Source organism: Phenylobacterium sp., assembly GCF_030697925.1.
Taxonomy (GTDB): domain Bacteria; phylum Pseudomonadota; class Alphaproteobacteria; order Caulobacterales; family Caulobacteraceae; genus Phenylobacterium.
In genome coordinates this window covers 1-54,114 of record NZ_JAUYOJ010000141.1, presented here as the reverse complement: position 1 = coordinate 54,114, position 54,114 = coordinate 1, and the positions used below count along the sequence as shown (strand labels likewise).

Genomic DNA, 54,114 nt, shown 5'->3' with positions numbered 1-54,114 from the left:
ACGACCTGGCTGGCCGCACCCGGTTCGAAGACGTGGCCCGCCTGCTGTTCGACGGCTTCTTCGACGACCTGCCCGACGATCTGACTGAAGGCCTGGGCGCGGCCCGCGCAGAAGTGTTCGGCGAGGTGGCGGCCCTCGACACCGGCCTGATGGACCGCAGCCCCATCGAAGCCATGCGGGCGCTCACCGCCCGGCTGGCGGACGGCGACGACCTGGCCACAGCCCTACGCCTGATGGCCGCTCCCGCGGTGTTCACCGCCGCGGTGGTCCGCGCCCAGGCCGGCGAGGCGCCCATCGCCCCGGATCCCAGCCTGACCCATGCCGCCGACATCCTGCGCATGACCCGGGGCGGGGTTCCGACCAAGGCCGAGGCCGAGGCGCTGGACACCTATCTGGTCACGGTCAGCGACCATGGACTGAACGCCTCGACCTTCGCCGCCCGGGTGATCGCCTCGACGCGGGCGGGCCTGACCTCGGCGGTGGTCGGCGGGATCAGCGCGCTCAAGGGCCCGCTGCACGGCGGCGCGCCGGGTCCGGTCATCGACATGCTGAACGAGATCGGCCGGCCCGAGAACGCCCGCCATTGGATAGAGCAGGCCCTGGCCCGCGGCGATCGGCTGATGGGTTTCGGCCACCGGGTCTATCGGGTGCGCGACCCCCGCGCCGACGCGCTCAAGGCCGCGGTGCGTAAGCTGCGCGAGGGGTCCAACGGCCAGCCGGCGCGGGTGGAATTCGCCGAGGCTGTCGAGGCCGCCGCGCTCGCCATCCTCAAGGAGCACAAGCCCGACCGGGCGCTCGACACCAATGTGGAATTCTACACCGCCCTGCTGCTGGAGGCCCTCGCCTTCCCGCCCAGCGCTTTCACCTGCGTCTTCGCCATGGGCCGGGTGACCGGCTGGATCGCCCACGCCCGCGAACAGGTCGCCGGCGGCCGCCTGATCCGACCGCAGTCGCGCTATGTGGGACCGACGCCACTGAAGGCGGCGTAGTGCGACGTTGAGACCCTAGGTTGAGAGTCATTCTCTGTGGGCTCGGCTGAAGGCTCGCATTAGACAGGCGGGATGAACCCCTCCAAGGGCCTCACCACCGCCGAGACCGCCAGGCTGACCCGAGGGGTCACCTTGCTGTCGATCGCCGTCGCCCTGGTGCTGGTGACGATCAAGGCGGTGGCCTGGCGGGCGAGCGGCTCGGTCTCGCTGCTGGCCTCCATGGCCGATTCCGGTCTCGACCTGCTGGCCTCCCTGGTGACCTTCTTCGCCGTGCGGTACGCGGCCGCGCCGCCCGACGCCGAGCATCGCTTCGGCCACGGCAAGGCCGAGGCCTTCGCCAGCCTGGTGCAGGCCGGCCTGGTCTTCGCCTCGGCCGCCCTGATCGGCCAGGAGGCGATCCGCCACATGCTCGAACCTCATGAGCTGCGACGGGAGGGCCTGGCGATCGGCGTGATGGCGATCTCCACCGTCCTGACCGGCGGCCTGATCACCGCCCAGAGCTGGGTCCTGCGCCGCACCGCCTCCGTCGCGGTGGCCGGCGACCGGGCCCACTACGCCACCGACCTGGCCTCCAACGCCGTGGCCCTGCTGGGCATCGGTGGATCGGTCTGGCTGGGCGTCAACAATCTCGACGCCGCCGCCGCCCTGGTGGTCACCGCCCTGCTGCTCTGGGGGGCGGTCAGCGTGTTCCGCGAAGCTTCCAACCAGCTCCTCGATCATGAGCTTCCGCAGGCGGACCGCGCCATGATCGTCCGGCTCGTGACCTCCGACCCGAGGCTGACTGACGTTCACCAGCTCCGCACGCGGGCCTCGGGCCCCTATGTCCACATGCAGATGCACGTGGACCTCGATCCCAAGTTGTCGCTCGAGGAGGCTCACGCCGTGCTCGTCGCCGCCGAGAAACGCGTGCTGGAAGCCTTCCCCCGCGCGGACATCCTGATGCATCCCGACCCGCGCGGCGCGGCCGAGCCGCATGGCGGCGCGTTCGCGGAAACGAGTCTCGGTAAACGCGGCCTTAACGTGGACCCCCGATAGTTCACCACCTGATGAGCGCAGAACGCACCCTTCACCATTTCCCGCTGGACCCGGCCTCGCGCCAGGTGCGTCTGGCGCTGGGCGAGAAGCGGCTGCCCTTCGCCGAGGAGCCGGCGAAGTACTGGGAACGGCCCTCCGAGCTGATCGCCATGAACGCCTCGGGCCTGACCCCGGTCCTGACCATCGGGACCGGCCGCGACCGGCTGGTGCTGTGCGAGAGCCGCGCCATCCTCGACCACCTGGAAGAGGCTCATCCCGAACCGCCGCTGCTGGGCCGCGAGCCCGCCGAACGGGCCGAGGCGCGGCGCCTGCTGCAATGGTTCGACCGCAAGTTCGACTACGAGGTCGGCGGCTTCCTGCTGCACGAGAAGATGGAGAAGCGGCTGCTCGGCCTGGGCTCGCCCGACCTGGCCGCCCTACGCCAGGGCCGCGACGCCCTGCGCCAGCACCTGGTCTATGTGGAAGGCCTGCTCGCGACCCGCGACTGGCTGGCCGGCAAGCGCCTGTCTCTGGCCGATTTCGCCGCCGCCGCCCATCTCTCGGTGATCGACTATTTCGGCGACGTGCCCTGGCGCGACTTCCCCGCGACCAAGACCTGGTACATGAAGCTGAAATCGAGGCCGGCCTTCCGGCCCCTGCTGACCGATCGTTGGCCCGGCCTCGCGCCGGCGCCCCATTATGACGATCTCGACTTCTGATCCACGCAAAGACCTGATTGCCGCCAAGGCCGCCGAGCTCGGTTTCGACGCCTGCAGGTTCGCCGACGTGACTCAGGGCTGGCCGGCCGGCGAGCGGCTGGTCGAGTTCCTGGACCAGGGCCGCCACGGCGAGATGGGCTGGCTCCACGAGACCGCCGAGCGCCGCAGCCATCCGCGCGCCATGTGGGCCGGCGCGCGCACGGCGATCATGCTGGGGACCAACTATGGCCCGGATTCGGACCCCCTCGCCGCCCTGGAACGCAAGGACCGCGGGACGATCAGTGTCTACGCTCAGGGCGACGACTATCACGAGCTGATCAAGGGCCGGCTGAAGCAGCTCGCCGGCTGGCTGGTCGGCAAGTTCGGCGGCGACCTGAAGGTGTTCGTCGACACCGCCCCCCTAATGGAGAAGCCCCTGGCCGAGCAGGCCGGGCTGGGCTGGCAGGGCAAACACACCAACCTGGTCAGCCGAGAGTTCGGCTCCTGGCTGTTCCTGGGCTCGATCCTCACAGAGCTGGAGCTCACCCCCGACGGCCCGAGCGGCGGGTCCTGTGGCCAGTGCCAGGCCTGCCTGGACATCTGCCCGACCAAGGCCTTCCCGGCGCCCTACCAGCTCGACGCCCGGCGCTGCATCTCCTACCTGACCATCGAGCTGAAAGGACCGATCCCGCGCGAGTTCCGCGAGGCGCTCGGCAACCGCATCTACGGCTGCGACGACTGCCTGGCGGTCTGTCCCTGGAACAAGTTCGCCGCCGTGGCGCGGGAACAGCGGCTGCACGCCCGCGAGGCCTTGCGCGCGCCGAGTCTGGAGGACCTGGCCGCCCTGGACGACGCCGCCTTCCGCGCCCTGTTCGCCAAGAGCCCGGTCAAGCGCATCGGCCGCGATCGCTTCGTGCGCAACGTGCTCTACGCCATCGGCAATTCGGCGGAGGCCCGACTGGTGGAGACGGCGGAGCGCTTGCTGGGCGACCCCTCGCCGCTGGTGCGCGGCGCAGCGGTCTGGGCGCTGTCGCGGCTGCTGGATGCTGAGGCGTTCGAGGCGTTGCGGGTGCAGACGGTGGAAACCGATCCGGATGTCCTGGCGGAGTGGGCCGCCTAGACCGCCCCAACAGCTGTCATCCCGGTCTTGCTTCGCAAACCGGGATGACAGCTTTGGTTAGCGGTCACGCCTGCCAGTCCGGCAGGGCGCCCTCGCCGCCCTGCGCCGCCTTGGCGCGTTTGAATCCGTCGCGCTCCTGCAGCCGCGCCCAGTACTCCGCCACCGCCGGGCTGAACCGCTCGTGCAGGCCCAGCGTCTGCGCCAGCAGCAGCGCGTAGCCGACCGAGATGTCCGCCGCCGTGAACCGCCCGGCGCAGAGGTGCTCGGCGCCCTGCAGGGCCGCGTCCACCGCCCGCAGCCGGGCCATGAACCAGCGGCCATAGTCCTCGGCCACCTGAGGATTGCGACGCTCCCTGGGCTCCAGGCGCGTGTAGCGGAGCACCAGGGTCTGCGGGAAGGTCAGGGTCGCCTCGCCCAGATAGAGCCAGTTCAGCCAGGCGCCGTAGGCGGGATCGTCCGGGCTCACCAGCAGCGGGCCGCCGTGCTTGACCGCCAGGTACTGGACGATGGCCGAGGACTCGGTCATCCGCGTCGCCCCGTCGACCAGCAGCGGGATGGTGCCCAGCGGGTTCTCGGCCAGGTACTCCGGCGCAAGGACCCTGGGCGGGAAGGGCAGCAGTTTCAGCTCGTAGGGAACACCAAGCTCCTCCAAGGCCCAGAGGGCGCGGAAGGAGCGGGCGTCGGCGCAGTGGTAAAGGGTGAGCATCAGTCGGCGTAAACGGCGGCGCGCTTCTGCATGTTGGCCATCACCGCCTCGACCTGGTTGGGCGAGCCGATCAGTGCGGTCTGCTCCTGGCTCTCGGCCAACAGGATGGCCTGCTGGTCGGCGTCCGGCGCCATGTCCAGCAGCCGCTTGGCGCCGCGGATGGCCGTGGGGCTCTTGCCGGCGATCTCGGCGGCCAGGGCCAGGGCCTCGGCATAGGGGTCGGCGCAGACCCGGGTGGCGAAGCCCAGGCGCAGCGCCTCCTCGCCGTTGAACTGACGGCCGGTATATGTCAGCTCCCGGGCCACGTCGTCGCGCACCAGGCGCTTCATCAGCACCAGGCCGGCCATGTCAGGCACCAGGCCCCACTTGATCTCCATGACCGACATCCGGGTGTCGGCGGTGACGAAGCGGATGTCGGCGCCGAGCGCCAGCTGGAACCCGCCGCCGAAGGCCACGCCGTGGATCGCGGCGATCACCGGCACGGTCTGTTCGCGCCAGACCATCACCGCGTGCTGGGCGCGGTTGGAGCCGCCCGGCGTGCGCTTGGTGGTGACCAGGGTCTCGCCGGTGGACGACTGGCCGCCAGACCGCTCGCCCGAGGCCATCTTGCCGAAATTGCCCATGTCGAGCCCGGCGCAGAAGGCCCGGCCCTCACCCGAAAGCACGATGGCGCGCACGCCCGGCCGGGTCTTCAGCGCCTCGCCGGTCTCGATCAGGGCCGAGAACATGGCGTCGTCCAGGGCGTTCATCTTGTCGCCGCGGACCAGGCGGACATCGGCGACGCCGTCCTTCAGCTGCACCTTGATGCGGTCTTCCATGGTGCGCTCCTTCAGGCCTTGCCGACTCGGTAGCCGGCGCGGGGAAAATGGATGTGGGTCCTGCCCAGTTCGGGCGTCCCGCGGGCGATGACCACCCGGTCGGGGGTGACGGCGACCAGGGTTCCGGCGACGGGGTCGCGGCCATAGTCGTCGGCGGCGACGGTCACCGCCGCACCCACCGCCAGGGCCTGCGGATCGGCGTGGTCATGGGCCGGCGGCGCGGCCGGTTCGGCGTCGTGGGCGACCTGGAGGGCCTGCGCCCCGGTAATCTCGCGGCGGGTCCCGTGGCCGATGGCGGCCACACGGTCGCGCCAGGCCTGGGTGCGCGGCAGGCCGCTCAGCAACCCATAGGCGACGGCGGGCAGGTTGCGGGCCAAGAACCACAGATTCATATAGGCGGCGATGTCGGAGAGCCCGGGCGCATCGCCGTCGAGCCATTCGCCCCGCGCCAGGCCCGCCTCGATCCAGGCCGCCTGGGCGCGCCACTGGGGCCGCATGACGCCGGCCGCGGCCTTCATGGCGGCGATGTCGAACGGCCGGCCGGACAACTTCTCGCGGTCCAGGATGAACTCGCGCGAGGTCGCATCGCCCAGCTCGCCGAAGATGATCGGAACGGTGACGCCGAAGAACAGCCGGTCGGCCCAGAAATTGACCGCCCAGCCGGCTCCGGAGACGCTGGGCGGGTTGGGCGCGCGGGCCTCGATCTCGGCCAGGATGACCTGGGTGTCGCAATAGATGTCGGCGCCCACCTGCATCACCGGGATGCGGCGATAGCCGCCGGTCAGCGGGACCAGGTCGGGCTTGGGCATGATCACCGGGGCCTGGACGGAGTCCCAGGCCAGGCCCTTGAGGCCGAACATCAGCCGCACCTTCTCGGAGAAGGGCGAGGTGTCGTAATGGTGCAGGATCAGCCCGGTCATGGTCGTCCCTCGCGCGCGCGCCTGGCGAGCCGCTGGCCTTACGCTGTCACGGATCTGGTCGCGAGAACACTCTGACCCGACGTCAGCCGGGCTTGCCGTCCTCGGCCAGGACGGCGATGGCCGGCTGGGCGGTGAGGCTCTCCAGGATCGGCGCCTCGGCGTACTGGGCGTCGCGTTCGTCCAGCTGGCGGCGGATGTCGGCGTGGCGCCCCGCGTCCAGCCGCCAGCCGATCACGCAGGCCCCGCCTAGCATCACGAAGACGATGGGACCGAGGATGAAGGTGAACTCCAGGCTTCGGATCGCGGCAGGCGTATTGGTCGCCCCCTCGGCGGCCACATATCCCAGCCAGCCCAGCAGCGGGAAGGTCAGGACGATGGCGAAGGCCGCGGCGATCTTCGCCGCCAGGGTGTTCAACGCATAGATCAGGCTGATCTGCTCCTGGCCCTGATCCAGCCGCACTTCGTCGCCCACATCAGCCAGCATCGCGCGGATCATCAGGTCGAAGCCCGCCGCCATGAAGCCGCACCAGAACATCATCGGTATGCCCGCCGCCATGCTGGCCTTGGGCAGGAACAGGATCGTGCAGAGGCCGAGTGAATAGGCGGTGGTGGTGACCATCAGGGTGCGGTGCTTGCCGAACCTCATGGCCAGGCGCGCGGTGGCCGGAGCGCCGGCGATGCCCGCCACCACGTAGATCAGCAGCAGGATCGAGGCCTGTTCGGAGGTGTAGCCCCGGGCGTCGGTGAAGAAGAACAGGTAGAGCGCGCTCATCCAGCCGGGGCCGAGGGTGAGCGCCATCTGGGCCAGGACCAGGCGCACCAGGTCCGGCTTGACCAGCAGGGCCCAGAGATCCTTCAGGTTCAGGTGGGCGCCTTCCCGCACCGGGGCGATGTGCTCGGGCGTGCGCAGGCAAACGAGGACGACCGAGATCGGGACCAGCCAGAAGATGAACCAGCCCATGGCCTGGACGCCTTCCGCGTCGGACCGGCCGGAGGCGCCCGCCGCGATTGGGATCATCAGCACGGCCACGGCGCCGAGCACGCCCACGGTCGCCACCACCCCGAACACCCGCGAACGCTGGTGATATTCGGTGGCCAGGGTCGCGGCCCAGGCCAGGTGGGCCAGTGTGACGATCGAGATGCCCAGATAGAGCACGAATAGCCACCCGATCAGGTAGGCCGCCCCGATCCCCGCCGGGGCCAGGAACAACGCATAGACCGAGGCCATCAGGATCGGCGCCCCGATCATCAGCCAGACGCGGTAGCGCCCGAACCGCGTGCGGGTGCGGTCCATGACCATGCCCAGCGCCGGGTCGACCGCGATGTCCAGGAAACGCACCACCGCCCAGGCGACCCCGATTACGCCGAGACTGACCCCCAGGTGGCTGGCGAAATAGGCCGGCAGATAGACGGCCACGGCTACCGCCAGCGCCCATAGCGGCAGGGCGGCGGCGGAGAACGACAGCACGGTGGGCGCGGAGAGCGGGCGCCCCGGAGGGCCGGCGTCCTGGATCAAGGTGTTCACGTCTCCCGCGGCGGTCTCGCCAGATGACCGGGTTCCTTTGCGGAAGATCAAGCGCCGATTTCCGATCTGGAGTTTGCGCGGCCCGATCAATTCCGGCATGGTTCCGTACAATGTAAATCGAAGGGGACCGCCATGAACCGCGACGCGGAGTTCGACATCATCGTCTATGGAGCCACCGGGTTCACCGGCAGGCTGGTGGCTGAGTACCTGGCCCAACGCTACGGCGTCGGCGGCGAGGTGAAGTGGGCCATGGCCGGGCGCAGCGCCGACAAGCTGGCCGCGGTCCGCGACGAGATCGGCGCGCCCAAAGACACCCCCCTGGTGGTCGCCGACGCCGCCGACGCCGCCTCGCTGAAGGCCATGGTCGGGCGGGCGAAGGCGGTGCTGACGACGGTGGGGCCCTACCAGCTCTATGGCGACGCCCTGATCGCGGCCTGCGCCGAGGCCGGGACCGACTATCTGGACCTGTCGGGCGAGCCCAACTGGATGGCCGCCACCATCGCCACCCACCACGAGACGGCCAAGCGGACCGGCGCGCGGATCCTGCACTCGGCGGGCTTCGACTCCATCCCCTTCGAGCTGGGCGTGTTCTTCGCCCAGGAGACCGCCAAGGCGAAGCTGGGCGGGCCGGTCCCGCGGGTGAAGGGCCGGGTGCGGTCCATGCGGGGCGGCCTGTCGGGCGGCACGGCCGCCAGCGGCCGGGCGACCATGGCCGCGATCATGAAGGACCCCAGCCTGATGGCCTTGATGGCCGATCCGTTCGCCCTGACCCCCGGCTTCAAAGGCCCGGAACAGCCGCGCGGCGACCAGCCAGAGCACGATCCCGACATGGACGCCCAGGTCGGCCCCTTCATGATGGCGGCGATCAACACCAAGAACGTCCACCGCTCGAACTTCCTGATGGGCCATCCGTACGGGACGGACTTCGTCTATGACGAGATGAGCGTGGTCGACCCCAAGGCCCCGGCCAGCTTCGCCATGAGCGCCGAAGGCGGGCCCCAGCCCGGCGAGGGCCCCAGCAAGGCCGAGCGCGACGCCGGCTTCTACGACCTGGTGTTCATCGGGATCGCCAAGGACGGGCGCAAGGTGAAGGTCAGCGTCCATGGCGACCGCGATCCCGGCTACGGCTCGACCTCCAAGCTGATCGCCGAGACCGCCATCTGCCTGGTCAAGGACCCACCCGAACTGGCGGGCGGCGTCCTGACCCCCGGCGCGGCGCTCGGAAGCCGCCTGGTCGACCGCCTGCAGAAGAACGCCGGCCTGACCTTCAAGGTCGAGGCCTAGGTATCACGCCGCCGCGCCAGCCTGTGACGCGGCGGCGTCACCTAAGTAAACTTTATGTAACCAGGTTAATGAACTTCCTGTAATACTCTTAAATCTCCGTCATTACTCCGACTTAACAAGATTTCGTCACGAGACAGGTCTATCTCGTTGGTCATCGGCCGCCACGGCGACCAGCAACGGGAGAAACCAGATGTTCAAGTCCACCCTCGCCGGCGTCGCCACGCTGGCCCTCGCCATCATCCCGGTCGCCGCCCTCGCCACGGCCGCCCACGCCGCCCCGGTGACCATCAGCGCCGCCGACATCGACACCCTCAGCCCCGAAGGCGCCCAAGCCTTCCACGCCCGCGCCGAGGCCGCCGCCCGCAAGTTCTGCCGCGCCGAAACGCTGAACCAGCGCAGCCTGGTCGCCAACGCCCGCTGCATGGAAGCCGTCCAGGTCGAAATCGCCGAGAAGTTCGCGGCCCGCAACACCGCCCTGGCCGCCCAGCGCGCCGCCAACACCCTGGCCAGCCGCTAACCGCCGCTGTCAGCTTCGTCCGGACCCGGCTCCCCCCAGGTTCGGACTCCCAAGGCCCGCCGCCCCACGGCGGGCCTTTTCATGTCTGGAGCCTGGGGATGATCATCCTCCTCTCCCCCCGAAGGCGGGTGGAGAGGAGGAGATCGGACCGCCGTCCTTCGGGCTACCGATACCGGATCAGGGCTTCCTGCGCCGCCGAGGCCACCAGCTTGCCGGCTCGGTTGAAGATCGAGCCGCGGTTGAAGCCGCGACCGCCCGAGGCCGAGGGGCTGTCCTGGACATAGAGGTGCCAGTCGGAAAAGTCGGTGGCCTCGTGGAACCACAGGGCGTGGTCGAGGCTCGCCACCTGCAGGCGGCCCTCGCTCCACACCACCTCGTGCGGCCGAAGGGAGGTGTCCAGCAGGGTCATGTCGGAAGCGTAGGCGAGCGCGCACTGGTTGATCGCCACGTCGGCGGGCAGCGGCTCGCGGGCCCTGAACCAGACCGACTGGGTCGGTTCCATCTTCGGCGCCTTGCCGTGCGGCATGGGATCGACCGGGCGAACCTCGATGGGCCAGGTGCGGCGCGGGGTGTCGTCGCCGGCGGCCTTGCGCAACTCGTCCTCGTCCATCAGCCCGTCGGGACCGGGCGGGGCGGGCATCTCGATCTGGTGCTCGAACCCGGTCTCGGGGACCTGGAAGGAGGCGGCCAGGTTGAAGATCTGCTGGCCATGCTGCAGAGCCACCACCCGCCGCACGGCGAAACTGCCGCCGTCGCGCACCCGCTCGACCTTCAGCAGGATCGGGATCTTCGGGTCGCCCGGCCGGATGAAATAGGCGTGCATCGAATGGCAGTGGCGCCCGTCGATGGTGCGGTAGGCCGCGGTCAGGGCCTGGGCGATCACCTGGCCGCCATAGATGCGCCGGGTCTCGCCCTCCGGGGTGTGCCCGCGGAACATGTCGAGGTCGATGGGCTCGATGTCGAGGATGCGGACCAGTTCGCTCATGCTCAGAACGCCGCCGCCGGCATGTCCTTCAGCCGGGGCAAGACCTTGTCCTTGTCCGAGAGGGTCGCCTCGCCCGCGAAGCCCCAGTCGATGGCCAGGTCCGGATCGTTCCAGATGATCCCGCCCTCGGTCTCCGGCGCATACTGCCCGTCCACCTTGTAGAAGAGCTCGCAGTCGTCGACGAGGGTGCAGTAGCCGTGGGCGAAGCCGCGCGGCACCAGGATCTGCTCGCCGCCCTCGGCGGTGAGCGTCGCGCCCACCCACTGGCCGTAGGTCGCCGAGCCCGGGCGGATGTCCACCGCCACATCGAAGATCGCGCCCTTCAGCACCCGGACCAGCTTGGCCTGGGCGTGGGGGGCCTGTTGGAAATGCAGGCCGCGCACGGTGCCGGCCTTGGCGCTGAAGGCCTGGTTGTCCTGCACGAAATCGTGGGCGAGGCCTGCGGCCTCCATGGCCCGGCGGCTCCAGGTCTCGGAGAACCATCCCCGCGCATCGCCATGACGCTTGGGCGTGATAAGCAGGACTTCAGGGATCGAGAGCGGCGTGATCGACGTCATGGCGGTCCGGGAGCTTTGGAAAACGCCACCGCATGGACGACCGCGCGCAGGAAGACAAGGCAAAGACGCCCCTTATCACCGTATGCGTGATCGCCTGGAACTCGGGGCCCACCCTGCGCACCTGCCTGGAGCATCTGGCGGCCCAGAGCTTCACGGACTTTGAGGCCCTGGTCATCGACAACGCCTCGCCCGATCCCGGCGACGCGGCGATCGCCCGCGAATTCCCCGGCATGCGCCTGATCGAGAACCAGGAGAACCTCGGCTTCTCCGGCGCCGGCAACCAGGCCGCGCGCGAAGGCCGGGGCCGCTGGCTGGTCTTCCTCAACCCCGACGCCTTCGCCGCCCCCGACTGGCTGGCCGAGCTGGTGGCGGCCTCGCAGCGCCATCCGACCGTGCGCTCCTTCACCTCGCGCCAGCTGATGGACGAGGACCCCGCCCTGCTGGACGGGCTGGGCGACGTGATGAGCGGCTACGGCATCCCCTATCGCGGCGGCTACCTCTCCAAGTGCCCCGACCAGGTTCCCGAGGGCGAGGTCTTCTCCCCCTGCGGCGCGGCGATGATGATCGACCGGGCGCTGTTCCTGGAGCAGGGCGGGTTCGACGAGTTCTTCTTCTGCTATTCCGAGGATGTGGACCTGGGGTACCGGCTGCAGCTGGCCGGGGAGCCCACCGTCCTGGCCCCCAGGGCGGTGATCCGCCATGTGGGCTCGGCCTCCACCGGCGGGCGCAAGTCGGAGTTCGCGGTCTTCCACGGCACGCGCAACCGCTTCTATGGGGTCTATAAGGACACCCCCTGGCCGCTGCTGCCCATCGTCGTGCCGCTGCACCTGCTGGCGGTGGCCTATATCTCCTCGCGCCGCGAGAACTGGCCGCACGCCCATATCGTCTGGCGCGCCTTCAAGGAGTCGCTGAAGGGCCTGCCGACCATCCTGAAGAGCCGCCGCGAGGTCCAGGCCCGCCGCCGCGTCTCCGCCTGGGCCATCGCCCGGGCCATGACGTGGAACCCCCGCGACCTGACCGGCCGCCGCCCGGTCATTCGCCGCGTGCGGCCCAATCGACCAGGCGAGCCATGAAGGCCGCCCCGCGCTCCATCTGCGAGCGCTCGACGTATTCGTTGGCCTGGTGGGCCTGGTCGATGGAGCCCGGACCGCAGATCACCGTGGAATATCCCGCCTGCTGGAACTGCCCCGCCTCGGCGGCGTAGGGCACCACCCGCGGCGGACCATTGTCGCCGGCCAGCCGTCGGGCGAAGGCTTCGGCGGCTCCGTCCTTCTCCACCGCCATGCCCGGGGTGCCGGAGCGCTGCGCGATCTTCGCCCCGGCCTCGGGAAAGCGGGTCTTGAGCGCCACATCCACGGCCGCGACCTCGGCGAAGAAGGGCTCGAGGATCTTCAGCGGCTCCTGGCCCGGCGGGCAGCGCACGTCGAACTGGAAGGCGCATTCCCGCGCCAGGATGTTGCCCGCCGTGCCGCCGTGCAGGATGCCGATGGTGAGCGTCGTGTGCTTGGGGACGAAGGGCGAGGCGGGATCGGCCTCCCGCTCCAGCCGCTCGGCCAGGGCCGACAGCGAGGCCATCAGCTTCACCGCCTCCATGATGGCCGAGACGCCCAGATGGGTCTGGCTGGAATGGGCCTCCTTGCCAGTCACCGTGACGGTGAAGGTGGAGATGCCCTTGTGGCCGCTGACCGCCACCATATCGGTGGGTTCGCCCACCACCACCAGGGCCGGGCGCGGCAGCTCGGCGGCGATCATGGCGATCAGGTCCGGCGCCCCCAGGCAGCCGATCTCCTCGTCATAGGAGAAGGCTAGGTGCACGGGCATCCGGGGCTTGGCGGCGACCAGGTCCGGCACGGCGGCGAGCGCCAAAGCCAGGAACCCCTTCATGTCGCAGGTCCCGCGACCATAGATCCGCCCGTCGTCCTTTGGCGTCAGGACGAAGGGATCGGTGACCCAGGCCTGGCCGTCCACCGGCACCACGTCGGTATGGCCCGACAGCACCACCCCGCCCTCGACGGCCGGCCCCACCGTGGCCAGCAGGTTCGACTTGGTCCCGTCGTGGTTCGGGACCCGCCGGTGCGCCACCCCATGGCCGTCCAGATAGGCCTCGACCCACTCGATCAGGGCCAGGTTGGAGAGCCGCGAGGTGGTGTCGAACGAGACCAGGCTGGCAAGGATGTCGATGGCGCGGGGCGCCAGGGCTTCGGCTGTGGGCATGGCGCGGACCCTAGCCCGTCGCTGAGGAATGATCCAAGCTGGGAACATCCAAACTCAGGCGACTATGTAGGGAGGCCTTGATTGGAAGCGACCACGCTGTCGCCGCCGACAATTGAGCAGGCAGGCGATCTCGTCTGTATGGCAGACTGCGGCTTGTATCCGCACGCTTCGCTTCTGCTTTTTGCGCCGTTGATTGCTCTGCCATTTGTGGCGGTCTGGCTGGCATGGCGCTGGGCCCGAGCACACCGGGCGCCCCAGCGCGCGATGCGGTCGGCGCCCGAGGCTTGACCAAGACCTTCATTTGCCGCCTCTGGCCGGCGCCATGATCCTGACCCTCTCCTGTCCCGACCAGCCGGGCATCGTCGCCCGCGTCTCCAGCTTCCTCTATGAGCGCGGGGCCAACATCCTCGACGCCCAGCAGTATGACGACGTGGAAACCGGCCACTTCTTCATGCGGGTGGTGTTCGCCGCCCCCGGGGCCGATTTCGACGCCCTGCGCGCCGACTTCGGCGACCTGGCCCAGGGTTTCTCCATGCGCTGGAGCCTGCGCGACCCGAAGGCCCGGCGGAAGGTGATGATCCTGGCCAGCCAGCAGGACCACTGTCTGGCCGACCTGCTCTATCGCTGGCGGCGCGGCGAGCTGCCGATGGACATCTCCGCTGTGGTGTCGAACCACCCCATCGAGACCTACGCCAATCTCGACCTGCGCGGCGTGCCCTTCCACCATCTGCCGGTCAGCCGCGCCACCAAGCTGGAGCAGGAGGCGGCGATCTGGAAGCTGATCCAGGAGACCGGGACCGAGCTGGTGGTCCTCGCCCGCTACATGCAGGTGCTGTCCGAGGGCCTGGCGGCCAAGCTGGAAGAGCGCTGCATCAACATCCACCACTCCTTCCTGCCGGGATTCAAGGGCGCGCGGCCCTATCACCAGGCCCATGAGCGCGGGGTGAAGGTGATCGGCGCCACCGCCCACTACGTCACCGCCAATCTCGACGAAGGGCCGATCATCGAGCAGGACGTCGAGCGCATCAGCCACCGCGACACCCCGGCCGCCCTGATCCGCAAGGGCCGCGACATCGAGCGCAGGGTCCTGGCCCGCGCCGTGCGCTGGAAGCTGGAGGACCGGGTGCTGCTGAACGGCGCCAAGACCGTGGTGTTCACGGACTGATGAGGCCCTAGGGCAGTATCCGATCCGCTTGGATCGGATACTGCTCCAGACTCTTTGAATTTAGACCATTCTCTTCGCCGAACCGGTGGCCACTTCAGCGGAAAATGGTCTAGGGCAGGTTGAGCTGCCAGGAGACGCCGAAGCGGTCGTTGAGCCAGGCGAACCGGCGGCTGAAGCCATAATTGTCCGGCGGCATGAGGAACGCGCCGCCCTGCGACAGGGCGTCGATCAGGCGCTGCAGATCTTCGTCGGTCTCGCAGTCGACGAAGAACGAGAAGGACGGCGTGAAGGTGAAGGCGTGCTGGGCCGGGCTGTCGATGCACATCACGCTCTGGTCCCCCAGGGTGAAGTTCGCGCGGACCACCGAGCCCTCCTTGCCGGGTCCCTCCACCCCGTAGCGGGTGATCTCGTCGATCCTGCTGCCTGGGAACAGCGACACGTAGAAGTCCATCGCCGCCTCGGCCGCGCCCTCGAACATCAAGAATGGGGTGATCTTGGTCATCAGTCCGTCCTCGCCGTGGAAGCCCGCCGGGATCAAACGACAGGGGGCCGGACCATGTCAAACCATTTGGTTTAAGATTGGGCGCGCTGGACTGCCGGGACGGCAGGCGCCTAGCCTCCCTCCAAAGTCCAGGGAGGACGCCATGGCCGACGAGCCCATCCTACTGATCGACGAGCCCGCGCCGCATGTGCGCCGGCTCACCCTGAACCGCCCCAACAAGCGCAATGCGTTGTCAAACGCCCTGCGGGCGGAGATCTACAACGCCCTGGAGGCTGGCGACCGCGATCCCGAGGTGCGGGTGATGATCGTGCGCGGGGCCGGGACCTGCTTCTCCTCCGGCTACGATCTGGCGGGCCTGGGCGAGCAGCCCTGGCACACGGCGGGAAACCAGGGCCAGTGGGCGCGCCATGTGGTCGAGGGCTGCTTCAAGGTCTGGGACCTGGCCAAGCCGGTGATCGCCCAGGTGCATGGCTGGTGCCTGGCCGGGGGCTCGGAACTCGCCACCTCCTGCGACCTGGTCTATGTGGCGCAGGACGCCCAGATCGGCTACCCGGCCGTGCGCACCATGAGCCCCGCCGACAATCATTCCCACGCCTGGCTGATGGGCATGCGGGCGGCCATGGAGCAGATGCTGACCGGCGACTCCATCGATGGGAACGAGGCGGTGCGGCTGGGCTTCGCCAACCGGGCCTTCCCGGCGGACAAGCTTGAAGACGAGGTTCTGTCGATGGCCGTGCGGGTGGCCAAGGTCGACCCGGAACTAGCCCAGCTCAACAAGCGCGCGGTGCACCGCCAGATGGAAGCCATGGGCATGCGCACCGGCATCCGGGCGGCCACCGACGTCCATGCCCTGGGCTGGCACACCAAGGCTTCGCGCGAATACATGGCCCAGATGCGCCAGGGCGTGACCCAGGCGCTTACCGCCCGCGACCGCGCCTTCGGCGACTACCGCACCGGCGACAAGGGCTAGTATTTACATAGTAAGCGAATGGAGCGAGTGTCGCGGCGCCAATCGCCTGGAGTCGCCCCGTGACCGACCTCGTCCTCGCCATCGCCCACCATCTGCTGGTCTTCGCCCTGGCCGCCATCCTGGCCTTCGAGCTGGCCATGATCCGGCCCGGCCTAGCGGGTGCGGATCTCAAGCGCCTGGGGATGATCGACCTGCACTACGGCATGATCGCGGGCCTGATCCTGGCGGTCGGGTTCGCCCGCGTCTTCCTGGGCGTGAAGGGTCCCGACGCCTATCTCGGGAACTGGGCGTTCTGGGCCAAGATCGCCGCCTTCCTCGTGGTCGGGGTGCTGTCCGTGCAGCCGACGATCCGCATCGCCGGGTGGCGGCGGACGGCCAAGGCCGAGCCCGGCTTCGCCTTGACCGGCGATCACGTGGCCTCGGTGCGCGGATTCCTGATCGCCGAACTCGCCATCTTCGCCCCGATCCCCGCCTTCGCCGCGGCGATGGCGCGGGGATACGGACTGTAGGGATCACCCGATCCGGCTAGACATTCCGCCGTCGACCCACAGCACGACGCCGGTGATGAACCGCGCCTCGTCCGACGCCAGGAACAGGGCTGCATAGGCGGTGTCCCAGGCCGTGCCCATCTGGCCGCCCAGCGGCACGCGGGCGTTGCGGGCGTCACGGACCGCCTGTTGTTCCCGGCCGGTGGACGCGGCGATGCCGGCCACGGCCATGGGGGTGTCCATCAGGCCCATGGCGATGGCGTTGCAGCGCACGCCCTTGGCCGCATTGGCCTGGGCTGTCGAGGTGGTCAGCCGGTTCACCGCGGCCTTGGAGACCTCGTAGGCCACCTGGTTCCCCCCGGCGATCGAGGCCAGGGACGAGATGTTGACGATCGAGCCGCCGCCCTGTTCGCGCATGAGGGGCAAGGCGGCCTTGGTCGACAGCCAGGTGCCCTTGAGGTTCACCGCCAGGATGCGGTCGAAGGCCGCCTCCTCCAGCCGGTGGGCCGGGCCGTCGCCGCCCCCGCCGATCCCGACATTGTTGACCAGGATGTCGATGCGCTCCCAGCGCGCCTTGGCCGCCTCGATCATCGCCGTGCAATCCTCGGCCTTGGTGATGTCGGCGGCGAAGGCGGCGGCCTTGCCGCCCTCGGCGACGATCATCTCGGCCGTCTCCTCGGCCCGCTCGATCAGCCGGTCGACGCAGAGGACCTCGGCGCCTTCGCGGGCGAACAGCAGCGACATGGCCCGGCCGTTGCCCAGGGTCTCGCCAGGCGTCTGGCCGGCCCCGACGACGATGGCGGTCTTGCCCGCGAGCCGCATGTTCAGAAGCCCTTCAGGTCGGGATCGAGGGTCTGGCCGGCGTCGAGCTGCACCCCGAACGAGTTCAGGATCATCGACACCTGGGTATACTGGCCGGCGGTGAACACGACATCCATGCACTGCTTGTCGGAGAAGTGGCGGGTGAGCGCCGCCCATGTCCCGTCAGTGACGAACTGGTCGTTGTGCAGCTCGTCGGACGCCTTGAGCAGGGCGCGGTCGGCGGCGCTCCAGTCGGGAGCGGCGGCGCCCTGCTTGATCGCCTCGATCTCGGCGGCGGTCAGGCCCTCGCGCAGACCGATGGCGTGGTGCTGGGTCCATTCGTAGCCGGACTTGCAGAGGTAGCCGATGCGCAGGATGACGATCTCGCGCTCGCGGGCCGGCAGGTCGTTGCGCCGCGACAGCACATAGTTGCCCCAGGCCAGGAAGCCCTTCGCCGCCTTCGGGGCCTGGACCATGGTGCGGAAGATGTTCAGCACCCGCTCGCCCATGGGCTCGAGGATTTCTTTTTGATCGGGGGTCAGGTCGGCGTCCTGGACCGGCGCGATCCTGGGCTTGGTCAGTCTCATCCGTGTGTTTCCCCGTTCTGTTTGGCGGTCACCAAACAGAGGCGCGGGTGCAACGCAAGAGCGAACCGGTCAGCCCTGACCGATGCGGCCCGGGCCGGGCAGGACGTCGATCAGTTCGATGCGGAAGATCAGCAGGCTATTGCCCGGAATCTCGCCGCCACCCGCGCCTTCTTCCCCGTAGCCGAGGGCCGGCGGCACATAGAGCACCCATTCGTCGCCCGGCCGCATGAGTTGCAGGGCTTCCTGCCAGGCCGGGATCAGGGCGGCCAGCGGCATGGCCGCCGGGGCGCCGCGCTCGTAGGACGAGTCGAACACCTTGCCCGAGAGCAGCTTGCCCTCGTAGTGGACCTTGACCTCGTCCTGCGGGGCAGGCTTGAGGCCGTCGGCCGGGCCCGAGCGGACGATCTTGTACTGCAGGCCCGACGGCAGGGACTTGACCCCCGGCGCCTTGGCGTTGGTCGCCAGATAGGCGGTGGCCTCGGCGGCCGCCTTGGCGGTCTCCTGGCTGTCGGCCTTGCCACAGGCGGCCAGCGACAGGGCGGCGGCGAGGGCGACGATCAGACGTTTCATTCGCTAGACCTTCAGACGGCGCGCGGCGGGTAGCCGCGATCGCGCAGGGCGTCCATGATTTCCTGGGTGTGCTGGGCGTCGCGGGTTTCGATCATGATGTCGAACTCCGCGCCCTTGGCCGGCACGTCGAGGGCCAGGCGGTTGTGGGCCACCTCGACGATATTGCCGCCCATCTGGCCGATCACCGTCGAGACGGTGGCCAGCAGGCCCGGCCGGTCGTCGCCGATGATCCGCAAGCTGACCAGCCGCTGTTCGCGCACCAGCTCCCGGGTCAGGACCGAGGCCAACAGCCGGGTGTCGATATTGCCGCCGGTGACGATCAGACCGACCTTCTTGCCGCGGAACTGGTCGGGATAGGCCAGCAGGGCCGCCAGCGAGGCGGCGCCCGCCCCCTCGACCACCGTCTTCTCCACATTGCAATAGAGCGCCACGGCCCGCTCGAAGTGCGGCTCCTCGATCAGCAGCACGTCGTCGATCAGCGGCCGGGCGATGCTATAGGAAAGCTCGCCCACCTGCTTGACGGCGATGCCCTCGGCGATGGTCGCCCCGCCCGTGCCGGTCACCCCGTTCACGCCGCGCATCTTGGCGGTGAAGGACGGATACATGGCCGGCTCCACGCCGACGATACGGACCTTCGAATTGAGCGATTTGGCCACGGTGGCGCAGCCGGCGATCAGCCCTCCGCCGCCGATAGGGATGGGCAGGATCTCCAGGTCCGGCACGTCCTCGAACATCTCCAGCGCCACGGTGCCCTGGCCGGCCATGACCTGCAGGTCGTTGAAGGGGTGGACGAAGGAAAGGTCGCGCGCCTTGCAGAGCTTCAGGGCGACGTCCGAGGCCTCGTCGTAATTGTCGCCGTCGATCACCACCTCGGCGCCGTGGGCGCGGGTCTGCTGCACCTTCACGAAGGGGGTGCCGCGCGGCATGACGATGGTGACGGGAATCCCCAGGCGCGCCGCGTGATAGGCCAAGCCCTGGCTGTGGTTTCCGGCGGAGGCGGCGATCACCCCGCGCCCGCGCTCATTGTCGGAGAGCTGAAGCAAGGTGTTGAGCGCCCCGCGCTCCTTGTAGGCCGCGGTGAACTGCAGGTTCTCGAACTTCACCCAGACCTCGGCCCCGGTGATCTCCGACAGGGTGCGCGAATGGCGGCAGGGGGTGCGTTCGATATGTCCGGCCAGCCGACCGGCGGCCGCGCGGATGTCGTCGATGGAAAGCGTCATGGCCTAGCCGATGTGGTGCGGGACGCCACGTCTAGCGGCGAGCGCGCCAATCGGCAATGTGGCGCCGCCTCGGCTAGCGAAGCCCTCGCCATTGATCCATGCGGCGCATCGCCTTGCCGGGCAGTTCGGACATCTGTCCCAAGGGCAGGGCTTCGGCCACGCGGCGCACCCCATAGGCGACCGCCCGCGTCAGGGTCGCCGGCGACGGGGCGCCGACGAAACCATGGGTCACCCACTGGCCGTGATTGGCGAGGTCGCGCTTGAAGCGGTAGTCGCCCGGACCGAGGTCCAGGCGGCGATAGGGGGTGTCGTCCATCCAGCGCAGGATGGACTGGAACAGCAGCAGGCCCGGGGAGTAGCGCTCGAACTCCGGGTCGTGGGCGATGATCCAGCCGTGGATCGTGCGGCGCCCGCGCAGGTGCAGATGCGCCGCCGCAAGACGGTCGCCGAAATGCAGGGTGAACATGACCCCGCCGAAGTCCGGATCGCGGCTGGCGAACATCTCGGCCATCAGCTCGCGGGTCCAGCCGGTCTCGAAGATGTCGGTCTGGCCGGTGGCCTTGAGCTGGGCGCGCTTCCATTCCAACAGCTTGTCGAAGTCGGCGGTGGAGCGGGAAAAGGCCTGGAAAACCGCGGGACCGATCTCGCGCTCGGCCTTGCGGCGCTTCTTGTCGCAGTCCTTCAGCACCGAGGTCCCAGCCGCGCGACGCTCGGCCTCATAGGCTTCGTAGCCGCCCTCGACATCGATGACGTGGGAGACGAACCGGCCGCGGGCGAAGCGCTTGAAGGCTGATTGGCTCTCCAGCATGTGGGAGAAGTCCAGCCGATGGACGCCCAGGGCCGCGACCATGGCGCGGGCGTCGACGGCGACCCCGGCTTCGGCCACCACACCCTGGTAATCGCACATGGGGGCCCCGGCCGGCATGGCGGTGAACGAGCCCACCCGAACCGGCATGAACGCCACGTCGCGGCCGTCCTGATGGGCTACGGCGACGCGGACATTGCGTGCGCCCTCGCCCTGGATCCGCTCGATCAGCCGCGCCCAGCCCGGCGCCAGGAAGGGCGTATCCAGCTCGATATCGGCAGCCTGAAGCTCGCCCCAGCGCGCGACGCGCTCGGACGAAAGATCCTGCGGACGTAGGACGTCGATTTGCAAAGGCGCGGTCCCCTGACCCGAAGCTTGAGCCAGAAAGGATAACGGCCAAGTCTTTCCGGGACCTTGCCGCGCTACAGGAGGTCGCTTCTGCCCTTGGCCTTGAGCGCGTCGACGGCGGCGCGGACGGCGGCAGGGGCGTCGCGGCGGGTGACCAGGACCACGCCGTTCTCGACCACCACCACCACGTCCTCGACCCCGGCCAGGACTACCGAGGGGCCATCGGTGCGGGCGAGCGAGCCGCGGCTCTCCACCGCGGTCACCTCGCCGTCCAGGGCGTTGCCGTCAGCGTCGCGGGCCGACAGCTCCCAGAGCGCGTCCCAGTTGCCCACGTCGGCCCAGCCGATGTCGGCGGCCACCACCCCGGCGCGGTCAGTCTTTTCCATCACCGCCACATCAATGGCGATGCTGGGCGCCGTGAGGAAGGCCTCGCCCAGGCTCACCAGGTCGCCGGCCCGCGCGGCGTCGGCCACCGCGGCCTCGGCGGCGACGGCCACCTCGGGCGCCAGGGCCCGAGCGATGTCGAGGAAGGCGCCCGCCTTGAACAGGAACATGCCACCGTTCCAGGAATAGTCGGGATCGGCCACGAAGCGCTGGGCGGTGGCGAGGTCGGGCTTCTCCACGAACTGGGCGACCCGCCGCACCGGACCCTCGCCCGTGGCCCGGATGTAGCCATAGATCGTCGCCGGACCGGTGGGCTTCAGCCCGAACAGCACGATCTGGCCGGCCTGCGCCGCCGCGCGGCCGGCCTCGATGGCGGCGTGCAGGGCGGCCACGTCGGCCACCAGGTTGTCGGCGTGCAGCAGCACCATCAGGGCCTCGGGATCGCGCTCGGCCCCAAAGGCGGCGACGGCCACCGACGCCGGGGCGGTGTTGCGCGGCGCGGGCTCGGCGATCAGGGCCTGGGGCGTGACGCCCACCTCGGCGAGCTGGGCGCGGGTGAGGTCGGCATGGGCCGCGGCGCAGACTACGACAGGCGCCTCGAACATCTCGCCCACGACCCGCAGGGCGGTGTCCTGGATCAGGCTGTGTTCGCCGCCGAGCCGGTGGAACTGCTTGGGCCGGGCCTGTCGCGACAAGGGCCACAGACGCGTGCCCGCGCCGCCCGACATCAGGACAGGGATGATCTTGCGCGTCACTCAGGCGGCTCCGGCCGGCGGATCGTATTCGCTGACCAGGTGGCCGGGGGCAATCTCCTTCAGCTCCGGGACATAGACCTGGGCCAGGGGATCGGCGGAGAGCCGAGAGGGCAGGAAGCGCAGGGCGCTGCGCGGATCGAGCGGGGAGGGCGGTTCGCCCACCAGCTTCACCCGGGCCCGGGCCCGCTCGCGAACCGGATCGGGGATCGGCGCGGCCGAGAGTAGGGCCTTGGTGTAGGGGTGATGCGGCGCTTCATAGAGCCGCTGGCGATCGGCCTGTTCCATCACCCGGCCCAGATAGAGCACCATGATCCGGTGGCTGATCTCGCGCACGACCGCCAAGTCGTGGCTGATGAAGATCATCGCCAGACCCATCTCCTTCTGCAGCTCGATCAGCAGGTCGATGATCTGGGCGCGGATGGAGACGTCGAGCGCCGAGACCGCCTCGTCGCAGATCACCAGCTTCGGCCGCAGGATCATGGCCCGGGCGATGCCGACCCGCTGGTTCTGGCCGCCGGAAAGCTCGTGCGGATAGCGGTTGATGAGGGTCGGCGAGAGGCCGGCGCGCAGCATCATGGCCCTCACCTCGGCCTCGCGCTCGGCGTGGTTCATGCCTTTGCGGAACACCTGCAGCGGCTCGGCGATGGAGTCGCCGACGGTCATGCGCGGATCGAGGCTGGCGAGCGGGTCCTGGAAGACGATCTGCAGGTCCTTGCGGGCGGCGCGCATGGCCTCGCGATCGGCATGGGTGATGTCGCGGCCCAGCAGGGTGACGGCGCCCGCGGTCGGCGGCAGCAGGTTCAGCACGGCGCGACTGAGCGTTGACTTGCCGCAGCCGCTCTCGCCCACCACGCCCAGGGTCTCGCCCTGGCGAACCTGGAAGCTGACCCCGTCGACGGCGCGCAGGGCGAGCTTGCCGCCGAACATCCCCTGACGGACGGGGAAGTGCACCTTGATGTCGTGGCCCTCGACGATCACCGGGGCGTCGGGCGCCACCGGGGCCAGGGTCGGGCGACCGCCGCGATCGGCGCGGTCCAGGCGCGGGATCGCGTCCAGCAGGGCGCGGGTATAGTCGGACTTCGGCGCTCCGAAGATGGCCTCGGCCGAGCCCTCCTCCACATAGGCGCCGTCCTTCATCACGCAGACCCGGTCGGCCAGCCGGGCGATGACCCCCATGTCGTGGGTGATCAACACCATGGCCGTGCCGGTCTCGCGGCCGAGCTCGGCCATCAGGTCGAGGATCTCGGCCTGGACGGTGACGTCGAGGGCGGTGGTCGGCTCGTCGGCGATCAGCAGGGCCGGGCCGCCGGCCATGGCCGCGGCGATCATCACCCGCTGGCGCATGCCGCCGGAAAGCTCGTGGGGATATTGCGACAGCCGCCGCGCGGCGTCGGGAATGCGCACCCGGCCGATCCAGTCCCTGGCGTGGGCCGTGGCGTCCTTGTCGCTCATGCCCAGGTGCTGGCGCAGGGGCTCGGCGATCTGCTCGCCGATGCGCACGTGCGGGGTGAGCGCCGTCAGCGGGTCCTGGAAGATCATGGTCATCTTCGAGCCGCGGATTTTGTTGAGGGTCCTGGGCTTCAGACCCAGGATCTCCTGGTCCAGGAACTTCACCGAGCCGGTCGCGCGCCCGTTGGCGGCCAGCAGGCCCATGACGGCCATGAAGGTCTGGCTCTTGCCCGAGCCGCTCTCGCCCACCACGCCGAGGGTTTCGCCGCGCCGAACCTGCAACGACACCCCGCGCACGGCGTCCACCAGCCCGTCGTGGGTGGTGAAATCGACCCTCAGGTCGTCGATGGAAAGGACGGAACCGGCCAAGGCGACCTCAACTTGGGCAAACGCGAGGGCCGACCATAGCCTCGGCGCGCTCCATTGCGAAAGCGTAAGCCCCAAGCCGCGCGCCTGACTGTATAGTGCCCGCGTGAGCCTGCCCGACGCCCAGACCCGCCCCGCCCTGTTCCTCGATCGAGACGGGGTGCTCAACGAGGACCCCGGCTATGTCCACCGCTGGGAGGACTTCCGCTGGATCCCCGGCGCGCGGGAGGCCGTCGCCGCCTTCAACCGCGCCGGCTGGTGGGTGTTCGTGGTGACCAACCAGTCGGGGATCGGGCGTGGCTATTATGGCGAGGACGACGTGGTCGCCCTGCACGCCATGATGTCGGAGAGCCTGGCCGAGGCCGGCGGTCGCATCGACGCCTTCTACTATTGCCCGCAGCATCCGGACGCGACCGTCGAGGCCTATCGCCATCCCGATCCCCCGGACCGCAAGCCCAACCCCGGCATGATCCTGCGCGCCCTGCGCGAATGGCCCGTCGATGTGGGCCGCTCGATCATGGTGGGCGACAAGGACGCCGACATGGAGGCCGCCCGGCGGGCGGGCATCCGCGGGCTGAAATTCCCGAGCGACAACCTGATGGTCTTCCTGGCGAAGGAGCTGGTTCCGGCATGATCGAGGTGAAGGACGTCGTCTACGACTACCCGTCGGCGCGGGCGCTGCATGGGGTGTCGTTCAAGGTGGAGGCCGGCGCCGTCCTGGCCATGGTCGGTCCCAACGGGGCGGGCAAGACCACCCTGCTGCGCTGCATGGCGGCGCTCGACGACGCCACCGAGGGCACGATCTCCATCGACGGCCTGGACACCCGGGACGACCCGCGCGGAGTCCATGCGACCATCGGCTACTTGCCCGATTTCTTCGGCCTCTACGAGGAGCTCTCGGTGCGTCGGGCGCTCACCTACGCCGCCCGCTCGCGGGGGGTCTCCGAGGCCGCCACGCCAGCCGCCGTCGAGCAGGCCGCCGCCCGCGTCCAGCTCGCCGACCGGCTGGAGACGCGGGCCGGAGAACTTTCGCGCGGCCTCAAGCAGCGCCTGGCCATCGGTCAGACCATCGTCCACCAGCCCCGCGTCCTGTTGCTGGACGAGCCCGCCGCCGGCCTCGATCCTGAGGCGCGCCGGGCGCTCTCGGACCTGATCCTGCGGCTCGCCAAGGAGGGCATGACCATCGTGGTCTCCTCGCACATCCTCTCCGAGCTCGAGGACTATTCCACCCAGATGCTGATGATCCGCGACGGCCGAGTGGCCGGCGGCGGGGTGGTCGCGGCCGGCGCCGGGGTGCGCGACGGGACCCGGATCAGCGTCACCTTCGCGGCCCCGCCGGCCGACCTGGACAAGGTTCTGGCCAAGCTGGACATCGCCCTGGAACGCCGGGACGGCGACACTGCCATCCTGCTGGCCGGGAACGGCGATGACGACTCCGCCGTCCTGGCCAAGCTGATCGGCGCGGGGCTGAAGGTGTCAGCTTTCCAGCCCACCCGCCGGACCCTGGAAGACGCCTACCTCGCCGAGGCCCAGTCATGAACCCGGAATTCCAGCGCAATCTCTGGCTCGAGTCCGCGCCCCGCCGCGTCGCCTGGGCCATCGTCGTCCTGCTGATGATCTACGGCGCGGCGATCATGGTCCTACGGACCAATCCCTATGGCGCCCTGACTGGCCTCGCCGGCGTCGGAGCGGTGGTCTTCGTGGCCTGCGGCATGATCTGGGGCGCGCGCGCGACGGGCGGTTCCATCCTCAACGAGATCGCCGACCGCACCTGGGACTTCCAGCGGCTCTCGGCGCTCGATCCCTGGTCGATGACCTGGGGCAAGCTCCTGGGCAGCGCCAGCCTGGCCTGGATCTGCGCGCTCACCGGCCTGTTGCTGATGGCCGCCGCCAGCCTGCAGCGCGGCGAGCCGGGCGCGCTCTCGACCCTGGTGTTCCTCACAGCCCTGGCGGTGCTGCTGCAGGCGATCTCCATGGGCGCGGCCCTGGTCGGGGTGCGCAAGGCCCGGGCCGAGGGTCGCACCGCCCGCGCCGGCGGGGTGCTGGGGGGCCTGATCGTCGGCGGCGTCCTGTTGTCCTGGGTGGCGGGCTCAGCCGGGTTCCAGCGGGGCGCCGGGCTGGAGGGCTTCGGCGCAATGCTAAGCGCCAAGGGCCTGATCGACTGGGGCGGACGCTACTGGCCGGCCGACGGATTCCGCGCGGTCGCGGTGACCCTGTTCGCCGCCTGGGCCGTAATCGGGGCCTGGCGGCTGATGCGGCTGGAGCTGCAGATGCGCAACGCTCCCGTCGTCTGGCCAGCCTTCCTGGTCTTCCTGGCCGTGTTCGCCGGCGGCTTCGCCTGGCGCGACGGCGGCCTTTCAGGCGCCCTGACCACCGGGGCGCTGGCCGTAGCGCTCAGCGCCTATGCCGCGGCCTTCGCCGAGCCCGCCGATCGGGTGCGGATGCGCCAGTTCCGCCATCACGCCCTGGCCGGAGATTTCGCCCGCGCCGGCCCGCTGGCGCCCGCGCCCCTGGCGCCGCTGATCCTGGCCGCCCTGCTGGTGGTCACCGCCCTGGCCGTCAGCGCCGGCAGCTTCGCGCGACCGGGCCTGGCCCAGGCCGCGGCCCTGATCGCTTTCCTGCTGCGCGACCTGGGCGTCATCGCGCTGTGCCGCCTGGGCGAGCGGCCGCAGCGCGGGGACTTCGCCGCGGTGGTGGCGCTGGCCGTGCTCTACGGGGTCGGCGGCATCGTCGGCTGGTCGGTAGACCGGGAGAACGGGGCGGCGCTGTTCGCCCCGCTGAGCGCCGCGCCGATGCTCAGCCTGATCTCGGGCCTGGTGCAGGCGGCCATCGCCTGGGCCCTGGTCGCCCGCAGACTGGGACCTAGCGTCCCTCCATCTGCGTCAGCATCCGTTCCAGCGTCGTAAGCTCGTCGGCCTCGCCAGCCGGCTTGTCCCAGCGGATGCGGCTGATGCGTGGGAAGCGCATGGCGACGCCGGACTTGTGCCGGGTTGAGCGCTGCAGGCCCTCGAAGGCGACCTCGAACACCAGGCCGAAATGGGCCTCGGCCCTGACCGAGCGCACCGGTCCGAACCGGTCGATGGTGTTGTCGCGGACGAACTTATCGATCTGCTTCAACTCCTCGTCGGTGAAGCCGAAATAGGCCTTGCCCACCGGGGTCAGCGCCCGCCTGCCATCGAGCCCTTCCGTCCAGACCCCGAAGGTGTAGTCGGAATAGAAGCTTGAGCGCTTGCCGTGCCCGCGCTGGGCGTACATCAGCACCGCGTCGATCAGGAACGGGTCGCGCTTCCACTTGAACCACGGTCCCTTGGGCCGGCCGGCCTCGTAGATCGAGTCCCAGCGCTTCAGCATCAGGCCCTCGGCGATCGGCGGGTCGCCCGGCGGCGGCTTGCGGCGCAGGTCGGCGAGTTCGGCCCAGGTCTCGAAAGGCTGGATCGGCGACAGGTCGATGCGTGAGGTCTTGAGCCGGCCCACGAAAGCCTCCAGCCGCTTGCGTCGCTCGACGAAGGGCAGGACGCGGGTGTCCTCGGGCCCGTCAGCCAGCAGGTCATAGGCGCGGATGCCGGCCGGGAAGGTCTGCAGCATCTTGGCGTCGACGCTCTTGCGGTTCAGCCGTTGCTGCAGGTCGCCGAAGCTGGCCACCCCGCCGCCGTCGCGCACCACCAGCAGCTCACCGTCCAGCGCGCCCTCGAACTCCAGCGCGTCCAGCACGTCGGGGAAGGTCCTGGATATGTCGTCGCCGTTGCGGGTGTAGAGCCGCCGCACCCCGGACTCGTTCACCGCCTGGACGCGGACGCCGTCCCACTTCCATTCGGCGGCGTAGTCGGCGGGGTCGAGCTTGCCGAAGTCGACCGCCTCGTCGATGGCCTGGGCCAGCATCACCGGCCGGAAGCGTCCGGGGGCCACCGCCGAAGGCCGGTCCGAGCGGCCCTCCAGCCAGGCGAACAGGTCCTCATAGGGCGGATGCAGGGCATGCCAAACCTCCTCGACCTCGGCCACCGCCACCTGGCCCAGCTCGGCCGCCGCCTGCTTGGCCATGCGTGCGGACACCCCGACGCGCAGGCCGCCGGTCATCAGCTTCAGCAGCGCCCAGCGGCCGGTGGTCTCCAGTCCGTCCAGCCAGGCCTCGATCAGCCGCTGGACCTCGGTCCTCGAGGCGCCGCGCAGGGCGTCGACCACCTCCGAAAGTTCCGGCTCACGGTTGGCGCCCGGCCGCGCGGGCCAGACCAGGGCCACGGTCTCGGCCAGATCGCCCACATAGTCGTAGGACCAGCGGAACAGGGTGGGGTCCATCCGCTCCTCCACCGCCTTGCGGATGAAGGCGGGCTTGGCGGCGTTGAAGACGAGACCCCCGGTCAGCGCCGCCAGGGCCCAGCCCCGGTCAGGATCGGGCGTCTCGGCCAGGTAGTCGCGCACCAGGGTCAGCTTGGCGTTGCGCGACGCCGTCAGCGACAGTCGGTCCAGGAGCTCGGCGAAGGCGCGCATGCGAAGAGCCTAACGCGCCTGGAGCGGCTTGGCCTCAACCCTCGCCGATCATGCCGCCCTCACGGTTCGGCTGGCGCGGCGCGGGCGCGGCCTCATCGATCATGCCGGTCTCGGCCGGGGGCGGTTTCTCGGTTGAATCCAGGCCGCCTTCCTTCAGGGGTTCGGGCGGCGGCGCAGGCTTGTCGCGGGGTTCGGTCATGGCGCGGCTCCTTCGCCCGACCAACGCGGCCTCGGGCCCTGTGTTCCTAGTCCTCGGCCTCGTCGTCATAGCCGACCAGGGCGAGCGCCCGGGCCCTGATCCCGTGCAGCTCGGCCCAGCGCGCCAGGGCCTCCTCGCGGCCATGGGTGATCCAGAGCTCGCCCGGGCGGATCTCGTCCACCGTGGCGGTGAGCTCGTCCCAATCGGCATGGTCGGAGATCACCAAGGGCAGTTCGACGCCCCGCTGGCGGGCGCGGGCGCGGATCTGCATCCAGCCCGATGCGAAGGCGCCGACCGGATCGGGGAACCGCCGCGACCAGCGGTCGGCGAGCGCCGAGGGCGGGGCGATGATGATGGCGCCTGCGAAGTCCTGTTTGGTGGTCGAGGTGGCCGGCGCCAGCGGCCCCAGCGGGACCCCGTGGGCCTCATAGAGCCGGTTCAGCCGCTCCAGGGCGCCGTGGACATGGATGGTCTTGTCCCAGCCCGCCTCGCGCAGCAGGCGGATGACCCGCTGCGCCTTGCCGAGCGCATAGGCGCCGACCAGGTGGCAGCGTTCCGGGAACTGGGCCACCGAGCGCAGCAGGCGGGCGATCTCGCCCTTGTCGTCGGGGTGGCGGAACACCGGCAGGCCGAATGTCGCCTCGGAGATGAAGACATCGCAGCCGACGGGCTCGAAGGCCGGGCAGGTCGGATCGCGGCGGCGCTTGTAGTCGCCCGAGACCACCATGGTCAGGCCCTTCCAACGCACCACCGCCTGGGCCGAGCCCAGGACGTGGCCGGCCGGGACCAGCGTCACCTCGACCTCGTCGCGGGCGATGGTCTCGCCATAGGCGGCGGCCTGGGTCTCGTAGGCGAAGTCCTGTCCGTAGCGCTCGGCCATGATGGCGAGGGTCTCCGGCGTGGCCAGCACCCGCTCATGGCCCGCGCGCGCATGGTCGGCATGGCCGTGGGTGATCACCGCGCGCGCCACCGGCCGCACTGGGTCGATGTAGAAATCGCCGGGCGCGCAATAGAGCCCCTCGGGCCGGGGACAGAGCAGGGCTTCGGGCTTGATCATCCTTGCCGATATGGGGGTTGGTCTGACTTTAGGAACATTACAGAGTATTTAGATTGTGAAAAAGAGGTCATGACTAAGACTTAACGAGTATTCGAAAGAGAAGTTTCATATACCCCTCTCATCGGGTCGCGGTTGTCGCGGCCCACCAGAAATAGAGGGACACCGCCATGCACAAGAGCTTCGCCTTCAACGGCCTCGCCAACCTCGTCCTCGCCGCCACCCCGCTGCTGGCCGTCGCGCTCGCCGTCTACACCCAAGCCTTCACCGCCGTCTAAGGTGGAGACCTTGACCTTCCGTCACGTTGACCGATAGGCGGAGGCGCCTCACACCTGGGGGATGACCACATTCCCAGAGGCCCTTCGCGAGTTGGCTAGGAACATGGTGCAATCCGTGCCCCAGGCCGCCGCCCTCGGTTTCGAGCTTGTCACCGTCGAGCCCGGGCACGGCGCCATCTTCGCCCCCTGGCGCGAGGACCTGGTGGGGGATCCAGACACCGGCGTCATCGCCGGCGGCGTGGTCACCGCCCTCCTCGACCACTGCTGCGGCCTGGCGATCACCTCCTCGATGCTGGGCAACGTGACCGCCTTCTCCACCGCCACCCTCGACCTGCGCATCGATTATATGCGCCCCGCCGCGCCCCGCGCCGGCGTCACCGCCCAGGCCCACTGCTACAAGGTCACCCGCACTATCGCCTTCGTCCGCGCCCAGGCCTTCGACGCCGACCCGGCCGACCCAATCGCCACGGCCCAGGCGGCCTTCGTCCTGAAGCGGCCTGAAGAGCCAGCCAAGCCATGAGCGATCCCGCCGAACGCCTGCAGGCCTTCCTCGCCCGCGTGCCCTATGTGCGCTTCCTCGGCATGCGCGCCGAGCTGGCCGGGGACGAGATGACCGCCATCCTGCCCTTCGCTCCGCACCTGATCGGCAATGTCATGATGCCGGCCCTGCACGGCGGGGTGATCGGGGCCTTCATGGAGATGGCCGCCCTCTCCCAGCTCTCGCTCACCGCCCAGAGCGCGCGGGTGCACAAGACCATCGACGTCACCATCGAGTACCTGCGGCCCGGCAAGGCCCAGACCACCTATGCCCGCGCCGACGTGCGCAAGATCGGCCGCCAGATCGCCAATGTGCATGTGGAGGCCTGGCAGGAAGCCCGCGCCAAGCCGATCGCCGCCCTGCGCGGCCACTTCCTGCTGGCGGGCCTGTCCTAGGCCGCCGCCTCGGCGTTCTCCCGCTTGTTCATCGTCGCCTGGGCGGCCATGGCGATGTCCAGGATGGCGATGCCCGCGACGGTCGCCAGGGCCGCGATCGCGTATTTCCGGCGCGGATTGCCGCGATCCATGGCGCGGGCCAGGGCGGTGATGTCCATGACGTCGCCGCCGACCCGCATCCAGAACCAGGGGCCGGGCTTGACCGGCGACAGCAGGCCCGCCCCCGAGGCGATCTCGCGGGCCCCGAAGGCGCTGACCGCCTCGTCCTCGAAATTCAGGCCGAAGAATCTCGACACCCGCCGGGGCGAGGCCACGGCGATCACCCCCAGCCCAATTGAAAGCAGGCCCAGGGCGCGTTTGGCGATCAGCAGGTTCATAGGTGGCGTCCTCTCCGGCTGGGAGCCCGGTTCGGAGAGAATGACGCTAAACGGTAGCGGTCGGTTCCTCGCGACGAGAGATTCCTCCCACGTTCACGGGGGAGGGGGACCGCGCCGCAGGCGTGGTGGAGGGGGCGAGACCGGGCTCTGAGTGTGAGGCCGCCCCCTCCACCGCCTATCGGCGGTCCCCCTCCCCCATTCCCGTTGGTCATGTGGGAGGAAGAGGCGGCGCTATTTGCCCCAGCGCCTTCTTCTCAGCGGAAATCTTGGCGAGCTCGGCTTCCGCCGCGGCCGTGGCGGCGGCGTCGCCCTTGCGCTTGGCGACGATCAGCTGGCCCGCGGCCTCCATCTCGCGCACCGGCAGCAGGTGGCTGTCGTCGGCGCGCCTGAAGGGTCTGGTCTGGATGCGCTCGAGGATCTTGCGCTGGCGCTCGGCCTCCGCCCCCTCGCCGACCCCGTAGCTGAACATGAAAGCGTCGATCTTGGCCTTCAGCGCCGGGTCCAGGTCCTTGCGGCGGATCATCGGATCCTCCGGGATGGTCGGCGAGGTCCAGATCACCTCGACATTGGCCAGGGTGTTGCGGGCCATGTCGGTCTCGATCATGCCCAGCCGGTCCATGGAGGCGGTGTTGTTGGTGGCCGCGTCAAGCAGGCCTTGGGCCACCGAGAACAGGTTGGCCTCATGGTTGGCCGAGCGCAGGGTCTTGAAGCAGGCGTTGGGATCGATCCCGCGCGGCGAGAACAGATAGGTCATGGGCGCCAGGGTGCCCGAGGTCGACTTGGCGTCGCCCATGCCGAAGTCCAAGGTCTTGTCGCAGGCCAGCAGCTTCTCCAGCGTGATCCCCGAGCCCTTCTTGACGATGATCACCGCCTGGTAGCCGTCCGGCCCGTTGGGCTTCACGGAGCGGGCGAAGACCTCGCCATTGGCCCGGCGCACCGCCTCCAGCCCCGACTGGTTGGTGAACCAGCCCACATCGGTCTGCCGGAAGCGCATGGCCTCGATCAGCGAGGTGTAGTTAGTCCCGAAGAATGGCTTCACCGGAATGCCGATCTGCTTTTCCATCTCGGCCAGGAACGGACCCCAGTCGGCCATCATGGTCTGGCGGCCCTCGGTCGACATGATCGAGAAGTTGAGCACGGTGGGCGCCGGGGGCGTCCTTTCGGCCGGCTTCCCACAGGCGGCCAGCGCCAGGGGAAGGGCCAGAACCATGCGCCTTGCGATCATCCGTGACTCCTCGATCTTGGCCAACAGCTGGCCAAAGCGTCAGTGTCGGCGGCTTGCGTGAAACGCTCGCGACGGAGATGAGCCGAAAAGTCCGCTTGAGGCGAGCGGCTTAGGGCGCTAACGCCCGCCCATGTCCGTGACCAACGCCCTGCAAGGCCTCTCCCACCAGGCCCGCGACGCCAAGAGCTGGCCCTTCGAGCAAGCCCGCCTGCTGCTCGACCGCATCCTGCGCCTGCGCCTGACCGACGGCGAGCGCGACCTGGCCGCCAGCCTGATCGGCGAGGGCAAGGCCGCCGAGGCCGTGGCGACCTTCCCGGCCCTGCTGAAGCCGGTGGTGTTCGAGACCGGCTACGGCCCCTCGGGCCTGCCGCACCTGGGCACCTTTGGCGAGGTCGCGCGCACCACCATGGTCCGCGTCGCCTTCCGCGCCCTCACCGATGACGTCATCCCCACCCGGCTGATCGCCTTCAGCGACGACATGGACGGCATGCGCAAGATCCCGCCCAATGTCCCCAATGGCGAGCTGTTGGCCCAGGACCTCGACAAGCCGCTCACCGTGGTCCGCGATCCGTTCGGCACGCATGAGAGCTTCGGGGCGCACAACAATGCGCGCCTGTGCGCCTTCCTCGACGGCTTCGGCTTCGACTACGAATTCGTCTCCTCGACCGACTGCTATCGCGGCGGCCGCTTCGACCAGACCCTGCTGACCGCCTTGGCGCGGTTCGACGCCATCCAGAAGATCATGCTGCCCTCGCTGGGCGAGGAACGCCGCGCGACCTATTCGCCGTTCCTGCCGGTCAGCCCCAAGACCGGCAAGGTGTTGCAGGCGCCGACCCTCGAACGGCACGTCGATCGCGGCACGATCGTGTTCCGCGACGAGGACGGCGAACTGACCGAGGTTCCGGTCACCGGCGGCGGGGTGAAGATGCAGTGGCGGCCCGACTGGGCCATGCGCTGGACCGCCCTGGAGGTGGACTACGAGATGTCCGGCAAAGACCTGGTCGACAGCGTCCGGCTGTCGAACCAGGTCTGCAAGGTGCTGGGCGGGACCCCGCCGGCCGGATTCAACTACGAGCTCTTCATGGACGAGAACAACCAGAAGATCTCCAAGACCAAGGGTAACGGCCTGACCATGGAGGAGTGGCTGCGCTACGGCGCGCCCGAGAGCCTCGCCTATTACATGTACCAGTCGCCGAGGTCGGCCAAGCGGCTCTATTTCGACGTCATTCCCAAGGCCACGGACGAGTACCTGCAGCAACTCGACGCCTTCAACCGCGGCCGGGCCGAGAGCAATGGGCCGGCGATCGACAATCCGGCCTGGCACGTCCACGGCGGCGCCCCGCCGGCCAAGGGATCGCCGGTCAGCTTCTCGCTGCTCTTGAACCTGGTCTCGGCGGCGGACGCCTCGACCAAGGAGATCCTCTGGGGCTTCATTCGCAACTATATTCCGGGCGCTACCCCCGAGACCGAGCCTCTGCTCGACCGGCTCAGCGACTTCGCGATCAACTATTACGAGGACTTCGTGAAGCCCTCGAAGCGGTTCCGCGAGCCGGACGCCAAGGAGCGCGCCGCCATGGCCGACCTGGTCGCCCGCTTCAAGGCCCTGCCGGCGGACGCCGACGCCGAGGCGATCCAGAACGAGGTGTTCGAGGCCGGCAAGGCCGCGGGCTTCGAGCCCCTGCGCGGCTGGTTCCAGGCGCTCTACGAGGTGCTGCTCGGCCAGAGCCAGGGGCCGCGCTTCGGCTCCTTCGCCGCCATCTTCGGCCTCGACCGCACCGTGGCCCTGATCGAACGGGCCCTGGCCGGCGAGCTCGTCGCGTAGGACGTCCCGATCTCCGACCTGTGGTACTGATCCGCATCCGCGGAGGGACCCGATGCGACTGTTGCTCAACCTGCTTTGGTTCATCCTCGGGGGCTGGATTTCCGGGACCCTGTGGCTGCTGGCCGGGGCGATCCTGGCGATCACCATCATCGGCCTGCCGTGGACGCCCGCGGCGTTCCGCATCGCCGGCTTCAGCTACTGGCCGTTCGGCAAGACCATCGTCGACCGCGACACCGGCGCCACGAGCCTGCTGCTGAACATCCTGTGGTTCGTCTTGGCGGGCTGGTGGCTGGCCTTGCACCACATCGTCCTGGCGGCCGGACTGGCGGTGACGATCATCGGCATCCCCTTCGCCTGGCAGCATGTGAAGCTGGCGATCCTGTCGTTGACCCCGGTCGGCAAGGGCGTCATCGAGACCTGACCAGCCGCCGCTCACGCTCAGGTTACCGCCGATCACCTTGACGTAAACGGAAGCGTGGTTTTACAGTGTCAGGAATAGGAACACAGCGTCCAGGGAGGACGCCCATGCCCGCAGACCTGCGCCGGCCCAACCGCACCTTCACCATCCGGCAGCTCTGCCTGGAGTTCAAATGCACGCCGCGCGCCCTGCGGTTCTATGAGGACAAGGGGCTGCTGGCCCCGGCCCGCGACGGCATGAACCGGGTCTATTCCTACAAGGATCGCGCCCGGCTTCAGCTCATCCTGCGCGGCAAGCGTGTGGGCCTGGCCCTGGCGGAGATCGGCGAGATCCTCGACCTCTACGACCTGGACGACGGCGGCGCGGCGCAGAACGCCAAGTCGCTGATGAAATTCCGCGAGCGCATCGTGGCCCTCGAGGCCCAGCGCCACGACATCGACCAGGCCATCGAACAGCTCCGCCACGGCTGCGACGCCCTGGAGCGGCAGCTGGCCGCCACCCGGCCCGACCTGCTGCCCCGCGCCGCCGACTACGACCAGGTGCTGCGCGAGCGCCTGGGCGATCTGGAACACGCCAAATAGGCTTCGACGCCTCGTCGCGTCAGGCTATCCAGAGGGCTCGCGGCGCGCCGCGAGCCCTTTTTCGTCCAACGGAGCGGACATGCCCTACCAGCCTCCCGTACGCGATCACGTCTTCCTGCTGCGCGACGTGCTGCAGCTCGAGACCTATTCCAACCTGCCGGGCTTCCAGGACGCGGCCATGGACGTGGTCGAGCAGATCATCGAGGAGGCCGGCCGCTTCACGGGCGAGGTGCTGGCCCCGCTGAACGCGGTGGGCGACAAGCAGGGCTGCACCTGGAACCCTGACCACACGGTCACCACCCCGGCCGGCTTCAAGGACGCCTACGCCAAGCTGGTGGAGGGCGGCTGGCCGGCCCTGGGCGCCGAGCCCGCCTATGGCGGCCAGGGATTGCCACATGTTGTCAATCTGTCGTTCTCGGAGATGAGCTCCTCGGCCAACATGGCCTTCTCCATGTATCCGGGCCTGACCCACGGGGCCTATTCGGCGATCCTCAACGGCGGGTCGGACGCCCAGAAGGACCTCTACCTGCCCAAACTCGCCTCCGGTCAGTGGGGCGGCACCATGAACCTGACCGAGCCGCACTGCGGCACGGACCTGGGCCTGCTGCGCACCAAGGCGATCCCGAAGGGCGACGGCAGTTACAGGATCTCCGGAACCAAGATCTGGATTTCCGGAGGCGAGCACGACATGGCCGAGAACATCGTCCACCTGGTCCTGGCCCGCATCGAGGGCGCGCCGGGCGGGACGCGGGGCATCAGCCTGTTCATCGTGCCCAAGTTCATCCCCGACGCCGACGGCAAGCCGGGCTCCCGCAACAGCGTCTTCTGCGACGGCCTGGAAGAGAAGATGGGCATCCACGGCAACGCCACCTGCGTGATCCGTCACGAGGGGAGCACGGGCTGGCTGGTGGGCACGGAGAACCAGGGCCTGCGGCTGATGTTCGTGATGATGAACGAGGCCCGCATCGGGGTCGGCATGCAGGGCGTGGCCCAGGCTGAGGCCGCCTACCAGGCCGCGGCGACCTTCGCCAAGGAGCGCCTGCAGGGCCGCTCGCTCACCGGACCGAAGAACCCCGACGGCCCCGCCGACCCGATCGTCGTCCATCCCGACGTGCGCCGGATGCTGATGGACAGCCGCGCCATCATCGAGGGCGGCCGCGCCTTCCTGTTCTGGACCGCCCTGCATGGGGACCTGGCCCATGCCAGCCCCGACGAGGCGGTGCGCCAGAAGGCCGGCGACTACATGGCGCTGATGACCCCGGTGGTGAAGGGCTACCTCACCGCCAAGGGCCTCGACGTCTGTTCCGACGCCGTGCAGATCCACGGCGGCTCGGGCTTCACGGAACATTTCCCGGTCAGCCAGTACATGCGCGACGTCCGCATCGCGCTGATCTACGAGGGGACCAACGGCGTCCAGGCCCTGGACCTGGTGGGCCGCAAGTTGGCGGCCGATGGCGGCCGGGCGGTGATGAGCTTCTTCGCCGAGATCGACGGCTTCGTTGAGGCCAACCAGGCCGACGAGGGGCTGAAGCCCTTCACCGAGGGCCTGGCCGAGGCCAAGACCAAGCTGCAGGACGCCACCATGTGGCTGATGCAGAACGGGCTAGCAAACCCCGACAACGCCGGGGCGGCGTCCACCGACTATATGCATCTCTTCGGCCTGACGGCGCTCAGCTACATGTGGGCCCTGATCGCCAAGGCGGCGAACGCGAAGATCGCGGCAGGCGACGGCGATCCGTTCTACGCCAACAAGCTGGTGATCGGCCGCTATTTCATCCAGCGGATCCTGCCCGAGGCCGGCGGCCACCTGGCCAAGCTCAAGACCGGGTCCGAACTGATGATGGCCCTGCCGGCGGAGGCGTTCTGATGGCCGCCTATACCGCCGATATCGAATGGACGCTGAAGGATGGCGAGGACTTCGCCAAGGGCCGTTACAGCCGCGGCCACACCTTGAGCTTCGACGGCGGGACGGTGGTCCCGGCCTCGGCCTCGCCGCATGTGGTCGGCAAGTGGGCCGTGGAGGCCGCGGTCGATCCCGAGGAGATGTTCGTCGCGGCCCTCTCCAACTGCCACATGCTGACCTTCCTGCATAAGGCGCGGCTGGCCGGCTTCGCGGTCAGGGCCTATCGCGACCATGCCTTGGGGATCATGGAGGAGATCGCGCCGGGACGGATGGCGGTGACCAAGGTGACGCTGAACCCGCGGATCGAATGGGACGGCCCAGCCCCCGACCCGGCGGCGCTTGCCCACCTGCATCACGAGGCGCACGAGGAATGCTTCATCGCCAATTCGGTGAAGACCGCGGTCACGGTGGCCTAGATGGCGCGCTCCGGCACGCATGAGGCGGCCTGCGCCTGCGGCGGGCTGAGGCTCAGCCTAAGCGGCGCGCCGCGGCTGGTGTCCTCCTGCCATTGCCTGGCGTGCCAGAGGCGCACCGGCGCCCTGTTCGGATCCAACGCCTTCTTTCCCCGCGACCAGATCGTCGCCGTGGATGGCGAGGAGCGCATCTTCCAGCGGCAGGGCGAGAGCGGCGGAATCCTGACCTTCCACTTCTGCCCGACCTGCGGCTCGACGGTTTACTGGGACAACCCGCGCGTGCCCGACCTGGTCTGCGTCGCCGTCGGAGCCCTCGCCGACCCGTCGTTTCCGCCGCCCATCCGCACGATCTGGACGGCGGCGAAGCACGGATGGCTCAGCTTCCCGCCGGAGATTCCGCACTATCCGGAAAACGCCGGCTAGGAAGCGAGCAGGCCTACCAGCCGCGCCTGCAGGGCCGCGTCGTCCTTCAGGTCGCACTCCCAGATCGTCTCGACCCGCCAGCCCCGGGCGCTCAGCGCCTCGACCGCCGCCAGGTCTCGGGCCTTGTTTCGGGCCACCTTGGCGAGCCAGTAGTCGCGGTTGGCCTTGGGCACGCGCGAGCCTCGGGCGCAGTCGTGGCCGTGCCAGAAGCAGCCGTGGACGAAGATCGCCAGCCTACGTCCCGGCATGACGATGTCCGGCGAGCCCGGCAGGTCCTTGCGGTTCAGCCGATAGCGGGCGCCCAGCGCCGTCAGGGCCTTGCGGACCTTGAGCTCGGGCGTCGTGCCCTTGCCCTTCACCTGGCGCATCACCGCCGAGCGCTTCTCTGGCGGATAGACGTCGGTCATCGGCCTAGAACCATCCCGCCGACTTGAGCGCCGGCGCGTGGCTGCGGCTGACCGGAACGCTGAGGCCGCCGGCCAGGCGGGCCTCCCCCGCCCCGCGTCGCCAGCGCACCGCCTCGATCGCATCGGCCGCCACCCACCAGGAGCGGTGGACCTGCAGTCCGTGGGCGCCGGCCAGTTCGGCCAGGGCGTCGGCGAAGCGCAGGGTGACCAGGTCGGGGCCGGCGTCGGTGTGGACCCGGAGATAGTGGTCGTGGGCCTCGATGGCGATCAGGCGGGCGGCGCGGCGGCGGGCGGAGAGCCGGCGGCGGAAGGCGGCCTCGGCCTCCGGCAGCGGCGGAGCCACGACGACCCGGGTCTCGACCACGGTGCGCGGTCGCCGCCAGACCAGGGCCCGTACCGACATGACCAGGAGGCTGATCACCAGCACCTGCCAGAGCAGGTGCGGGAAGTGCGGCGGCTCGAAGGGCTGGGCGTACATCTGGCCCGGGATCAGGATGACGTAGGCGGCGACAAAGGGCGTCATCAGCAGGCTGACCGCCCCGACCCGACGCCAGAACGCGCCCAGGCGCAGGCCCAGGCTCTCGTCGATGATGATCCCGATCACCCCGCCGCCAACGATGCAGGCTGTCCAATAGCTATAGCGCGCGGCCGCCGGCATCGCGTCGCTGCCGAAGGGGCCCACCGCGCCCATGAACAGGCCGAGCGCCACCAGCAGGGCGATGTCCGCGGCGATACGGCGCCAGGGTGCTTGCTGAACGAGAGGCTTCATCGGCGGGCCTTCGGTTCCATTCACGCAGATTTGGCGCCGTTCGCGGACCGCCGCTAGCGTGGCCTGGAGACCGCGGCAATCTCGCCCCGAACCGGAGCGAACCCCATGACGCGACTCATGACCCGACCCTTGACCCGCATTCTCTGGGGCCTCGCCGCCTTCCTGAGCCTGGGCGTGGCGATCTTCTCCTACCGCTACCTGCCGCGCCTGGGCCTGATGGACCCGGGCATCGTAGCGAACCTGTTCGCCAGGCCCTGGCTCGACGTCCACGTGGCCGGAGCGGCGACGGCCCTGCTGCTGGGGCCCTTCCAGTTCCTGCCCGGCCTGCGCGAGAAGCACTGGCGGCTGCATCGCTGGATGGGCCGGACCTACGTCGTCGGCTGCCTCGTCGGCGGGGTCGGCGGCCTGGTCATGGCCTTTGGCAGTACGGCGGGACCAGTGGCAGGCGTCGGGTTCGGCGCCCTGGCGGTGTGCTGGATCACCGCCAATGTGCAGGCCTGGCGCATGGCCCTGGCGCGGCGCTTCGTCGAGCACCGCGCCTGGATGATCCGCTCCTTCGCCATGACCTTCGGCGCGGTGACGCTTCGGCTTTACCTGCCGTTCTTCCCCCTCGTCGGCGTGTCGCCGGAGGATGGCTATGTGGCCACCGCCTATATCAGCTGGATTCCCAACCTGATCGTGGCCGAACTCTATCTCCGCGGCGCCTTCGCCCGGCGAGTCGCCTACAGGCCGTCGAACAGCGCCGTGGACAGGTAGCGCTCGGCGAAGCTCGGGATGATCGCCACGATCAGCTTGCCCCGGAACTCCTCGCGGCTGGCCAGGTCGAAGGCCGCCGTAAGCGCCGCGCCGGAGGAGATTCCGACGGGGATGCCCTCTTCGCGCGCGACCCGGCGGGCCATGGCGAAGCTGTCGTCATTGGAGACCTGGATGATCTCGTCGATGATCCCCCGGTCGAGGATCGAGGGCACGAAGCCCGCCCCGATCCCCTGGATCTTATGCGGCGCCGGCTGGCCGCCGGACAGCACCGGCGAGGACTCGGGCTCCACGGCCACCATGCGCACCGAAGGCTTGCGGGCCTTCAGCACCTGGCCGACCCCGGTGATGGTGCCGCCGGTGCCGACCCCGGAGATCACCGCGTCGACGCGGCCCTCGGTGTCGTTCCAGATCTCCTCAGCGGTGGAGACCCGATGGATCAGCGGATTGGCCTCATTGTCGAACTGCTGGGGCATGACCGCGCCGGGCGTGGCCTCGACGATCTCCCGGGCGCGGGCGACGGCGCCGGCCATGCCGCGCTCCGCCGGGGTCAGCTCCAGCTTTGCGCCCAGGATGATCAGCATCTTGCGGCGCTCGATCGACATGCTCTCGGGCATGACCAGGGTGATCGGATAGCCCTTCGCCGCGGCCACGAAGGCCAGGGCGATGCCGGTGTTGCCACTGGTCGGCTCGACGATGGAGCCGCCGGCCTTCAGCAGGCCCTTGGCCTCCAGCCACTCGATCATCGAGACCCCGATCCGGTCCTTCACCGAGGCCAGGGGATTGAAGAACTCCAGCTTGGCGACCACCTCGCCCTTGGGCTCCAGCGCCGCGGTCAGTCGCGGCAGGCGGACCAGAGGGGTGTCGCCGATCAGGTCGAGGACGGAGTCGAAGATCTTGCCGCGTCCGGCGCGCTTGTAGCGGGCGGCGTCATAGGTGGTGGATCCGGCGTCGGCCATGGAATGTCTCTGGCTGAAAGGGTCAATTGCGGGAGAACTTAGGCCCGTGGCCGGGATTTGGAAGCGCACTTCTTCTGGGGGTGGGCGGCAGAACGTCTATTCGGCGGCGAGCGCGGCGCTGGATGGTAGGAGCAGCGGCTCCAGGATCTCGGCGGCAAGCCAGGCCACCACCGGAACTACGACGCCGTCGCCCATGACATGGAGCGCCGATGTGGCCGAGGCGGGCGTCACATAAGTCTCGGGCAGGCCCATGAGCCGGGCGGCCTCCCGCCCCGTGACCAGGCGCGAGTGGACGCTGTCGCCCTGCACGACGATCAGGGTCTGGCGCGATGAGCCGCCGCGCGGCGTACGCAGGCAGCCGGCCAGGCCATCGAACCGCGCCTCAGCCCGCTGGACCCGGACCCCGTCCTCGACCCGCATGCGCTTGAAGACCGCGCCCACGGAGCGGACGCCGGACGCCTGGACCGCCGCCAGCCGCCGCCGGTGGAGGGGCGACATCAGCTCGATCAGCCGCGCCGTCCGCGCCGACCCGTGCCAGGCGACCGCGTCGTCGGCCTCCAGCAGGCTGGCCAGGTCGGTGTTGCGCGCGGCCGGCGCCTCACCTCGCCACCAAACCCAGCGGGCGGCGAGTTCCAATGGTAGGCGGGCATGGGCCTCTCGCACCAGCCGGGTCTGGAAGGGACTGTCGCCGATGAAGCGAGCCGGCGGGGTTTCCCTCGTGGCGATCACGAACACCCGCGGCCGCGATTGCGGGACGAAGCGGGCTGCGTCGATCTCCAGGGCTCCGAAGCCGTAGCCCTGTCGCGCCAGGGCGGCGCACAGGGCGGTGAAGTCCGCGCCACCGCGCGAGGTGAGCAGGCCGCTGACGTTCTCGATCACCACGCAGCGCGGGGCGTCCGGCCCAAGGGCCTCGATCAGTCGCCAGAAACCGAAGAAGGCCGAGGACTTGCCGCCCGCAAGGCCGGCCCGGCCGCCGGCCAGGCTGAAATCCTGGCAGGGCGAGGAGGCCCAGGCGAGGTCGGCCCCTTTCGGAAGATCGGCCGGATCGAGGGTCCAGACGTCGCCTTCGTGGAAATGCGCCGCGGCGTCCTCGAAATTCGCCCTGTAGGTCGCCGCCTTCACCGGATCGAAGTCGTTGGCGAAGGCGCAGGACCAGCGCGCGCCCAGGCCCAGCCGGGCCATGCCGCCGCCGGCGAAGAATTCCAGAAACATTAGCGGGCTATTCCGACTCATCGGGCAGGAGTCTAGCCTGCCCGCGCCGCCGTGAAAGGATCGCCGATGCGACATGGTCTCCCTTGGACGCTTGCCGGCGTACTGTCCGCCGTGATGCTGGCCGCCTGCCAGCCGCAGTCGCCCGACGGCAAGGCCGCGCCGCCGCCGGCCGACGCGCCCGACGCCCCCGAGGCGCCGGAACCTCCCGAAGAGCCGGACGAGCCCGCGGCGTCGAAGGAATTCACCGGCGATCTCGACGCGCGCGGCAACGAGCCCTTCTGGGCGCTAGCGATCCGCCCCGACAAGATCAGCTTCACCCGGCCCGATCCGGAGCCGCCGATCGTCGTGGCCAATCCCGGCGTCGGGGTCGACGACGGTCAGCACGCCGTGTGGTCGACCACCGACAACGGCAAGACGTTCATGGTCAGCCTGGCCGAGGAAGAGTGCTCCGACGGCATGTCGGACCTGAAGTACCCCTATCTCGCCGTGGTGACCCTGGGCGACCAGACTTTCCGAGGCTGCGCCTTCAAGACCGGCCAGCAGCCCCGCGAAGGCGGGAAGTGACGCTAGGGCGCCCTTGACCTGACCCCGGTCTGAGGCGGCTAATTCTTCCAAAGAGTATGGGAGAGACGGCCATGGAGAAGGCCTGGGACCTGGTCTTCCGCGGCGGGACCGTGGTGGATGGAACCGGCGCCGCCCCGTTTCGCGCCGACGTGGCGGTCAAGGACGGCCTGATCGCCCGGATCGGCGAGGTGGTCGGCCGAGGCGCCGAGGAGATCGACGCCACGGGCAGGATCGTCACTCCCGGCTTCGTCGACATCCATACGCACTATGACGGCCAGGCCACCTGGGACCACCATATGCAGCCCTCGGCCTGGCACGGGGTGACCACCGTGGTGATGGGCAATTGCGGGGTCGGCTTCGCCCCCTGCAAGCCGCAGGACCACGACCGGCTGATCCGCCTGATGGAAGGCGTCGAGGACATCCCCTTCCCGGTGCTGACGCAGGGCCTGCCCTGGAACTGGGAGAGCTTCCCCGACTATCTCGACAGCCTGGACCGGCGGTCATTCGACGTCGACATCGGGACCCAGCTGCCCCACGCAGCCCTGCGCGTCTATGTGATGGGCGAGCGCGGCGCCAACCGCGAGGACGCCACGGCGGCCGACATCCACGCCATGGCCGCCATCGCCAAGCGGGCGGTGGAGGCCGGGGCGCTGGGCTTCTCCACCTCGCGGACGCTCAATCACCGCACCAGCGACGGCCAGCCGACGCCGACCCTGACCGCCTCCGAGGACGAACTCGCCGGCATCGCCATGGGCCTGGCCGCCGCCGGCAAGGGGACCCTGCAATTCGTCTCCGACTTCGCCGATCCGGAGGCCGAGTTCGCCATGCTGCGCCGGCTGGTGGAGCGCTCGGGCCGGCCGCTGTCCTTCTCCCTGGTGCAGAGCCCGCGCGATCCCGACCAGTGGAAGCTGCTGCTGGACCGCCTGGCCGAAGCCTCCGCCGCCGGGCTGGAGATGCGCGCCCAGGTCTGCGGGCGGCCGGTGGGGATCTTGTTCGGCTTCGAGCTGACCCTCAATCCGTTCAGCGCCTATCCGACCTATCAGGAGATCGCCAAGCTACCCTTGGTCGAGCGCCTGGCCCACCTGCGCGACCCGGACTTCCGCGCCCGGCTGCTGGCCGACGGCGCACCCGGCGGGCCGGGCTTCGCCGCCAACATGACCCGCAATTGGCACATCATGTTCCTGATGGGCGAGACCCCGGACTATGAGCAGACCGCCGACCGCACCATAGCCGCCCTGGCGGCCGCCCAGGGCGTGACGCCGGAGGAACTGGCCCTGGACCACATGCTCTCCAACGACGGCAAGGGCATGCTCTACCTGCCATTCCTCAACTACGCCAACGGCTCGCTGGACCCCAGCCACGCCATGCTGACCCATCCCGACACCGTGCCCGGCCTCTCGGACGGCGGGGCGCATGTGGGGATGATCTGCGACGGCTCCTTCCCCACCTCGAACCTGACCCACTGGACCCGGGACCGCACGCGGGGTCCGAAGCTCAGTCTCGAGGCAATGATCCGTATGCAGACGAACGACACGGCCAAGGCCGTCGGCCTGCACGACCGGGGCCTGATCGCCGCGGGCTACCGGGCCGATCTCAACGTCATCGACTATGAAAACCTGACCCTCAAGGCGCCCGCCGTGGCCCACGACCTGCCGGCCGGCGGGCGACGGCTGGTGCAGCGCGCCGACGGCTATGTGGCCACCATCGTCGCCGGCCAGGTCACCTATCGCGACGGCGAACCCACCGGCGCCCTGCCGGGGCGCCTGCTGCGCGGCGCTAGGGCGGCGCCAGTCGCCATGGCCGCGGAACAGGGGGGCCCGCCATGACCCCACGCCTGCTGGAGACCGCCTGCGAATGGACCGCCGACGATGTCGCCGATCCCGCCACCTGGACCGAACAGCTCTCAGCTCCGGAGATCGCCGAGCTGGAGGCGGCCATGGCCGTCGCCCGCGCCAGGTCCGACGACTTCCTTGAGATCGGCAAGGCCGACTTCCCCTTGCCGACCCTCGGCGCGCGGCTGAAGGCCATCGAGAGCGACCTGATGGACGGCCGCGGCTTCGTGCTGATCCGCGGCCTGCCCCGGGACCGCTGGACCAATGACGACATGTGCCTGGCCTATTGGGGGATCGGCGCGCATCTGGGCCGGCCCTGGCCGCAGAACGCCAAGGGCCATCTGCTGGGCGACGTCACCGACCACGGCAAGGCGCTGGACGACCCCACCGCGCGGGGCAACGAGCTGGGCCAGATCGGGCTGGACTATCATTGCGACGGCTCGGACCTGGTGGGACTGCTGTGCCTGCGAACCGGGGCTTCGGGCGGACTCTCGACGGTCTGCAACTCGGTGTCGCTGCACAATCGGCTGGTCCGCGAGCGCCCAGACCTGGCGGCCGAGCTCTACAGGCCCCAGCCCTTCGACTATCGCGGCGAACAGGCGCCGGGGCGGGCCGGCTGGTACCTGATGCCGGTATTCACCGAGCATGGCGGACGTCTGTTCGTCCGGCTGATCGCCCCCTACATCCTGGCCTCGCAGCGCCACGATGACGCCCCGACCCTCACCGACAAGGCCCGCGAGGCGCTGGACTGGATGAAGGCCGAGGCGGACTCAGGCCGCCACGCGGTGATCATGGATTTCCGCCCCGGCGACATGCAGTTCATCAACAACCACCACGTGCTTCACGGGCGGACGCCCTATGTGGACGACCGCGCCGCGGGCAAGATCCGCCACCTGAAGCGGCTCTGGCTGGAGACCGAGGTCCTGGCCGAGCGACCGGAGATGTTCACCAACCGCATGGGCTCCCACTGGGCGCAGAAGCGGGTGATCAGCCGGCTCGACGCCGTGAGCTGAGGGCGTCTTGCTGCGGAAATGCTGCGCAGCATGGGCTGCAGCAAAACGCAGCCGCGTCGCATTGCCTCTTCGCCTGCCGGGCGGCGCACGCCATATAGCGCCCTATGCCAGCCTCACGTCTTGATGAGGCGCGGGAGATCCTGCGCCGCACCTTCGGACATGCCGAATTTCGTGGCCGCCAGGCCGAGGTGATCGCCGAGATCCTGGGCGGGCGCAGCGCCATGGCCGTGCTGCCCACCGGTGGCGGCAAGAGCGTCTGCTACCAGATCCCCGCCATGATGCGCCCGGGCCTGGGCCTGGTGGTCTCGCCGCTGATCGCGCTGATGGCCGACCAGGTGGCGGGGCTGCAGCAGTCGGGCGTCTCCGCCGCGCGGCTGGACTCCACCGGCGAGGCCTGGGAGCGGGCCGACACCTGGGAGAAGATCGAGGCCGGGACCCTGGACCTGCTCTACATCTCGCCGGAAGGCCTGATGCAGCCCTCCATGCTGGATCGGCTGTCGCGCAAGCCGCTGGCGCTGATCGCCATCGACGAGGCCCACTGCGTCAGCCAGTGGGGCCACGACTTCCGGCCCGAGTACAGGATGCTGGGACGGCTGGCCGATATCTTCCCGAAGGTCCCGCGCCTGGCGGTCACCGCCACCGCCGACGCCCGCACCCGCGACGACATCCGCGCCGAGCTCAAGCTGGAGGAGTCGGCCGAGTTCGTGGCCTCCTTCGCGCGGCCGGAACTGGCCCTGTCGGCCGAGCGCAAGCGCGGCGCCGCGCACCGGCGGGTCGCCGAGCTGGTGGCCGCGCGGCCGGACCGGTCCGGAGTGATCTATGCCGGCTCCCGCGACGGGACCGAAAAGCTGGCCGAGCTGCTGCGGAGCGAGGGCGTGCCGGCCCACGCCTATCACGCGGGCCTGGAGAAGGGTTTGCGCGCCCAGCGGCTGGAGACCTTCCTGGAGGCCGACGCCGCGGTGATGGTGGCCACCATCGCCTTCGGCATGGGGGTGGACAAGCCCGACGTCCGCTATGTGATCCACGCCGATCCGCCGGCCTCCATCGAGGCCTATTGGCAGGAGATCGGCCGCGCCGGGCGCGACGGCGATCCGGCCGAGGGCATCACCCTCTATGGCGCCTCCGACATGGCCTGGGCCTATCGGCGGATCGACGGTCGCGAGGTCGACGACGGGGTCAAGCAGGTCCAGAGCCGCAAGGTGCGCCAACTCTATACGATGCTGGACGGGACCACCTGCCGCGCCGCCGGGGTGCGGCGCTATTTCGGCGAGGAGGGGGTGGACGCCTGCGGCGTCTGCGACCTCTGCCTGGGGACCGTCGAGACCATCGACGCCACCGAGGCGGCGCAGAAGGCCCTGTCGGCGGCGCACCGCATGGGAGGCCGGTTCGGACGCGGACGCCTAGTGGAGCACCTGCTGGGCAAGACCAAGGAGCCCTCCAGCTTCGAGGCCGCCCTCACCACCTTCGGCATAGGTAAGGAGTTCAGCCCCACGGGCTGGCGCGACCTGATCGACCAACTGCTGTTCGACGGCCTGCTACGCGAGGATCCCAATGACGGGCGCCCCCTGGTGGGGCTGGGCGATATCGAAGGGGTCAAGGCGGTCTATCGCGGCGAGCGCCGGGTGGCCCTACGCCAGGGGCTGGAGGAGCACGACCCGACCACCAAGTCCGGTAAGCCGCGCAAGAAGACCCGCGCCTCCACCGCCGCCACCGCCATCGGCCCGCACGACCAGCCGCTGTTCGAGGCCCTGCGCGCCTGGCGTCGCGACGAGGCCCACCGCCAGCACCTGCCGCCCTATGTGATCTTCCATGACCGGACCCTGGCCGAGATCGCGGTGAAGAAGCCCGCCGGCCTCTCCACCCTCGCCGCCATCAACGGGGTGGGAGAGGGCAAGCTGGAGCGCTACGGCGAGGCGGTCCTCGCCGTGCTCCGGGGCATGGACGCCTAGCTAGGGCGGGCGGCCCTAGTGGAGCGTCTGACTATGCTCGCCGCCCGGCTGGGTGATGCCGCTCAAGGCCTCGCCCGCCTCGGCGTCGTGGCCGCTGCAGGCCAGGTCGGCCAGGGACACGATGCCGACCAGCCGCTTGTTGCGGTCAAGAACCGGCAGCCGACGGATCTGCTGCTGGCTCATATTGCGCAGCACGTCGTCCACATCCTCGTCGTCGTAGCAGTAGAGGACCTCGGTGCTCATCAGGTCGCGGACCTTGGCGTCGGGGCCCAGGCTCATGGCCACGCCGCGGATGGCGATGTCCCGGTCGGTGATCATCCCCACCAGCCGGTCGTTCTCGCTCACCGGCAGGATACCGGCGTCGAGTTCGGCCATCCTCGTGGCGGCTTCGGCGGCGGTTTCGTCCGGATTGGCCATCCGGACATCACGCGTCATGCATTCGCTCACACGCATATCGAACCTCATCGGGACAGGTGGGCCCCCGCATGAGGGGAACGACGGCCCGGGGCCGTTGTTCCTGCGCGACCTAGAACTTCGCCTTCACCTCGACGCCGAGGGTGCGCGGGTCGTTGACGAAGCCGGTCAGGTTGTTGAAGTCGATGCCGCCTTCCAGGCTTTCGTCGTCGGTGATGTTGCGGGCGAAGACCGCCGCCTCCCAGCCGGCCGCCGCGGCGTAACCGAGGCGCAGGCCGCCTTCCAGCAGCCGGTCGTCGGTGAACTCGGCGGACTGGTAGAGGAAAAAGTTGATCTTCGAGCGGTAGGCCCAGTCGGTGAAGGCGAAGAACTCGCCGTCGCCATAGGGGATGGCGTAGCGCGCCGTGAAGTTGGCGATCCAGCGCGGGGCGTTGGGCAGGCTGTTGCCGTCGATCCGCACCGTCCCGGCGATCGGGCCGGCCGGGTCCAGCACCGTGCAGCCGCCGCCGCAGGGCTGGGTGAAGAGGTTCGGATCCTGGATTTCGGTGTGATTGTAGGAGAGGCCCGCGGTCAGCAGCAGGTGCTCGATCGGCGCGGCCTCGCCGTTGAACTCGAAGCCGTAGCCCTCGGCCTTGGCGGCGTTGATGAGCTGGTTGAAGTTGGCCCCGCCGCCCACGGCGGTGAGCTGCATGTCGTCGACCTTGTAGAAGAAGACGTTGGCGTCGACCCGGGCGCGGCGGTCGAACAGGTCGGCCTTGAAGCCGGCCTCGTACGACATCACCGTCTCCTTGTCGGCCACCGATATGCTCGAACCGAACAGCAGCCGGCCCTGGATCGACGGCGCGCGATAGCCCTTGGCGATCCGGGCGTAGAGGTTGACGTCCTCGGTCACCGCATAGGTGGTGTTGAGGTTGAAGCTGATCTCGTCGCTCTCCGGCGAGGCGCGCAGGACGCCAGGCGGGACCGGGGCGAAGGGCGGAGTGATCAGCTGGGCGGCCATGAACTCCTTGCTGTCGTCGGAATAGCGCAGGCCGCCGCCAACGCTCCACTGCTCGGTCAGCTTGTAATCGAGGTTGCCGAACAGGGCCCAGGAGGTGGTCTTCTGGTGCTGGATCGCGAAGCCGTTGCGCACCCCGCCGCCCAGGGTGTCGTAGTTGATCGAGTCGATCTTCACGTCTTCGAAGAAGTAGAAGGCGCCCAGGGTGTATTTCAGCGCCCCGGCGTCGCCGGCCACCCGCAGCTCCTGGCTCCACTGGGCGTGATAGGGCATGCCGTCGGCGCTCTCGGCGGTGAACGGGATGAAGCCCGGACCCGATGGCGGGGCGAAGACGGCGCCGAAACCGCCGTCGATGTCGCCGCGCGAGAAGGCGGTCACGTGCTCATAGGCGGTGATCGAGGTTATGACTGGCCCGCCCAGGTCGTAGGTCAGCTTCAGGCTTGCGCCGGAGGCCTCAACCGTCTGCCCGGAACGCGACTCGGCGTCCTGGAAGATGGTCTCGCGGTCGAAACCGGGGACGAAGTCGTTGGTCCCCTGGGTGATGATATTGGCCCGGAAGATCTGCGGCGTGCCGTCCAGGTGCATGTAGTGGGCGTTGAACAGGGCGCTGATCGCTTCGTTGGGCGTGAACAGCAGTTGGCCGCGGAAGGCGTGCTCGTCATAGCCGCCGGTGGCGTTCTTCTTGCCGGTGAAGCCGTTGTCCACCCAGTCGTCGCGGTGCTGGTAGAGGGCCGAGAACCGGCCCGCCAGCACGCCCTCGACGATCGGGCCGCCGACCGCGCCCTCGGCGTTGATCGTCCCGAAGGTGGCGTAGGAGACCTGGCCGTATCCGCCGAAGGTCTGGCGGGGCTTGGCGCTGTCGAACTTGAGCACCCCGGCCGGGGTGTTGCGGCCGAACAGCGTCCCCTGCGGCCCGCGCAGCGCCTCGACCTGGTCGATGTCGAACAGCGGGAAGCCCTTCAGCACCGGGCTTTCCAGCACCACCTCGTCATAGACGAAGGAGACCGGCTGGGAGGCGTTGAGGTCGAAATCGGTATTGCCAAGGCCGCGGATATAGGGTCGCGGGAAGGTCCGGCCGAAGGAGGATTCCAGGGTCACGCTGGGGATGCGGGCGGAGAACACCCGGATGTCGCCGCCGGACGAGCGGATCACCGCCAGCTTCTCGCCGGAAACAGCGGTCACAGAGAGGGGTGCGTCGTTGAGGCTCTCGGCCCGCTTCTGGGCGGTGATGATCACCTCTTCCAGCTCGGTCCCGGCGTCTTGGGCGAAGGCCGCGCCCGGGGCGAGCACCGCCACGAGCAGGGCGGCGCGCGCCGCATGTTTCATGAGGCGCGTACGGGTGAGCCGCGGCATATCGAAATCCTCTGGGCTGGAATTGCTCGCGCTCTAGGCGACTCCGCGCCGTCATGAAAGCGCAACCGTCCCGTCACGTGCACGACATCGTCCGCCTGTGTCCCTGGCGCCGCGAAACGCCCGGAAATCGAGCGTCCGCGCCACATCCACACCCTGGCGGCGGCGGCGAGGCCACACTTGCCCGGTGAAGTTGGTGTCGGTGGGATCAAAATCGCCTCAGAAGTCTTATCGGACTCGGCGGCCGGTTGGCGCCGGTCGGGAATCCGAGATGCAACATGCCCCCAAGCCAGTGGCCGCCCTGGCGAACGACGTGAGCCCAGCGACTGTGGCCGTCCTCAAGAAGGCCCAGGACGCCTTCCACGAGCGCGAGCTGCATCTTAGGGCGCTGCTGGACGCTCTGCCGGCGGCCGTCTACACGACCGACGCCGAGGGGCGGATCACCTTCTATAACGAGGCCTGTGTGGCTTTCGCCGGCCGGCGACCGGTGATCGGCAGCGATGAGTGGTGCGTCACCTGGAAACTGTACCGGCCCGACGGCACGCCCCTGCCGCACGACCAAGGTCCGATGGCGCTCACGCTGAAGGACGGTCGGCCGGTGCGCGGCGCCGAGGCCGTGGCCGAGCGGCCGGACGGCAGCCGCATCAGCTTCACCCCCTATCCGACGCCGCTGCTGGGGCCTGACGGCCAGATCACCGGCGCCGTCAACGTGCTGGTCGACATCACCCATCGCAAACAGGCCGAGGAACGGGTGTCGCTGCTGGCCAACGAGGTCAATCACCGGGCCAACAACCTTTTATCGATCGTCCAGGCTACCGTCCGCCTGACCCAGGCCGACAATGTCGAGGACTTCCGCGACACCCTCGACGGGCGGATCGGCGCCCTGGCCCACGCTCACAGCCTGCTGGCCAAATCGCGCTGGACCGGGGCCGACCTGTCCCAGCTGGTGCAGCAAGAGCTCGCCCCCTATGTCGGCGGCCAGACGCCGCGGGTGTGGGTAAGCGGCCCGTCCCTGCCGCTGCAGCCGGAAGCCGCGCAGTCCCTGGCCATGGCCTTGCACGAACTGGCCACCAACGCCGCCAAGTACGGCGCCCTCTCGGCGACCGGCGGCCGGGTCGAGGTGAGCTGGGTGATCACGCCCAACCAGACATTCGAACTGCAGTGGCACGAGACCGGCGGCCCAGCCGCGACCCGCCCGCTGCGGTCCGGCGTGGGCGGCAGCGTGGTCAAGCGCGCCATGCGGCACTTGGCCGGATCGGCGGAGTTCGACTGGCTCGAGACCGGCCTGCAGTGCCGCCTGACCGGCCAGGTCGGGCTGATGATCGCGCCCGCGCCGGAGGCCGGCCTTCCGCTCTAGCGCTTTCAGGCGAAGTGGGGCCCGGTTCGCCGCCGGAAAGCGCGCCGATCCAAAAGTCTAGACGTCGACCTCGGCGTCCAGGGCGTTCTCCTGGATGAATTCGCGGCGCGGCTCGACCAGGTCGCCCATCAGGCGGGTGAACATGTCATCGGCGTCGTCGGCGTGGTTGACCTTGACCTGCAGCAGGGTGCGGGCGTCGGCGTCCAGGGTGGTCTCCCAGAGCTGGTCTGGGTTCATCTCGCCCAGGCCCTTGTAGCGTTGGATCGCCAGGCCGCGTCGGCCGGCTTCCATCACCGCGGCGAACAGGTCCAGCGGGCCGCGCACCTTGGCCGAGCGGTCCTTGCGGGTGAAGGTCCCCACGCCCTGGAAGGTTTCGGCCATGGCGGCCGAGCGTTCGGCCAGGCGCCGCGCATCGGCGGCGTGGAGCAGCAGGTCGTCCAGCACCACGCGCTCGGACACCCCGCGACGGACGCGGGAGAAGGCGAAGCCGCCGGTCGCCGCGACCTCTCCGGTCCAGTTCCCGTCGCCTTCCTCGGCATAGAGGTCCATGCGGGCCGCGGCCTTGGCCATGTCGCCGCCGCCCTCGTTCAGCAGGCCCGCCAGGGCCGCCTGTTCGATCGCGATGGCCGGCGCCCGGCTGGAAAGCCGCTCGATATTGGCCTTGGCCCCGCGGGCGCTCTGCAACAGGGCCAGCAGATCGGCGCCGACCAGCCGCTCGCCGGATTCCAGGTCCAGGGTCGCGCCCTCGACCCCCTCGTCGATCAGGTAGTTCTCGAGCTCGGAGTCGTCCTTGAGATACCGCGACTGGCGGTTTTTGGTCGCCTTATAGAGCGGCGGCTGGGCGATATAGAGGTAGCCGCGCTCGATCAGCTCCGGCATCTGCCGGTAGAAGAAGGTCAGCAGCAGGGTGCGGATGTGGGCGCCGTCGACGTCGGCGTCCGTCATGATCACGATCTTGTGGTAGCGGAGCTTCTCGATATCGAACTCGTCGCGCCCGATGCCGGCGCCCAGCGCCACGATCAGGGTGCCGATCTGATCGGATGACAACATCTTGTCGAACCGCGCGCGCTCCACGTTGAGGATCTTGCCGCGCAGGGGCAGGATCGCCTGGTTCTCACGGTTGCGGGCCTGCTTGGCCGAGCCGCCGGCGGAGTCGCCCTCCACCAGGAAGATCTCGGACTTGGCCGGATCGCGCTCCTGGCAGTCGGCGAGCTTGCCGGGCAGGGAGGTGATGTCGAGGGCCGACTTGCGCCGCGTCAGTTCGCGGGCCTTGCGGGCGGCCTCGCGGGCCATGGCGGCCTCGGCGATCTTCTGGACGATCAGCTTGGCCTCGGTGGGGTGCTCCTCGAACCACTGGCCGATGCCCTCGGAGACCAGGCCTTCCACGGCCGGGCGCACCTCGGAGGAGACCAGCTTGTCCTTGGTCTGGGACGAGAACTTCGGATCGGGAACCTTGACTGACAGCACGCAGGTCAGGCCCTCGCGGGCGTCTTCGCCCGACAGCGAGACCTTCTCGCGCTTGGTGGCGCCGGAGCTCTCCGCATAGCCGGTGATGATCCGGGTGAGCGCCGAGCGGAAGGCGGCCAGGTGGGTGCCGCCGTCCTTCTGCGGGATGTTGTTGGTGAAGCAGAGGACGTTCTCGTGATAGCCGTCGTTCCACCAGAGCGACATGTCGAGCTCGACGTTCTCCTTCTTGCCGCGGATCACGATCGGGGTCCGCAGCAGGGGCGTCTTGGCCTTGTCGAGGTGGCGTACGAAGGCCTCGATGCCGCCCTCGTAGTGCAGCAGCTCGACGAAGGGCTCGGCCTCGCGGTTGTCCTTCAGCCAGATGGTCACGCCGGAATTGAGGAAGGCGAGCTCACGCAGGCGGTGCTCGAGGGTCTTCCGGTCGTATTCGATGAAGGCGAAGGTGTCGGTGGAGGCCATGAAGGTGACCTCGGTGCCCGACAGGAACTCGCCGTTCTCGCGCAGGGGCGCGTCGCCGGTGGCGATCAGGGGCGAGACCGCGTCGCCGCGGCGGAACTCCATCTCGTAGGCCTTGCCGCCGCGATAGATCTTCAGCTTCAGCCAGTCGGAGAGCGCGTTGACCACCGAGACGCCGACCCCGTGCAGGCCGCCGGAGACCTTGTAGGAGTTCTGGTCGAATTTACCGCCGGCGTGCAGCTGGGTCATGATGACCTCGGCCGCCGAGACGCCCTCGCCCTCGTGGATGTCCACCGGGATGCCGCGGCCGTCGTCGGTGACGGTCACCGAGCCGTCGGCGTTGAGGATCACCTCAACCCGCGTCGCCCAGCCCGCCAGGGTCTCGTCGATGGCGTTGTCGACCACCTCATAGACCATGTGGTGCAGGCCCGAGCCGTCGTCGGTGTCGCCGATGTACATGCCGGGGCGCTTGCGCACCGCGTCCAGGCCCTTGAGCACCTTGATCGACTCGGCGCCGTATTCGGCTTGGCCGTTGTTCTCGGGCGTGTTGTCGGGAATCTGCGTCTCGTCGGTCATACGGTGTCCAGAATCGCCAGGTTCGAGCCATCCACATGGACGCCCTGGGCCCGGCCCTTCAAATCCTCGAAGAGAAGCTCGTCCGTGCCGGTCAGGAACGCCTGCAGCTCGAGCGCCTCGATTTCGTCGAACAGCGCGGCCCGCCTGCGGCGGTCCAGATGCGCTGCGACC

The 54,114-nt window shown here is 69.3% G+C and carries 54 protein-coding genes and 1 pseudogene (1 of these 55 only partly in view); 27 read left to right on the top strand and 28 right to left on the bottom strand.

The features are described 5' to 3' along the window. The 4 genes from Q8Q88_RS13185 to queG all read left to right on the top strand — a co-directional run. Positions 1 to 989: the 3' portion of a citrate synthase/methylcitrate synthase gene (locus Q8Q88_RS13185; protein WP_305675647.1), read on the top strand. The gene continues 97 nt to the left of window position 1, outside the view; 989 of the gene's 1,086 nt are visible here — the last part of the coding sequence; its start codon lies off the left edge, out of view; it ends in the stop codon at positions 987 to 989. A 72-nt stretch (positions 990 to 1,061) separates the two neighbouring features. Next, complete coding sequence (locus Q8Q88_RS13180; protein WP_305675646.1) at positions 1,062 to 2,024, top strand: cation diffusion facilitator family transporter; 963 nt, start codon at positions 1,062 to 1,064, stop codon at positions 2,022 to 2,024. An 11-nt stretch (positions 2,025 to 2,035) separates the two neighbouring features. Continuing rightward, a complete protein-coding gene (locus tag Q8Q88_RS13175; protein ID WP_305675645.1) occupies positions 2,036 to 2,722 on the top strand; it encodes a glutathione S-transferase family protein in 687 nt (228 codons plus the stop codon). Further along, positions 2,703 to 3,821: a tRNA epoxyqueuosine(34) reductase QueG gene (gene queG, locus Q8Q88_RS13170; protein ID WP_305675644.1), complete on the top strand. Its 1,119-nt coding sequence runs from the start codon at positions 2,703 to 2,705 to the stop codon at positions 3,819 to 3,821. Before Q8Q88_RS13175 ends, queG begins: the two co-directional genes overlap by 20 nt. Before the next feature lie 64 nt (positions 3,822 to 3,885). Here the strand turns inward: queG and Q8Q88_RS13165 are convergent, their stop codons facing one another. The 4 genes from Q8Q88_RS13165 to Q8Q88_RS13150 all read right to left on the bottom strand — a co-directional run bounded on the left by Q8Q88_RS13165 (position 3,886) and on the right by Q8Q88_RS13150 (position 7,841). Then, entirely contained in the window at positions 3,886 to 4,527 is a 642-nt protein-coding gene (locus Q8Q88_RS13165; protein ID WP_305675643.1) for a glutathione S-transferase family protein, read from the bottom strand. Beyond that, on the bottom strand, positions 4,527 to 5,345 hold the full coding sequence (locus tag Q8Q88_RS13160) for a crotonase/enoyl-CoA hydratase family protein (RefSeq protein ID WP_305675642.1): 819 nt from the start codon (positions 5,343 to 5,345) through the stop codon (positions 4,527 to 4,529). The genes Q8Q88_RS13165 and Q8Q88_RS13160 overlap by 1 nt, the downstream gene beginning before the upstream one ends. An 11-nt stretch (positions 5,346 to 5,356) precedes the next feature. Beyond that, positions 5,357 to 6,265, bottom strand: coding sequence for a glutathione S-transferase family protein (locus Q8Q88_RS13155; protein ID WP_305675641.1), 909 nt, complete (start codon positions 6,263 to 6,265; stop codon positions 5,357 to 5,359). Positions 6,266 to 6,347: 82 nt separating this feature from the next. Next, positions 6,348 to 7,841 carry an MFS transporter gene (locus Q8Q88_RS13150; RefSeq protein ID WP_305675640.1) on the bottom strand — a complete coding sequence of 498 codons (1,494 nt, stop codon included), beginning with the start codon at positions 7,839 to 7,841 and terminating at the stop codon, positions 6,348 to 6,350. An 81-nt stretch (positions 7,842 to 7,922) separates the two neighbouring features. Between Q8Q88_RS13150 and Q8Q88_RS13145 the strand changes: the two genes are divergently transcribed. Beyond that, on the top strand, positions 7,923 to 9,074 hold the full coding sequence (locus Q8Q88_RS13145; RefSeq protein ID WP_305675639.1) for a trans-acting enoyl reductase family protein: 1,152 nt from the start codon (positions 7,923 to 7,925) through the stop codon (positions 9,072 to 9,074). Between the two features lie 190 nt (positions 9,075 to 9,264). Beyond that, on the top strand, positions 9,265 to 9,591 hold the full coding sequence (locus Q8Q88_RS13140; protein ID WP_305675638.1) for a UrcA family protein: 327 nt from the start codon (positions 9,265 to 9,267) through the stop codon (positions 9,589 to 9,591). Between the two features lie 163 nt (positions 9,592 to 9,754). On the opposite strand, the gene Q8Q88_RS13135 is transcribed toward Q8Q88_RS13140, so the two are convergent. Both Q8Q88_RS13135 and rfbC read right to left on the bottom strand, forming a co-directional pair. Then, on the bottom strand, positions 9,755 to 10,576 hold the full coding sequence (locus Q8Q88_RS13135; protein ID WP_305675637.1) for an acyl-CoA thioesterase II: 822 nt from the start codon (positions 10,574 to 10,576) through the stop codon (positions 9,755 to 9,757). Positions 10,577 to 10,578: 2 nt separating this feature from the next. Beyond that, on the bottom strand, positions 10,579 to 11,133 hold the full coding sequence (rfbC, locus tag Q8Q88_RS13130) for a dTDP-4-dehydrorhamnose 3,5-epimerase (RefSeq protein ID WP_305675636.1): 555 nt from the start codon (positions 11,131 to 11,133) through the stop codon (positions 10,579 to 10,581). A 32-nt stretch (positions 11,134 to 11,165) separates the two neighbouring features. Between rfbC and Q8Q88_RS13125 the strand changes: the two genes are divergently transcribed. Beyond that, positions 11,166 to 12,206: a glycosyltransferase family 2 protein gene (locus Q8Q88_RS13125; RefSeq protein ID WP_305675635.1), complete on the top strand. Its 1,041-nt coding sequence runs from the start codon at positions 11,166 to 11,168 to the stop codon at positions 12,204 to 12,206. Here Q8Q88_RS13125 and argE read toward each other — a convergent pair. After that, a complete protein-coding gene (gene argE / locus Q8Q88_RS13120; RefSeq protein WP_305675634.1) occupies positions 12,166 to 13,347 on the bottom strand; it encodes an acetylornithine deacetylase in 1,182 nt (393 codons plus the stop codon). The genes Q8Q88_RS13125 and argE overlap by 41 nt on opposite strands. Positions 13,348 to 13,669: 322 nt before the next feature. Here argE and purU point away from each other — a divergent pair, with 322 nt between their 5' ends. After that, entirely contained in the window at positions 13,670 to 14,512 is an 843-nt protein-coding gene (gene purU, locus Q8Q88_RS13115) for a formyltetrahydrofolate deformylase (protein ID WP_305675633.1), read from the top strand. 109 nt (positions 14,513 to 14,621) lie between these two features. Here the strand turns inward: purU and Q8Q88_RS13110 are convergent, their stop codons facing one another. Then, positions 14,622 to 15,014 (bottom strand): VOC family protein, encoded by a 393-nt coding sequence (locus Q8Q88_RS13110; protein WP_305675632.1) that lies wholly within the window; start codon positions 15,012 to 15,014, stop codon positions 14,622 to 14,624. A gap of 142 nt (positions 15,015 to 15,156) precedes the next feature. Between Q8Q88_RS13110 and Q8Q88_RS13105 the strand changes: the two genes are divergently transcribed. Further along, a complete protein-coding gene (locus tag Q8Q88_RS13105; RefSeq protein WP_305675631.1) occupies positions 15,157 to 15,984 on the top strand; it encodes an enoyl-CoA hydratase-related protein in 828 nt (275 codons plus the stop codon). A gap of 59 nt (positions 15,985 to 16,043) precedes the next feature. Continuing rightward, positions 16,044 to 16,493 carry a DUF2214 family protein gene (locus tag Q8Q88_RS13100; RefSeq protein WP_305675630.1) on the top strand — a complete coding sequence of 150 codons (450 nt, stop codon included), beginning with the start codon at positions 16,044 to 16,046 and terminating at the stop codon, positions 16,491 to 16,493. 3 nt (positions 16,494 to 16,496) lie between these two features. Here Q8Q88_RS13100 and Q8Q88_RS13095 read toward each other — a convergent pair whose 3' ends face one another. The 7 genes from Q8Q88_RS13095 to Q8Q88_RS13065 form a co-directional block, all read right to left on the bottom strand. Further along, entirely contained in the window at positions 16,497 to 17,294 is a 798-nt protein-coding gene (locus Q8Q88_RS13095) for an SDR family NAD(P)-dependent oxidoreductase (RefSeq protein ID WP_305675629.1), read from the bottom strand. Positions 17,295 to 17,296: 2 nt separating this feature from the next. Then, positions 17,297 to 17,860 (bottom strand): carboxymuconolactone decarboxylase family protein, encoded by a 564-nt coding sequence (locus Q8Q88_RS13090; protein ID WP_305675628.1) that lies wholly within the window; start codon positions 17,858 to 17,860, stop codon positions 17,297 to 17,299. A gap of 69 nt (positions 17,861 to 17,929) precedes the next feature. After that, positions 17,930 to 18,430 (bottom strand): FKBP-type peptidyl-prolyl cis-trans isomerase, encoded by a 501-nt coding sequence (locus tag Q8Q88_RS13085; RefSeq protein WP_305675627.1) that lies wholly within the window; start codon positions 18,428 to 18,430, stop codon positions 17,930 to 17,932. A gap of 11 nt (positions 18,431 to 18,441) precedes the next feature. Beyond that, positions 18,442 to 19,650, bottom strand: a complete 1,209-nt coding sequence (locus Q8Q88_RS13080; RefSeq protein ID WP_305675626.1) for a threonine ammonia-lyase — start codon at positions 19,648 to 19,650, stop codon at positions 18,442 to 18,444. A 73-nt stretch (positions 19,651 to 19,723) separates the two neighbouring features. Next, a complete protein-coding gene (locus tag Q8Q88_RS13075) occupies positions 19,724 to 20,806 on the bottom strand; it encodes a GNAT family N-acetyltransferase (protein ID WP_305675625.1) in 1,083 nt (360 codons plus the stop codon). Positions 20,807 to 20,877: 71 nt separating this feature from the next. After that, positions 20,878 to 21,942, bottom strand: a complete 1,065-nt coding sequence (locus Q8Q88_RS13070) for a mannose-1-phosphate guanylyltransferase (RefSeq protein ID WP_305675624.1) — start codon at positions 21,940 to 21,942, stop codon at positions 20,878 to 20,880. Continuing rightward, on the bottom strand, positions 21,943 to 23,760 hold the full coding sequence (locus Q8Q88_RS13065) for a dipeptide ABC transporter ATP-binding protein (protein ID WP_305675623.1): 1,818 nt from the start codon (positions 23,758 to 23,760) through the stop codon (positions 21,943 to 21,945). 103 nt (positions 23,761 to 23,863) lie between these two features. Between Q8Q88_RS13065 and Q8Q88_RS13060 the strand changes: the two genes are divergently transcribed. The 3 genes from Q8Q88_RS13060 to Q8Q88_RS13050 are packed head-to-tail and all read left to right on the top strand — an operon-like array spanning position 23,864 to position 26,663. Further along, positions 23,864 to 24,391 carry an HAD family hydrolase gene (locus Q8Q88_RS13060; protein ID WP_305675622.1) on the top strand — a complete coding sequence of 176 codons (528 nt, stop codon included), beginning with the start codon at positions 23,864 to 23,866 and terminating at the stop codon, positions 24,389 to 24,391. Continuing rightward, positions 24,388 to 25,296 (top strand): ABC transporter ATP-binding protein, encoded by a 909-nt coding sequence (locus Q8Q88_RS13055; protein WP_305675621.1) that lies wholly within the window; start codon positions 24,388 to 24,390, stop codon positions 25,294 to 25,296. Before Q8Q88_RS13060 ends, Q8Q88_RS13055 begins: the two co-directional genes overlap by 4 nt. Then, entirely contained in the window at positions 25,293 to 26,663 is a 1,371-nt protein-coding gene (locus Q8Q88_RS13050; protein ID WP_305675620.1) for a hypothetical protein, read from the top strand. Before Q8Q88_RS13055 ends, Q8Q88_RS13050 begins: the two co-directional genes overlap by 4 nt. Here the strand turns inward: Q8Q88_RS13050 and Q8Q88_RS13045 are convergent. Genes Q8Q88_RS13045 through Q8Q88_RS13035 form a run of 3 tightly spaced genes read right to left on the bottom strand, consistent with a single transcriptional unit; the run spans position 26,620 to position 29,498 of the window. Then, complete coding sequence (locus Q8Q88_RS13045) at positions 26,620 to 28,242, bottom strand: cisplatin damage response ATP-dependent DNA ligase (protein ID WP_305675619.1); 1,623 nt, start codon at positions 28,240 to 28,242, stop codon at positions 26,620 to 26,622. The two genes, Q8Q88_RS13050 and Q8Q88_RS13045, sit on opposite strands and share 44 nt — an antisense overlap. 34 nt (positions 28,243 to 28,276) lie before the next feature. Then, positions 28,277 to 28,441, bottom strand: a complete 165-nt coding sequence (locus Q8Q88_RS13040; RefSeq protein ID WP_305675618.1) for a hypothetical protein — start codon at positions 28,439 to 28,441, stop codon at positions 28,277 to 28,279. A gap of 46 nt (positions 28,442 to 28,487) precedes the next feature. Continuing rightward, positions 28,488 to 29,498, bottom strand: a complete 1,011-nt coding sequence (locus Q8Q88_RS13035) for a ligase-associated DNA damage response exonuclease (protein ID WP_305675617.1) — start codon at positions 29,496 to 29,498, stop codon at positions 28,488 to 28,490. 378 nt (positions 29,499 to 29,876) lie between these two features. Here Q8Q88_RS13035 and Q8Q88_RS13030 point away from each other — a divergent pair, with 378 nt between their 5' ends. Together Q8Q88_RS13030 and Q8Q88_RS13025 are read left to right on the top strand one after the other, a co-directional pair. Next, positions 29,877 to 30,293, top strand: a complete 417-nt coding sequence (locus tag Q8Q88_RS13030; protein WP_371129859.1) for a PaaI family thioesterase — start codon at positions 29,877 to 29,879, stop codon at positions 30,291 to 30,293. Continuing rightward, a complete protein-coding gene (locus tag Q8Q88_RS13025; RefSeq protein ID WP_305675615.1) occupies positions 30,290 to 30,706 on the top strand; it encodes a PaaI family thioesterase in 417 nt (138 codons plus the stop codon). Before Q8Q88_RS13030 ends, Q8Q88_RS13025 begins: the two co-directional genes overlap by 4 nt. Here the strand turns inward: Q8Q88_RS13025 and Q8Q88_RS13020 are convergent. Together Q8Q88_RS13020 and phnD are read right to left on the bottom strand one after the other, a co-directional pair. Continuing rightward, a complete protein-coding gene (locus tag Q8Q88_RS13020; RefSeq protein WP_305675614.1) occupies positions 30,703 to 31,083 on the bottom strand; it encodes a hypothetical protein in 381 nt (126 codons plus the stop codon). The two genes, Q8Q88_RS13025 and Q8Q88_RS13020, sit on opposite strands and share 4 nt — an antisense overlap. Before the next feature lie 208 nt (positions 31,084 to 31,291). Then, positions 31,292 to 32,308 (bottom strand): phosphate/phosphite/phosphonate ABC transporter substrate-binding protein, encoded by a 1,017-nt coding sequence (phnD, locus tag Q8Q88_RS13015; protein WP_305675613.1) that lies wholly within the window; start codon positions 32,306 to 32,308, stop codon positions 31,292 to 31,294. A gap of 130 nt (positions 32,309 to 32,438) precedes the next feature. On the opposite strand from phnD, the gene Q8Q88_RS13010 reads away from it, so the two are divergent. From Q8Q88_RS13010 to Q8Q88_RS12985, 6 genes are all read left to right on the top strand, one after another. Continuing rightward, positions 32,439 to 34,130: a lysine--tRNA ligase gene (locus Q8Q88_RS13010; protein WP_305675612.1), complete on the top strand. Its 1,692-nt coding sequence runs from the start codon at positions 32,439 to 32,441 to the stop codon at positions 34,128 to 34,130. A gap of 52 nt (positions 34,131 to 34,182) precedes the next feature. Beyond that, complete coding sequence (locus tag Q8Q88_RS13005; RefSeq protein ID WP_305675611.1) at positions 34,183 to 34,551, top strand: YccF domain-containing protein; 369 nt, start codon at positions 34,183 to 34,185, stop codon at positions 34,549 to 34,551. Between the two features lie 104 nt (positions 34,552 to 34,655). After that, positions 34,656 to 35,129: a MerR family DNA-binding transcriptional regulator gene (locus tag Q8Q88_RS13000; protein WP_305675610.1), complete on the top strand. Its 474-nt coding sequence runs from the start codon at positions 34,656 to 34,658 to the stop codon at positions 35,127 to 35,129. 79 nt (positions 35,130 to 35,208) lie between these two features. Beyond that, on the top strand, positions 35,209 to 36,996 hold the full coding sequence (locus tag Q8Q88_RS12995) for an acyl-CoA dehydrogenase C-terminal domain-containing protein (RefSeq protein ID WP_305675609.1): 1,788 nt from the start codon (positions 35,209 to 35,211) through the stop codon (positions 36,994 to 36,996). After that, the gene (locus Q8Q88_RS12990) at positions 36,996 to 37,448 is read left to right on the top strand and encodes an OsmC family protein (protein WP_305675608.1); all 453 of its coding nucleotides are present in this window, start codon (positions 36,996 to 36,998) and stop codon (positions 37,446 to 37,448) included. The genes Q8Q88_RS12995 and Q8Q88_RS12990 overlap by 1 nt, the downstream gene beginning before the upstream one ends. Further along, complete coding sequence (locus Q8Q88_RS12985; RefSeq protein ID WP_305675607.1) at positions 37,449 to 37,868, top strand: GFA family protein; 420 nt, start codon at positions 37,449 to 37,451, stop codon at positions 37,866 to 37,868. Here Q8Q88_RS12985 and Q8Q88_RS12980 read toward each other — a convergent pair. Continuing rightward, complete coding sequence (locus tag Q8Q88_RS12980) at positions 37,865 to 38,275, bottom strand: very short patch repair endonuclease (RefSeq protein WP_305675606.1); 411 nt, start codon at positions 38,273 to 38,275, stop codon at positions 37,865 to 37,867. The genes Q8Q88_RS12985 and Q8Q88_RS12980 overlap by 4 nt on opposite strands. Before the next feature lie 4 nt (positions 38,276 to 38,279). After that, positions 38,280 to 39,044, bottom strand: coding sequence for a LytTR family DNA-binding domain-containing protein (locus Q8Q88_RS12975; RefSeq protein ID WP_305675605.1), 765 nt, complete (start codon positions 39,042 to 39,044; stop codon positions 38,280 to 38,282). Positions 39,045 to 39,161: 117 nt separating this feature from the next. Between Q8Q88_RS12975 and Q8Q88_RS12970 the strand changes: the two genes are divergently transcribed. After that, the gene (locus Q8Q88_RS12970; protein ID WP_305675604.1) at positions 39,162 to 39,800 is read left to right on the top strand and encodes a DUF2306 domain-containing protein; all 639 of its coding nucleotides are present in this window, start codon (positions 39,162 to 39,164) and stop codon (positions 39,798 to 39,800) included. Here the strand turns inward: Q8Q88_RS12970 and cysK are convergent. Next, positions 39,767 to 40,756, bottom strand: coding sequence for a cysteine synthase A (cysK, locus tag Q8Q88_RS12965; RefSeq protein WP_305675603.1), 990 nt, complete (start codon positions 40,754 to 40,756; stop codon positions 39,767 to 39,769). The genes Q8Q88_RS12970 and cysK overlap by 34 nt on opposite strands. Before the next feature lie 96 nt (positions 40,757 to 40,852). After that, positions 40,853 to 41,989 (bottom strand): DNA cytosine methyltransferase, encoded by a 1,137-nt coding sequence (locus Q8Q88_RS12960; protein WP_305675602.1) that lies wholly within the window; start codon positions 41,987 to 41,989, stop codon positions 40,853 to 40,855. Positions 41,990 to 42,034: 45 nt separating this feature from the next. Here Q8Q88_RS12960 and Q8Q88_RS12955 point away from each other — a divergent pair, with 45 nt between their 5' ends. From Q8Q88_RS12955 to recQ, 4 genes are all read left to right on the top strand, one after another. Then, complete coding sequence (locus Q8Q88_RS12955) at positions 42,035 to 42,532, top strand: COG3650 family protein (RefSeq protein ID WP_305675601.1); 498 nt, start codon at positions 42,035 to 42,037, stop codon at positions 42,530 to 42,532. A 71-nt stretch (positions 42,533 to 42,603) separates the two neighbouring features. Beyond that, positions 42,604 to 44,358 (top strand): amidohydrolase family protein, encoded by a 1,755-nt coding sequence (locus Q8Q88_RS12950; RefSeq protein ID WP_305675600.1) that lies wholly within the window; start codon positions 42,604 to 42,606, stop codon positions 44,356 to 44,358. Then, positions 44,355 to 45,377 (top strand): TauD/TfdA family dioxygenase, encoded by a 1,023-nt coding sequence (locus tag Q8Q88_RS12945; RefSeq protein WP_305675599.1) that lies wholly within the window; start codon positions 44,355 to 44,357, stop codon positions 45,375 to 45,377. The genes Q8Q88_RS12950 and Q8Q88_RS12945 overlap by 4 nt, the downstream gene beginning before the upstream one ends. Positions 45,378 to 45,481: 104 nt before the next feature. Further along, positions 45,482 to 47,326: a DNA helicase RecQ gene (gene recQ / locus Q8Q88_RS12940; RefSeq protein WP_305675598.1), complete on the top strand. Its 1,845-nt coding sequence runs from the start codon at positions 45,482 to 45,484 to the stop codon at positions 47,324 to 47,326. Between the two features lie 15 nt (positions 47,327 to 47,341). Here recQ and Q8Q88_RS12935 read toward each other — a convergent pair whose 3' ends face one another. Then, complete coding sequence (locus Q8Q88_RS12935) at positions 47,342 to 47,761, bottom strand: CBS domain-containing protein (protein WP_305675597.1); 420 nt, start codon at positions 47,759 to 47,761, stop codon at positions 47,342 to 47,344. A gap of 91 nt (positions 47,762 to 47,852) precedes the next feature. Continuing rightward, positions 47,853 to 50,090 carry a TonB-dependent receptor gene (locus tag Q8Q88_RS12930; RefSeq protein ID WP_305675596.1) on the bottom strand — a complete coding sequence of 746 codons (2,238 nt, stop codon included), beginning with the start codon at positions 50,088 to 50,090 and terminating at the stop codon, positions 47,853 to 47,855. A gap of 268 nt (positions 50,091 to 50,358) precedes the next feature. Here Q8Q88_RS12930 and Q8Q88_RS12925 point away from each other — a divergent pair, with 268 nt between their 5' ends. Next, positions 50,359 to 51,444 (top strand): sensor histidine kinase, encoded by a 1,086-nt coding sequence (locus Q8Q88_RS12925; RefSeq protein WP_305675595.1) that lies wholly within the window; start codon positions 50,359 to 50,361, stop codon positions 51,442 to 51,444. A 57-nt stretch (positions 51,445 to 51,501) separates the two neighbouring features. Here Q8Q88_RS12925 and gyrB read toward each other — a convergent pair whose 3' ends face one another. Further along, positions 51,502 to 53,943: a DNA topoisomerase (ATP-hydrolyzing) subunit B gene (gene gyrB, locus Q8Q88_RS12920; protein ID WP_305675594.1), complete on the bottom strand. Its 2,442-nt coding sequence runs from the start codon at positions 53,941 to 53,943 to the stop codon at positions 51,502 to 51,504. Further along, positions 53,940 to 54,114, bottom strand: a pseudogene (locus Q8Q88_RS12915) (DNA replication and repair protein RecF); the annotation flags it as partial. The gene gyrB and the pseudogene Q8Q88_RS12915, both read right to left, overlap by 4 nt.

Excerpts from the sequence above, each read along its gene's own strand:
- Q8Q88_RS12995 (WP_305675609.1), top strand. The coding sequence starts at position 35,209 with ATGCCCTACCAGCCTCCCGTACGCGATCACGTCTTCCTGCTGCGCGAC.
- Q8Q88_RS13010 (WP_305675612.1), top strand. The coding sequence starts at position 32,439 with ATGTCCGTGACCAACGCCCTGCAAGGCCTCTCCCACCAGGCCCGCGAC.
- Q8Q88_RS13005 (WP_305675611.1), top strand. The coding sequence starts at position 34,183 with ATGCGACTGTTGCTCAACCTGCTTTGGTTCATCCTCGGGGGCTGGATT.
- Q8Q88_RS12970 (WP_305675604.1), top strand. The coding sequence starts at position 39,162 with ATGACCCGACCCTTGACCCGCATTCTCTGGGGCCTCGCCGCCTTCCTG.
- Q8Q88_RS13165 (WP_305675643.1), bottom strand. The coding sequence starts at position 4,527 with ATGCTCACCCTTTACCACTGCGCCGACGCCCGCTCCTTCCGCGCCCTC.
- Q8Q88_RS13180 (WP_305675646.1), top strand. The coding sequence starts at position 1,062 with ATGAACCCCTCCAAGGGCCTCACCACCGCCGAGACCGCCAGGCTGACC.
- Q8Q88_RS12945 (WP_305675599.1), top strand. The coding sequence starts at position 44,355 with ATGACCCCACGCCTGCTGGAGACCGCCTGCGAATGGACCGCCGACGAT.
- Q8Q88_RS12925 (WP_305675595.1), top strand. The coding sequence starts at position 50,359 with ATGCAACATGCCCCCAAGCCAGTGGCCGCCCTGGCGAACGACGTGAGC.
- Q8Q88_RS13020 (WP_305675614.1), bottom strand. The coding sequence starts at position 31,083 with ATGAACCTGCTGATCGCCAAACGCGCCCTGGGCCTGCTTTCAATTGGG.
- Q8Q88_RS13110 (WP_305675632.1), bottom strand. The coding sequence starts at position 15,014 with ATGACCAAGATCACCCCATTCTTGATGTTCGAGGGCGCGGCCGAGGCG.
- argE (WP_305675634.1), bottom strand. The coding sequence starts at position 13,347 with ATGCCCACAGCCGAAGCCCTGGCGCCCCGCGCCATCGACATCCTTGCC.
- Q8Q88_RS13050 (WP_305675620.1), top strand. The coding sequence starts at position 25,293 with ATGAACCCGGAATTCCAGCGCAATCTCTGGCTCGAGTCCGCGCCCCGC.
- gyrB (WP_305675594.1), bottom strand. The coding sequence starts at position 53,943 with ATGACCGACGAGACGCAGATTCCCGACAACACGCCCGAGAACAACGGC.
- Q8Q88_RS13080 (WP_305675626.1), bottom strand. The coding sequence starts at position 19,650 with ATGACGCTTTCCATCGACGACATCCGCGCGGCCGCCGGTCGGCTGGCC.
- Q8Q88_RS12930 (WP_305675596.1), bottom strand. The coding sequence starts at position 50,090 with ATGCCGCGGCTCACCCGTACGCGCCTCATGAAACATGCGGCGCGCGCC.
- Q8Q88_RS13025 (WP_305675615.1), top strand. The coding sequence starts at position 30,290 with ATGAGCGATCCCGCCGAACGCCTGCAGGCCTTCCTCGCCCGCGTGCCC.
- Q8Q88_RS13045 (WP_305675619.1), bottom strand. The coding sequence starts at position 28,242 with ATGCGCGCCTTCGCCGAGCTCCTGGACCGACTGTCGCTGACGGCGTCG.
- Q8Q88_RS13000 (WP_305675610.1), top strand. The coding sequence starts at position 34,656 with ATGCCCGCAGACCTGCGCCGGCCCAACCGCACCTTCACCATCCGGCAG.
- Q8Q88_RS12990 (WP_305675608.1), top strand. The coding sequence starts at position 36,996 with ATGGCCGCCTATACCGCCGATATCGAATGGACGCTGAAGGATGGCGAG.
- Q8Q88_RS13160 (WP_305675642.1), bottom strand. The coding sequence starts at position 5,345 with ATGGAAGACCGCATCAAGGTGCAGCTGAAGGACGGCGTCGCCGATGTC.
- Q8Q88_RS13055 (WP_305675621.1), top strand. The coding sequence starts at position 24,388 with ATGATCGAGGTGAAGGACGTCGTCTACGACTACCCGTCGGCGCGGGCG.
- Q8Q88_RS13105 (WP_305675631.1), top strand. The coding sequence starts at position 15,157 with ATGGCCGACGAGCCCATCCTACTGATCGACGAGCCCGCGCCGCATGTG.
- Q8Q88_RS12980 (WP_305675606.1), bottom strand. The coding sequence starts at position 38,275 with ATGACCGACGTCTATCCGCCAGAGAAGCGCTCGGCGGTGATGCGCCAG.
- Q8Q88_RS12950 (WP_305675600.1), top strand. The coding sequence starts at position 42,604 with ATGGAGAAGGCCTGGGACCTGGTCTTCCGCGGCGGGACCGTGGTGGAT.
- Q8Q88_RS13095 (WP_305675629.1), bottom strand. The coding sequence starts at position 17,294 with ATGCGGCTCGCGGGCAAGACCGCCATCGTCGTCGGGGCCGGCCAGACG.
- Q8Q88_RS13140 (WP_305675638.1), top strand. The coding sequence starts at position 9,265 with ATGTTCAAGTCCACCCTCGCCGGCGTCGCCACGCTGGCCCTCGCCATC.
- Q8Q88_RS13135 (WP_305675637.1), bottom strand. The coding sequence starts at position 10,576 with ATGAGCGAACTGGTCCGCATCCTCGACATCGAGCCCATCGACCTCGAC.
- Q8Q88_RS12975 (WP_305675605.1), bottom strand. The coding sequence starts at position 39,044 with ATGAAGCCTCTCGTTCAGCAAGCACCCTGGCGCCGTATCGCCGCGGAC.
- Q8Q88_RS13035 (WP_305675617.1), bottom strand. The coding sequence starts at position 29,498 with ATGATCAAGCCCGAAGCCCTGCTCTGTCCCCGGCCCGAGGGGCTCTAT.
- queG (WP_305675644.1), top strand. The coding sequence starts at position 2,703 with ATGACGATCTCGACTTCTGATCCACGCAAAGACCTGATTGCCGCCAAG.
- Q8Q88_RS13040 (WP_305675618.1), bottom strand. The coding sequence starts at position 28,441 with ATGACCGAACCCCGCGACAAGCCTGCGCCGCCGCCCGAACCCCTGAAG.
- Q8Q88_RS12985 (WP_305675607.1), top strand. The coding sequence starts at position 37,449 with ATGGCGCGCTCCGGCACGCATGAGGCGGCCTGCGCCTGCGGCGGGCTG.
- Q8Q88_RS13145 (WP_305675639.1), top strand. The coding sequence starts at position 7,923 with ATGAACCGCGACGCGGAGTTCGACATCATCGTCTATGGAGCCACCGGG.
- purU (WP_305675633.1), top strand. The coding sequence starts at position 13,670 with ATGATCCTGACCCTCTCCTGTCCCGACCAGCCGGGCATCGTCGCCCGC.
- cysK (WP_305675603.1), bottom strand. The coding sequence starts at position 40,756 with ATGGCCGACGCCGGATCCACCACCTATGACGCCGCCCGCTACAAGCGC.
- rfbC (WP_305675636.1), bottom strand. The coding sequence starts at position 11,133 with ATGACGTCGATCACGCCGCTCTCGATCCCTGAAGTCCTGCTTATCACG.
- Q8Q88_RS13125 (WP_305675635.1), top strand. The coding sequence starts at position 11,166 with ATGGACGACCGCGCGCAGGAAGACAAGGCAAAGACGCCCCTTATCACC.
- Q8Q88_RS12960 (WP_305675602.1), bottom strand. The coding sequence starts at position 41,989 with ATGAGTCGGAATAGCCCGCTAATGTTTCTGGAATTCTTCGCCGGCGGC.
- Q8Q88_RS13155 (WP_305675641.1), bottom strand. The coding sequence starts at position 6,265 with ATGACCGGGCTGATCCTGCACCATTACGACACCTCGCCCTTCTCCGAG.
- Q8Q88_RS13085 (WP_305675627.1), bottom strand. The coding sequence starts at position 18,430 with ATGAAACGTCTGATCGTCGCCCTCGCCGCCGCCCTGTCGCTGGCCGCC.
- Q8Q88_RS12955 (WP_305675601.1), top strand. The coding sequence starts at position 42,035 with ATGCGACATGGTCTCCCTTGGACGCTTGCCGGCGTACTGTCCGCCGTG.
- Q8Q88_RS13030 (WP_371129859.1), top strand. The coding sequence starts at position 29,877 with ATGGTGCAATCCGTGCCCCAGGCCGCCGCCCTCGGTTTCGAGCTTGTC.
- phnD (WP_305675613.1), bottom strand. The coding sequence starts at position 32,308 with ATGATCGCAAGGCGCATGGTTCTGGCCCTTCCCCTGGCGCTGGCCGCC.
- recQ (WP_305675598.1), top strand. The coding sequence starts at position 45,482 with ATGCCAGCCTCACGTCTTGATGAGGCGCGGGAGATCCTGCGCCGCACC.
- Q8Q88_RS13175 (WP_305675645.1), top strand. The coding sequence starts at position 2,036 with ATGAGCGCAGAACGCACCCTTCACCATTTCCCGCTGGACCCGGCCTCG.
- Q8Q88_RS13090 (WP_305675628.1), bottom strand. The coding sequence starts at position 17,860 with ATGAGACTGACCAAGCCCAGGATCGCGCCGGTCCAGGACGCCGACCTG.
- Q8Q88_RS12935 (WP_305675597.1), bottom strand. The coding sequence starts at position 47,761 with ATGACGCGTGATGTCCGGATGGCCAATCCGGACGAAACCGCCGCCGAA.